At 49.5% G+C, this 57671-nt stretch carries 53 protein-coding genes and 1 riboswitch (2 of these 54 cut by a window edge); of the genes, 23 read left to right on the plus strand and 30 right to left on the minus strand.

The genetic code is table 11. The features are described 5' to 3' along the window. Nucleotides 1-1124 carry the 5' portion of a cobalt-precorrin-5B (C(1))-methyltransferase gene (locus LEUMU_RS0100850; protein WP_022950382.1) on the minus strand. It extends 151 nt beyond the left edge of the window, so the window shows 1124 of its 1275 coding nt (coding positions 1-1124); its start codon is at nt 1122-1124; its stop codon lies beyond the left edge, outside the window. A 308-nt stretch (nt 1125-1432) separates the two neighbouring features. Between LEUMU_RS0100850 and LEUMU_RS0100855 the strand changes: the two genes are divergently transcribed. Together LEUMU_RS0100855 and LEUMU_RS0100860 are read left to right on the plus strand one after the other, a co-directional pair. Further along, nucleotides 1433-1981 carry an isochorismatase family protein gene (locus LEUMU_RS0100855; protein ID WP_022950383.1) on the plus strand — a complete coding sequence of 183 codons (549 nt, stop codon included), beginning with the start codon at nt 1433-1435 and terminating at the stop codon, nt 1979-1981. Next, nucleotides 1965-2933, plus strand: coding sequence for a GlxA family transcriptional regulator (locus LEUMU_RS0100860; protein WP_022950384.1), 969 nt, complete (start codon nt 1965-1967; stop codon nt 2931-2933). The genes LEUMU_RS0100855 and LEUMU_RS0100860 overlap by 17 nt, the downstream gene beginning before the upstream one ends. A gap of 2 nt (nt 2934-2935) precedes the next feature. Here the strand turns inward: LEUMU_RS0100860 and LEUMU_RS0100865 are convergent, their stop codons facing one another. Further along, nucleotides 2936-3898 carry a hypothetical protein gene (locus LEUMU_RS0100865; protein WP_022950385.1) on the minus strand — a complete coding sequence of 321 codons (963 nt, stop codon included), beginning with the start codon at nt 3896-3898 and terminating at the stop codon, nt 2936-2938. 225 nt (nt 3899-4123) lie between these two features. Between LEUMU_RS0100865 and LEUMU_RS0100870 the strand changes: the two genes are divergently transcribed. Next, entirely contained in the window at nt 4124-5293 is a 1170-nt protein-coding gene (locus LEUMU_RS0100870; RefSeq protein WP_022950386.1) for a Na/Pi symporter, read from the plus strand. A 21-nt stretch (nt 5294-5314) separates the two neighbouring features. After that, nucleotides 5315-5557: a hypothetical protein gene (locus tag LEUMU_RS0100875; protein ID WP_022950387.1), complete on the plus strand. Its 243-nt coding sequence runs from the start codon at nt 5315-5317 to the stop codon at nt 5555-5557. Between the two features lie 177 nt (nt 5558-5734). On the opposite strand, the gene LEUMU_RS0100880 is transcribed toward LEUMU_RS0100875, so the two are convergent. The 5 genes from LEUMU_RS0100880 to LEUMU_RS0100905 all read right to left on the minus strand — a co-directional run bounded on the left by LEUMU_RS0100880 (nt 5735) and on the right by LEUMU_RS0100905 (nt 11247). Continuing rightward, the gene (locus LEUMU_RS0100880; RefSeq protein WP_022950388.1) at nt 5735-6514 is read right to left on the minus strand and encodes a hypothetical protein; all 780 of its coding nucleotides are present in this window, start codon (nt 6512-6514) and stop codon (nt 5735-5737) included. A gap of 695 nt (nt 6515-7209) precedes the next feature. Continuing rightward, nucleotides 7210-8502: a cobyrinic acid a,c-diamide synthase CobB gene (locus tag LEUMU_RS0100890; RefSeq protein WP_022950390.1), complete on the minus strand. Its 1293-nt coding sequence runs from the start codon at nt 8500-8502 to the stop codon at nt 7210-7212. A 78-nt stretch (nt 8503-8580) separates the two neighbouring features. Then, nucleotides 8581-9186 (minus strand): cob(I)yrinic acid a,c-diamide adenosyltransferase, encoded by a 606-nt coding sequence (cobO, locus tag LEUMU_RS0100895; RefSeq protein ID WP_022950391.1) that lies wholly within the window; start codon nt 9184-9186, stop codon nt 8581-8583. Nucleotides 9187-9241: 55 nt separating this feature from the next. Further along, nucleotides 9242-9406, minus strand: a complete 165-nt coding sequence (locus LEUMU_RS28710) for a hypothetical protein (protein WP_022950392.1) — start codon at nt 9404-9406, stop codon at nt 9242-9244. Next, nucleotides 9406-11247 carry an ATP-binding protein gene (locus LEUMU_RS0100905; RefSeq protein ID WP_040504034.1) on the minus strand — a complete coding sequence of 614 codons (1842 nt, stop codon included), beginning with the start codon at nt 11245-11247 and terminating at the stop codon, nt 9406-9408. Before LEUMU_RS0100905 ends, LEUMU_RS28710 begins: the two co-directional genes overlap by 1 nt. Before the next feature lie 115 nt (nt 11248-11362). Then, nucleotides 11363-11514, plus strand: a riboswitch (cobalamin riboswitch). Between the two features lie 135 nt (nt 11515-11649). On the opposite strand from LEUMU_RS0100905, the gene LEUMU_RS0100910 reads away from it, so the two are divergent. From LEUMU_RS0100910 to LEUMU_RS0100945, 8 genes are all read left to right on the plus strand, one after another. Further along, on the plus strand, nt 11650-12465 hold the full coding sequence (locus LEUMU_RS0100910; protein WP_022950394.1) for a DUF4198 domain-containing protein: 816 nt from the start codon (nt 11650-11652) through the stop codon (nt 12463-12465). Between the two features lie 3 nt (nt 12466-12468). Continuing rightward, nucleotides 12469-13077 carry a cobalt transporter CbiM gene (gene cbiM / locus LEUMU_RS0100915; protein ID WP_022950395.1) on the plus strand — a complete coding sequence of 203 codons (609 nt, stop codon included), beginning with the start codon at nt 12469-12471 and terminating at the stop codon, nt 13075-13077. 6 nt (nt 13078-13083) lie between these two features. After that, entirely contained in the window at nt 13084-13806 is a 723-nt protein-coding gene (locus tag LEUMU_RS27625; RefSeq protein ID WP_022950396.1) for a hypothetical protein, read from the plus strand. Then, nucleotides 13806-14594: a cobalt ECF transporter T component CbiQ gene (cbiQ, locus tag LEUMU_RS0100925; protein WP_022950397.1), complete on the plus strand. Its 789-nt coding sequence runs from the start codon at nt 13806-13808 to the stop codon at nt 14592-14594. Before LEUMU_RS27625 ends, cbiQ begins: the two co-directional genes overlap by 1 nt. Next, nucleotides 14591-15244, plus strand: coding sequence for an energy-coupling factor ABC transporter ATP-binding protein (locus LEUMU_RS0100930; protein ID WP_022950398.1), 654 nt, complete (start codon nt 14591-14593; stop codon nt 15242-15244). The genes cbiQ and LEUMU_RS0100930 overlap by 4 nt, the downstream gene beginning before the upstream one ends. A 185-nt stretch (nt 15245-15429) precedes the next feature. After that, complete coding sequence (locus LEUMU_RS0100935; RefSeq protein WP_022950399.1) at nt 15430-16824, plus strand: MFS transporter; 1395 nt, start codon at nt 15430-15432, stop codon at nt 16822-16824. 224 nt (nt 16825-17048) lie between these two features. After that, entirely contained in the window at nt 17049-19418 is a 2370-nt protein-coding gene (locus tag LEUMU_RS0100940; protein ID WP_022950400.1) for a hypothetical protein, read from the plus strand. An 87-nt stretch (nt 19419-19505) separates the two neighbouring features. Further along, nucleotides 19506-20063: a DUF2058 domain-containing protein gene (locus LEUMU_RS0100945; RefSeq protein WP_022950401.1), complete on the plus strand. Its 558-nt coding sequence runs from the start codon at nt 19506-19508 to the stop codon at nt 20061-20063. 1 nt (nt 20064) lies between these two features. Here the strand turns inward: LEUMU_RS0100945 and LEUMU_RS24040 are convergent, their stop codons facing one another. Beyond that, on the minus strand, nt 20065-20649 hold the full coding sequence (locus tag LEUMU_RS24040) for a YehS family protein (protein WP_022950402.1): 585 nt from the start codon (nt 20647-20649) through the stop codon (nt 20065-20067). A gap of 158 nt (nt 20650-20807) precedes the next feature. Between LEUMU_RS24040 and LEUMU_RS24045 the strand changes: the two genes are divergently transcribed. Then, nucleotides 20808-22856, plus strand: a complete 2049-nt coding sequence (locus LEUMU_RS24045) for a reprolysin-like metallopeptidase (RefSeq protein ID WP_084707995.1) — start codon at nt 20808-20810, stop codon at nt 22854-22856. Between the two features lie 315 nt (nt 22857-23171). Here the strand turns inward: LEUMU_RS24045 and soxB are convergent, their stop codons facing one another. Both soxB and betC read right to left on the minus strand, forming a co-directional pair. Then, nucleotides 23172-24902, minus strand: coding sequence for a thiosulfohydrolase SoxB (soxB, locus tag LEUMU_RS0100960; protein WP_022950404.1), 1731 nt, complete (start codon nt 24900-24902; stop codon nt 23172-23174). Between the two features lie 96 nt (nt 24903-24998). Then, a complete protein-coding gene (gene betC / locus LEUMU_RS0100965; RefSeq protein ID WP_022950405.1) occupies nt 24999-26519 on the minus strand; it encodes a choline-sulfatase in 1521 nt (506 codons plus the stop codon). A gap of 125 nt (nt 26520-26644) precedes the next feature. On the opposite strand from betC, the gene betA reads away from it, so the two are divergent. Continuing rightward, nucleotides 26645-28258, plus strand: a complete 1614-nt coding sequence (betA, locus tag LEUMU_RS24050) for a choline dehydrogenase (RefSeq protein WP_022950406.1) — start codon at nt 26645-26647, stop codon at nt 28256-28258. A 167-nt stretch (nt 28259-28425) separates the two neighbouring features. Here the strand turns inward: betA and bmt are convergent, their stop codons facing one another. Then, nucleotides 28426-29484, minus strand: a complete 1059-nt coding sequence (gene bmt / locus LEUMU_RS0100975) for a betaine--homocysteine S-methyltransferase (protein WP_022950407.1) — start codon at nt 29482-29484, stop codon at nt 28426-28428. Between the two features lie 160 nt (nt 29485-29644). Here bmt and LEUMU_RS0100980 point away from each other — a divergent pair, with 160 nt between their 5' ends. Next, nucleotides 29645-30379: an AzlC family ABC transporter permease gene (locus LEUMU_RS0100980; RefSeq protein WP_022950408.1), complete on the plus strand. Its 735-nt coding sequence runs from the start codon at nt 29645-29647 to the stop codon at nt 30377-30379. Next, the gene (locus LEUMU_RS0100985) at nt 30372-30689 is read left to right on the plus strand and encodes an AzlD domain-containing protein (protein ID WP_022950409.1); all 318 of its coding nucleotides are present in this window, start codon (nt 30372-30374) and stop codon (nt 30687-30689) included. The genes LEUMU_RS0100980 and LEUMU_RS0100985 overlap by 8 nt, the downstream gene beginning before the upstream one ends. Here the strand turns inward: LEUMU_RS0100985 and LEUMU_RS0100990 are convergent. The 16 genes from LEUMU_RS0100990 to LEUMU_RS0101065 all read right to left on the minus strand — a co-directional run bounded on the left by LEUMU_RS0100990 (nt 30684) and on the right by LEUMU_RS0101065 (nt 49301). Beyond that, nucleotides 30684-31070, minus strand: a complete 387-nt coding sequence (locus LEUMU_RS0100990; RefSeq protein WP_022950410.1) for a DUF3461 family protein — start codon at nt 31068-31070, stop codon at nt 30684-30686. The genes LEUMU_RS0100985 and LEUMU_RS0100990 overlap by 6 nt on opposite strands. Nucleotides 31071-31172: 102 nt before the next feature. Next, on the minus strand, nt 31173-33170 hold the full coding sequence (locus tag LEUMU_RS0100995; protein ID WP_022950411.1) for a hydantoinase/oxoprolinase N-terminal domain-containing protein: 1998 nt from the start codon (nt 33168-33170) through the stop codon (nt 31173-31175). Nucleotides 33171-33178: 8 nt separating this feature from the next. Next, nucleotides 33179-35212, minus strand: coding sequence for an ASKHA domain-containing protein (locus tag LEUMU_RS0101000; RefSeq protein WP_022950412.1), 2034 nt, complete (start codon nt 35210-35212; stop codon nt 33179-33181). Nucleotides 35213-35238: 26 nt separating this feature from the next. Beyond that, nucleotides 35239-36138, minus strand: a complete 900-nt coding sequence (locus LEUMU_RS0101005; protein WP_022950413.1) for a methyltetrahydrofolate--corrinoid methyltransferase — start codon at nt 36136-36138, stop codon at nt 35239-35241. A 49-nt stretch (nt 36139-36187) separates the two neighbouring features. Then, complete coding sequence (locus tag LEUMU_RS0101010; RefSeq protein ID WP_022950414.1) at nt 36188-37195, minus strand: methylenetetrahydrofolate reductase; 1008 nt, start codon at nt 37193-37195, stop codon at nt 36188-36190. A 19-nt stretch (nt 37196-37214) separates the two neighbouring features. Further along, nucleotides 37215-37682, minus strand: coding sequence for a methylenetetrahydrofolate reductase C-terminal domain-containing protein (locus tag LEUMU_RS0101015; RefSeq protein ID WP_022950415.1), 468 nt, complete (start codon nt 37680-37682; stop codon nt 37215-37217). Beyond that, complete coding sequence (locus LEUMU_RS0101020) at nt 37682-37993, minus strand: virulence factor (RefSeq protein WP_022950416.1); 312 nt, start codon at nt 37991-37993, stop codon at nt 37682-37684. Before LEUMU_RS0101020 ends, LEUMU_RS0101015 begins: the two co-directional genes overlap by 1 nt. A gap of 7 nt (nt 37994-38000) precedes the next feature. After that, complete coding sequence (locus LEUMU_RS0101025; protein ID WP_245570676.1) at nt 38001-38732, minus strand: DUF1638 domain-containing protein; 732 nt, start codon at nt 38730-38732, stop codon at nt 38001-38003. Beyond that, the gene (locus LEUMU_RS0101030) at nt 38629-39327 is read right to left on the minus strand and encodes a corrinoid protein (RefSeq protein WP_022950418.1); all 699 of its coding nucleotides are present in this window, start codon (nt 39325-39327) and stop codon (nt 38629-38631) included. The genes LEUMU_RS0101025 and LEUMU_RS0101030 overlap by 104 nt, the downstream gene beginning before the upstream one ends. Nucleotides 39328-39400: 73 nt before the next feature. Continuing rightward, nucleotides 39401-40942 (minus strand): trimethylamine methyltransferase family protein, encoded by a 1542-nt coding sequence (locus LEUMU_RS0101035; protein WP_022950419.1) that lies wholly within the window; start codon nt 40940-40942, stop codon nt 39401-39403. A 246-nt stretch (nt 40943-41188) separates the two neighbouring features. Next, nucleotides 41189-43756 (minus strand): FAD-dependent oxidoreductase, encoded by a 2568-nt coding sequence (locus LEUMU_RS0101040; protein WP_022950420.1) that lies wholly within the window; start codon nt 43754-43756, stop codon nt 41189-41191. 169 nt (nt 43757-43925) lie between these two features. Further along, nucleotides 43926-45011 (minus strand): alanine racemase, encoded by a 1086-nt coding sequence (gene alr, locus LEUMU_RS0101045; RefSeq protein WP_022950421.1) that lies wholly within the window; start codon nt 45009-45011, stop codon nt 43926-43928. A 19-nt stretch (nt 45012-45030) separates the two neighbouring features. Then, nucleotides 45031-45414, minus strand: a complete 384-nt coding sequence (locus LEUMU_RS0101050; protein ID WP_022950422.1) for a RidA family protein — start codon at nt 45412-45414, stop codon at nt 45031-45033. 89 nt (nt 45415-45503) lie between these two features. Further along, on the minus strand, nt 45504-46820 hold the full coding sequence (locus LEUMU_RS0101055; protein ID WP_022950423.1) for an MFS transporter: 1317 nt from the start codon (nt 46818-46820) through the stop codon (nt 45504-45506). 25 nt (nt 46821-46845) lie between these two features. Then, nucleotides 46846-47943: a phosphatidate phosphatase App1 family protein gene (locus LEUMU_RS27630; protein ID WP_022950424.1), complete on the minus strand. Its 1098-nt coding sequence runs from the start codon at nt 47941-47943 to the stop codon at nt 46846-46848. A gap of 107 nt (nt 47944-48050) precedes the next feature. Then, nucleotides 48051-49301, minus strand: a complete 1251-nt coding sequence (locus LEUMU_RS0101065; protein ID WP_022950425.1) for a valine--pyruvate transaminase — start codon at nt 49299-49301, stop codon at nt 48051-48053. Between the two features lie 141 nt (nt 49302-49442). Between LEUMU_RS0101065 and LEUMU_RS0101070 the strand changes: the two genes are divergently transcribed. The 4 genes from LEUMU_RS0101070 (at nt 49443) to LEUMU_RS0101085 (ending at nt 53056) form a co-directional block, all read left to right on the plus strand. Continuing rightward, nucleotides 49443-49976, plus strand: a complete 534-nt coding sequence (locus LEUMU_RS0101070; protein WP_022950426.1) for an NUDIX hydrolase — start codon at nt 49443-49445, stop codon at nt 49974-49976. Nucleotides 49977-49982: 6 nt separating this feature from the next. Continuing rightward, complete coding sequence (locus LEUMU_RS0101075; RefSeq protein ID WP_022950427.1) at nt 49983-50540, plus strand: hypothetical protein; 558 nt, start codon at nt 49983-49985, stop codon at nt 50538-50540. Between the two features lie 12 nt (nt 50541-50552). Next, on the plus strand, nt 50553-51548 hold the full coding sequence (locus LEUMU_RS0101080) for an SRPBCC family protein (protein ID WP_022950428.1): 996 nt from the start codon (nt 50553-50555) through the stop codon (nt 51546-51548). Nucleotides 51549-51673: 125 nt separating this feature from the next. After that, nucleotides 51674-53056 (plus strand): phosphohexomutase domain-containing protein, encoded by a 1383-nt coding sequence (locus LEUMU_RS0101085; RefSeq protein WP_022950429.1) that lies wholly within the window; start codon nt 51674-51676, stop codon nt 53054-53056. Between the two features lie 89 nt (nt 53057-53145). On the opposite strand, the gene LEUMU_RS0101090 is transcribed toward LEUMU_RS0101085, so the two are convergent. Next, complete coding sequence (locus tag LEUMU_RS0101090; RefSeq protein WP_022950430.1) at nt 53146-54150, minus strand: zinc-binding alcohol dehydrogenase family protein; 1005 nt, start codon at nt 54148-54150, stop codon at nt 53146-53148. A 185-nt stretch (nt 54151-54335) separates the two neighbouring features. On the opposite strand from LEUMU_RS0101090, the gene LEUMU_RS0101095 reads away from it, so the two are divergent. From LEUMU_RS0101095 to LEUMU_RS0101105, 3 genes are all read left to right on the plus strand, one after another. Beyond that, nucleotides 54336-54629 carry a hypothetical protein gene (locus LEUMU_RS0101095; RefSeq protein WP_022950431.1) on the plus strand — a complete coding sequence of 98 codons (294 nt, stop codon included), beginning with the start codon at nt 54336-54338 and terminating at the stop codon, nt 54627-54629. Beyond that, nucleotides 54629-54931, plus strand: a complete 303-nt coding sequence (locus LEUMU_RS0101100; protein WP_022950432.1) for a type II toxin-antitoxin system RelE/ParE family toxin — start codon at nt 54629-54631, stop codon at nt 54929-54931. Before LEUMU_RS0101095 ends, LEUMU_RS0101100 begins: the two co-directional genes overlap by 1 nt. A gap of 87 nt (nt 54932-55018) precedes the next feature. Further along, complete coding sequence (locus LEUMU_RS0101105; protein WP_026744380.1) at nt 55019-55237, plus strand: type II toxin-antitoxin system Phd/YefM family antitoxin; 219 nt, start codon at nt 55019-55021, stop codon at nt 55235-55237. An 88-nt stretch (nt 55238-55325) separates the two neighbouring features. Here LEUMU_RS0101105 and LEUMU_RS0101110 read toward each other — a convergent pair whose 3' ends face one another. Continuing rightward, nucleotides 55326-56861 carry an HNH endonuclease family protein gene (locus tag LEUMU_RS0101110; protein WP_022950433.1) on the minus strand — a complete coding sequence of 512 codons (1536 nt, stop codon included), beginning with the start codon at nt 56859-56861 and terminating at the stop codon, nt 55326-55328. 92 nt (nt 56862-56953) lie between these two features. Continuing rightward, on the minus strand, nt 56954-57671 hold the end of the coding sequence (polA, locus tag LEUMU_RS0101115; protein ID WP_022950434.1) for a DNA polymerase I. 2045 nt of this gene lie beyond the right edge of the window; only the last 718 of its 2763 coding nucleotides appear in the window; its start codon lies beyond the right edge, outside the window; it ends in the stop codon at nt 56954-56956.

Genomic DNA, 57671 nt, shown 5'->3' on the forward strand with positions numbered 1-57671 from the left:
TGACATAAGTTCAGCGCTTCGATGCTGGTATTCGCTCCTTTAATTTGCTGCTGTAAAGCCTCATCGGCACCACAGGCTTTGGCACTCTCCGCCAGAAAATCAAAGTCGATTTCAGAAACACGACTATGTAAATCCAGATGTCCCATCGCTAATTTACTGAGCTTGCCAAAGCCGCCGCAAATACTGAGCTTGCCGACCGGATTATGGCGAATATATTTCAAGACTGCGCCTGCGAAATCCCCCATTTCTATCAAGGCCATTTCGGGTAGTTGGTATTGGCCTGCAATAAACGTTTCACTGCTGTTGCCGGTGCAAGCTGCGAGGTGTTCAGCAGCATTGGCGCGACACACATCGATGCCTTGGTGGATGGAGGCGATATACGCCGCACAAGAAAATGGCCGCACAATGCCGGTCGTACCTAGAATGGAAATGCCACCAACGATACCGAGGCGTCCGTTCATGGTTTTCAGAGCGATTTTCTCGCCATCTTCCACGCCGACGGTGACTTCAAAGCCGCCGTTGTAATGGTAGAGTGCAGCCAGCTCCTGTAAGTGCTCGCGAATCATTTTACGTGGAACGGGGTTGATTGCTGGCTGGCCGACGGGAATGACTATGCCGGTGCGAGTGGCTGTGCCAACGCCTTCGCCCGCTTTAAACACCACGGGGCAGGGGGCGATATCATGAGTTGCAGTTGCAGTTGCAGTTGCAGTTGCAGTTGCAGTTGCAGTTGCAGTGTTTGTGTTGGCTTGGGATAGTGGTCTTGCCGATGCTGGCCCGACATGTCTGCTGGCGACATTGCCGGTTAACAAATCCGCTTGCGCCAAGTGTGTTGCTGTCTCCAAATCCAGTAAGCGCAATTGCACATAAACCCTCGCACCATGTGTCGCATCGGGGTCATCGCCGCCATCTTTAATGGTAGATGCGGTGGCGCTGTCAGCATCGCGCTCCAACCGAGTGATCGGCATGGAAACCAGTTTGCCCTTGGGGAGGGTAATATCAACCGACTCTAGCTGCTCGTTAGCAAACAGATAGCGCGCCGCAGCTACCGTACAGGCAGTCGCGCAGCTGCCGGTGGTTAAGCCGGTGCGAAGTGGTCGAGCGTGTTCGTCGGTTTCGGGTTTCATGGGTCTATGATAAGCAATTGCAGAAAGATTGCTACAAATCCTGAATGCTGCTGCTCACTATTTTCTATTAACCCAAGCGTTAAGTAACAATCGATGAGTAATGTGGGGATAATCACGTTGCAGGTAAGTCGAGCGCTTCCAAAAGCAAAAATACCAATGAAACGCTAGAGCCTGTAATAAAGCCTGTAGAAGCTTCATTATTAACCTCATACGATGACCGAATCAGTCCCAATCTCGTCCCCTCGTGTCATGTCAGTTACACTCAGTAGTGGTTATAGTGATTACACATTCACTGAGGAACTACCGACATGAGCAAAACAGCCTTACTAGTCATCGACGTTCAGGACTCTTTCCTACAAAGAGATTACTGGACAGATACCGAATTCAAACCCTACGCGGAAAAGCAAACCCGCCTAATCAACCATGCCAGAGCGAATGATTGGCAAGTCGTTTATGTCCTACATAACGAATCAGCAGGTGTGTTTTCTCCTGAGTCCGGTTTTGTCCGTTTGATGAGTTTTCTGGAGCCTAAGGCCAATGAGCCAATCTTCAATAAACATGTTCACAATGCCTTATTGGAAAGCGGCTTGCACGAATGGCTACAAGCGCAGGGTATCAATAAATTAGTCATCAGCGGCATTCGCACCGAGCAATGCTGCGAAACAACGACCCGAGTTGGCAGCGATATGGGTTATGAGGTGGATTACGTATTAGACACCACGCTGACTTTCCCAATGAAGCACCCATTAACCGGCGAAATGGTGAGCGCAGAGGCGATTAAATCACACACGGCCTTAGTCTTGAGCGGACGCTTTGCCACCATTCGCATGGTCGATGACTATGATCAAGCCGCGTAATATTTACCTGCTGGTACTACCTCGGGTGCATCTGCTGGACTTGGCTGCACCCGCGCAGATTTTTGCGCATGAAGCATTTGCCGGTGAGGTGGCGATACATTACATCGCGCCTGAGCCGGAAGTGAATTCCCATCAAGGCTTGCACCTCAGCCAGCTCTCGCCACTGCCAGAATATATTGATGCGAATGATTGGGTGCTGATTATCGGCAGCGGATTTTTGTATAAGTATTTGGATGAGCCAGCTTCTCAAGCGGCCACGCATTGGCTAAAACAGGTGGTTACACAATGCGGCCTGATGGCAGGTATTTGTTCCGGTACTTTACTCGCGGCACAGGCTGGTTTATTGAATGGAAAACGCTGCACCACGCATCACGATTTAATTCCTCATCTCAAAACCATCGCGCCAAAAGCCAGAGTGCAGGAGGACTGTATTTTTGTTTCCGATGGCGATATCTGGACCAGTGCCGGCATTACCACGGGGATGGACTTGTGTTTGCACTTGGTCTCTGAGTGCTGGGGCCAAGAACTTGCGACCTCGATTGCTCGAGATTTGGTGTTGTATCAGCGTCGTTCCGGCCATGAAGTGCAGCTGAGCTTTTGGTTGCAGCATCGCAATCACATGCAGTCGCGGGTGCATTGTTTACAGGATTTGGTAATGGCGTCGCCAGGGCATCCGTGGACGGTGACTGAGCTTGCTGAGAGAGTGCATTTAAGCGAGCGCCAGTTGCGCCGAGTATTTCAAAGCGCAACCGGCCATAGCTTGCAGGATTACTTGCAGCTGGCGAAATTAGAACTCGCACAGCGCTTATTGGAGCAAACGAGCTTGTCGCTGGATGACATTGCCGAGCGTTGTGGCTTTAGTGCCGAAAGAAGCTTGCGACGCACTTGGGGGCGTTGGCGTCCGCAAACACCGAGTGAATACCGACACCAAAACCACCAACGACTCGCTTAAATTTATTCGATCACAGTCCGCAGCAATACCAAGTTATCCAACACCAAATTTGAAGACCAAATAAACTCGGCATCGGCGTCTTTCGCATCAAATAATTCAACAAAGTTGGTATATGACTTTTTATTATCCACGCCCACGGTGTTGTTGGTATATGTCACGGCAGCAGGCCAGCTACTGTCATCAAAGCTTGGTTGCATCCAATCTTCAGGCAGGGCCCAATGCGCGGCTGAAGTGCTGGCGGCATCTTTGATGGTTTGCTTATCGCAGGCCGAACTATCACGCACTGCGCCATCAATCACTAAGCAGCTGCGATCCACAATCGGTGCGGTATAAAAGGTTTGCGCTTTCCAGTTGGCATCGGTGATCGCAATGGTTTTGCCACTGGCATCCTGAAACTGTGCCACAAGGCCACCATCACCCGCGTGAAGCTTGGTGCCTCGATTGTTCTCCATACCCAATCCCAAGGTTTCTTCCCAGTCGATCATTTTGACTGCAATCGACAACGGGCGCTCGGCTTTAAAGCGCACTACATTTGAGTTAAATGGCGTAAACGGAACCGGATCAACTGCGATCAATTTGCCATTCACATACAGCTCAAAATAGTTATCGGCAAATAGGTAAGCCGTAAAGACTTCCTCGCCGCCCGCATCCGCGACGGGTACATCCTGTAGCTTCAAATCGGCAACGGAATCCAGTTCTTGCCCACCACATTCATTGAACAGATCGGTGGCTTTGGGTGCGGTTTGAAAGTTGTTTGCAGCCGGTACGGTCCAGACTTTGCCATCTTCTGAGGTGATTTCACCCATGGCGCTGATTCGTGAGCGAGCACCACAATCCAGTAGTCCCGCATTGGTGACTTTGGTGGCTGCACCTTTTGTAAAACTAGTCTCGTCGGCAAGGGCCGTGGCGCTTAACAATAATGTGCCGAAAATGAGTGAACATCCTTTTAACGCGTGCTGGTTCATGAGTATTGCTCCTACTGTGGGTGCCTATGATTTGACTCAGTTTATCGAATCAATATGGGGGAATTATGTAGCCTTTGTAAAGAGTCGGCATTGTTTGCCTTACGTGCCACCCAATTTCGCGAAATTAGCCTAGTTAAAGAGGCTTAGCCAAAGTAGGCCGGTGGCTGAAATAAAACTGTCATTTTAGCCCGTTACACTCCAGCCACTTATTTTTTGGAATTCATTATGACAAACGTATCGCAAACTATGGATGGCGCGGATCAGCAGCAGAGCGCTCACTGGCTAAAGTGGGTGATGGTGGCCGGGCTGGTTTATCTTTTGTTAGTGGCCGTCTCCATGATCGGCTCGGGTTTTAAAGCGGCAGCGGGCGATCAGGCAAAAACGCTCTTCGACTTTGCCTCCAACCCATTCGCTGGCTTAGTGATTGGTACGGTGGCAACCGCATTAATTCAATCCTCCAGTACCGTAACCTCGATTATCGTGGGTTTAGTGGCAGGTGGTTTGCCGGTTGCAGTCGCCGTGCCAATGATTATGGGGGCAAATATCGGCACCAGTATTACCAACACGCTGGTGAGCTTGGGCCATGTGCGCAGCAAAAAAGAATTCCGTCAGGCATTCGCTGCAGCCACGGTGCATGACTTTTTCAATTTGCTGAGTGTGGTCATCTTCCTACCTTTGGAAATTGCCTTTGGCTTGTTGGAAAAAGCCGGCGATGTGATGGCGCATTTGTTTGTCAGCGATGCCTCGGTCAGTATGAGTGGGCTGAACTTTATCAAGCCGCTCACTGCGCCAGTTGTAAATCTATCTAAAGATGTCGCTTACGGCGTACAAGCCACTTTAGGCTTGCCGGAATGGACCTCTGGTGTGCTGGTTATCTTGGGCGGTATTGCGCTGATTTTCATCTCGATTACCTACATCGGTAAGTTGATGAAACTGCTGATGGTTGGCCGCGCTAAACAAATTCTGCATAACGCAATTGGTCGCGGTCCTGTCAGTGGTATTGCTTCTGGCACCGTGGTGACAGTGCTGGTTCAATCGTCATCAACCACCACGAGTTTGATGGTGCCATTGGTGGGCTCTGGCGTATTTACCGTGCGGGATATTTATCCGTTTACCTTGGGCGCGAATATCGGAACCTGCATAACTGCGCTACTGGCTGCAACAGCGGTGAGTGGCGATAACAGTGTGTTTGCGCTGCAAATTGCCTTTGTGCATTTGGTTTACAACGTGCTGGGCGTGCTGGTGATTTACGGCTTGCCATTCCTGCGAGGGATACCGCCTTATCTTGCTGAAAAGCTGGCCGAGGTCGCGGCGGAGCGCAAGAGTATTGCTTTAGGCTATATACTCGGCGTGTTTTTCTTGGCACCGGGTATGCTGATTTTTGCAACGAATTGATAAGAATTAAGGGGTGGCAGCATGATGATTACTCAGGATAAATTGGCACAATTAGAAGCCAAGATAGTCGAAACTCGCGGGGTGTTGGATGAGTTGGAGTCAGCGGCGCGGGCTGTGCGGGAAAAGCGCCAGCACGAGATGGTTGAGCATTTGGATGAGTTGTTTCCGGAGGCGGAGCTAACGCCGGGAAAGCTGGGGCCATTTAAAGAAGAAGTCATGGCTGAATGGCGCGAGTTTATTGTTCGTTTGAAGCAGTATGTTTAGCGTGATTTAGCGAGGTAGAGAACATGGCAATGCACTCCGATGGGGTGCATTGTTATATGTAACGTTAAGATGAAATACCTGTTTCGTGTGTTTCGGGTTTCACACAAATACAGGTAAGCAATTGAGAAAATATTGTGATCGGTTGTAGTTGTTATGTTATGAGGGTTGATGCGTAAGCTATCTAAGGCTAATGTCACTAGATTTAGGGGAGGCGTAGAAAGTAAAAACAAACTCTGTTTCAACAGAACCAGCCTTTTTAAATGAAAATACGTTGGGCAAGCTTTGACCAACCGAGAGCAATAGCTCACTTTCAAACTCAAACAAGCTTTCGTCACTAGCTAGGGTGGCTGTCACTGTAATTTGACAGAGAGTTGACCGACATTGAGTGTCAATGGAGCCTACCTCTGTGTTTGGGAGTATCATATCGAATGAGTCTTTAATTTTACTCTCAGTTGACATTGCCCAATCTGTGTCAATGGGCTCGTACAACATACGATTCACAAATAGTTGTTCCTTTCTTTCAGTATTTTCTTTATTCATCAGTTGTTGTTGTTCTCTGCTGATTTTATCAGCAGAAGAGGCTTCGTTTGTGGTGGCTGATTCTTTGTAGGTGGCGAGTTTTTGGTTTTCTTGTAGCGCGATAACCTGTGCTTGAATTTCGCTTAACAACACTTCAATGGCAGATATTTTACTATCGTACTCGGCGCTTGGTTGGTGGCGGCTCGCACTCTCGGTTCGAGCCGCCAAGATGTCAGAAGTAGCTGGTGCAAAGTCTGTCGATTGAACTATGCGGTTGCGGCTTTCAATATCATTGAGTTTTAGCAGTATTAACTGGCGATCCTTTTCCACAGCACGAATATGTGATTGCTGTTGCATCGCGAGCACAACTAAACCTAGCGATAGACATGCTGGGATGATCATTGCTTTTAAGCTGGTTGAGCATTGGATAACCGACATCAAGACACTTCCTGTCGGTCATTCATAAATGTCGAAACTATGAAGAGAAGTACCAGGTGGTAACTTGCAGCTCATGGTCCAATAGTTGTAGAGGCTGTCCGATAGCAAATCAGAGTCTATAGTAACGCCTGTATAATCAGATGTGTCTGGCCCGGGGTTAGATGCAGTAATTATTTGAGTATATTCAACAGTCCCAAACTCATTGATATCACGGAAGTAACAGGCTAACTCGGGAGTATCATAGTCAGTCCGGCTTGAATAACGGTAGTTGATGTAGAGACTGAGGCCGTCGCTTGGAGTAGCTGATGCATTTCTGTGGATAGGGCACACAACCCATAGGCTATCTTTTGGGTGACGATTTGAAAGTCGAATACTGTCCCATTTCAGGTTAAAGGCTTGCTCTAGAAAAACGGCCTCGCATCCTAAGACAGAGGTGTTACTCTTATCATCGTAAGCGTGAGCATTAAAGGACATGAGTAGGAGGAGACCTAGTATTAGCTTCGATATCAATCTGTTCATTTTAGATTCCTTGATGGTGGTTTATGGGGCTTTCAACTTAATATTAGCTTGTTTTGGCTTCTTTCACGTGTTATTTTTTTAATGAGAGTGCATAAATAAATTTAATTAAATTAGGGATATACAAAAAGTGAAAGATAAATGACCTCTTTCTGAAGTGAATACCTTCGCTTTAAGGACTAGGGCGCAAACACCCGAGCCACCACCTCAGCATTCGATGGAAAAAACAAATGCAAATACGTCGCCGTCAAACCCTGTTTCCGATAAATCGCCTCACCCGGTGCAGGGTGCCTTTGCCTGCGGCCATGCCCAACCGGCTCCGGTGTACCTTCACTGCGCGACCGATGATGCGCATGTGCCCGAACCTCTCCTTCTGGCAAAATAGCCGTCTGCATCCCCTGACAACCACTGCGTCCACGCATTGCGCCATGGCCTTCTAAAATGCCGAGCATGGGGTAAACCGTGCCACCTAAATCGGTGAGTGTTTCCATGGCGTACAAAAAGCCACCGCACTCCGCAAGGATTGGCTTATCCGCTTCAAAAAACTCTCGAATAGCCAAGGCCATCGAAGCATTTTCAGCAAGCTTAGCCGCGTGTAATTCGGGATAGCCACCGGGGAACCACAGCGCATCAACCTCGGGCAAACCAGTATCGTAAAGCGGCGAAAAGTAAAAACACTCCGCGCCCATATCTTCCAGCAATTTAACATTGGCGGCGTAGATAAAGGAGAAAGCCTCATCCTTGGCAATACCAATTCTACGACCTTGTAATAGCTTCTCTGGAATGGCTATTTCAGCTGACTCAAAAGCAATAGGCTCTGGCAATGTGGTTAAGCCAGCCTCTTCAATCCACTGCGCGGCTCGCTCAATGCACAGCTCTAATTCATCACGAATTTCAGCGGCTTGTACTAATCCTAAATGGCGCTCTGGCAGCGTGACTTCTGGATTACGAGGCAGTGCCGCAATCAGCGGTAGGCTCTCTGGCAGCGCATCACGAATGAGTTGTGAATGGCGCTCGGAGCCGCAGTTATTGGCGATCAATCCTGCAACCATGTAGTCATCCCTAAAATTAGCCAAGCCAGAGGCTAAAGCGGCCGCCGTTTGCGCCATGCCTTTTACATCCATCACAATCGCAATGGGAATACCAAAGGTGGCCGCTAAATCTGCGCTGGAAGGCTGGCCATCAAACATACCCATGGCCCCTTCGATTAAGATTAAATCCGCTACTTCAGCGGCTTGATACAGCTTGTGTTTGCAGTCTGCTTCGCCTGCCATCCATAAATCCAATGGCTCTACGGGCTGGCCGGAAGCTTGCTCTAAAATTTGCGGGTCGAGGTAGTCCGGGCCGGTTTTAAACACGCGCACCGTTTTGCCCTGATTGCGAAAATAGCGCGAGAGGCCAGCGGTAATCGTGGTTTTGCCTTGGCCGGAAGCCGGAGCAGTTAGAAATAGAGCAGGGCAATAAGCTGTCATTTTAGAATTTCCGTGGTGTTGCTGTATTTGATAGTTTGCTATTGAGCCTGACTGGGACGTCTGGGTCTTGAAGCAATCTCAGTATTCAATCCCTGCCTGTGCTTTTACGCCTAAACGAAAGGCGTGGCGCTCGTCTTTTACATCGCTAATGGTGTCGGCGATTTCAATGAGTTCATCCGGCATGGTGCGGCCGGTGATAATTACATTTTGCATTTCAGGGCGTGCCAGCAGCGCTTCAACCACAGGCTCGACCGCTAAGTTTTTATACTTTAAGGGATAGCTCATTTCATCAAAGACGATCAGGCCATATTCTGGATTATTGAGCATTTCCACGGCAATCGCCCAGGCTTTTTCAGCGGCTTGGGTGTCTTCATTGTGGTCTTGTGTTTCCCAAGTGAAACCATGCCCCATCACATGCCAGTCGATCATTGGGTGGTCTTTAAAAAACAGGTATTCGCCGGTCACATCGCGGCCTTTAATGAACTGAATCACGCCGCATTTTTTGCCATGCCCCACGCTGCGCGCCATGGTGCCAAGTGCTGAGCTGCTTTTGCCTTTGCCGTTGCCTTTTAGCAAAATCAACACGCCACGCTCTTCGGTGGCTTTGGCGATGCGCTCATCCACAATGGCTTTTTTGCGCTTCATGCGGGCTTGATAACGTTCGTTTTGTTCAGGGCTTAACATGCTGTATTCCTAAAGGTTCGGTAGTGGAGGCAGGCGTTTTAACCAAGCGTAAGGCTTAGGTCAGATCGCGAAAAATTGCCCATAAGCTGTAAATAATGCTCCACACAATCAGTAAGATAATCAATATTCCCACCAGATAAGCCACCTTCTGGATGATTTTAGCGAGCGGGGATTTTGCTTGTTCTGGCTGTTCAGTCTGTTTAGATTCTTCAGGTGCCATCAGGCGACTCCGGCGATATTTAAGGGTAGATAATCTGCGCCCAAGCTACGGGCCATTTCACGGCCACGGCCACGTTTTACGGCGGCTTGCTCGGTATCAATCAGCGTGCAATGTCCGGCCAAGTGAATCCCGTCAATGGATTGGGTGGTGCGGCCATCGGTGAGCAGATAGGTTTGTATATTCAAGTCTGGCGCTTGGCGCAATAAACCTTGCAGATAGTGCTGGGCATTGAGTAGCACTTCGCGAATTGGCGTACCACCACCGGCTGGGGTTTGATTAAGTAGCGGGCTTAATTGTTTGGGCGCACGTACCTGCGGCAATAAAAACTGCACTTGCTGATTTCCAAAGCCTAAAATCGCCAGCCGCTCACGCACTAAATAGGCTTGTTGAGCGATGTGTAATACCACCGATTTAGCTTTAGCAAAGGCTTGATTCGCCAGCGTTGAGCCGGAGGTATCCAGCAAAATAAAGTGTAATACGGCTTTACCGCCGCGTGCTTTTTGATAGCGCCACTGCCAATCAGAATGGTGGGCGCTGCTGGCGATGGAAGCAAACCAGTTGATGCGTTTCGAGGCCGCTTGAGTGTGATGTGAGCCACCGGTGGCTTGTCCGCGTTGCTTGCCAGCGGCGATATTGCCTCGCTTACTCGCTAAGGCTTGCAGTGCGGGTGGCAATTCAATGGCTAATGGCACGTTGGATTGCTGCTGTTGCGGTTCTAAACTGCCCCAGTCGCCCGCTTGTGGATTGTCCTGTGAGTCATCATTGGGGCTCGTTTCGCTGCCGTTATTATCCGGTGGGTTATCATCAGCGTTTCCTGAGTCGCCATTGTTTGAAGGCGCATCGGTATTGGATGGCGGCTGTTTAGAATCCGACTCAGGCGGCTTGGTGCTCGGTGGTGTTTCCGGCGGCTTACTTGGAGCGCTTGGCGATGGCTTACGCTCTGGTGGGCGCGAATAGGGTGGTGGTGTAGGCGGTGCAGGGGTGTTTGCTTCACGCCGGCGATGCTGTAATACTAATGGCTCCACCGCATCTAAATCGGCAACTGTAATCACATCCCGACCTTGCCAAGCCGCATGGGCCAATGCCGCGCGATACCACACAATATCCGCTCGCATCCCATCCACATTCGCCCGATGGCTACGCTCGGCAATTGCGTGGCGTATGGCGTCGGGGCAATCAATTTGTTTAAGGCGCTGGGTAGCATGCTTGATTTGATCAATCAGTTGCTGCTGAGCTTCGGCATACTGCGCACAAAATTCAGCAGGGTTCTGATCAAAGGCCTCACGCAGTTTTACAATTTCAATGCGCTCGTCAATGCGGTATTGATTGCTCAATTCAACTGATAAACCAAAGCGATCTTGTAGCTGCGGGCGCAATTCACCTTCATCAGGGTTCATGGTGCCGATCAGTAAAAAGTCAGCAGGGTGGCGGTGGCTAATGCCATCACGTTCGATAATATTCACTTTGCTGGCGGACACGTCGAGTAGCAAATCCACCAGCGCATCCGGCAGTAAATTCACCTCATCCACGTACAGCACGCCATGGTGTGCTTTGGCCAATAAGCCGGGGTTAAAGTTGACCTGCTTATCGCTGAGCGCTTGTTGCAAATTGAGTGTGCCGATCAGCATTTCTTCGCTGGCACCCAGTGGCAGGGTGGTGAAACTACCGGGTGTTGGCAGGAGGGCAGCCAAGCCGCGCGCCAAGGTCGTTTTTGCAGAACCACGCGGGCCACTAATCAATACGCCACCAATCGACGGATTAATGGCCGTGAGGGTGAGCGCAAGTTTGAGCAGTGCCTGACCGGTCACGGCGACAAAGGGAAAGGCAGGGGTATCCGACATCAGCAGGCTTCGCATGGTTAAAGCTGCATAATGTAGGCAATGTGCGGGGGAATTGCAAAACTATCTCTTTCGCATTTAACGATGATTCGATTGACACTCGGGAAGCCCGTCTACCATAATCGGGGCGATCTGATGGTGCTGACAGGCGCATTGCGTTGTGTCAGATAAATGGGAAGTTGGTGCGTTTTTAACAATGCCGACACTGCCCCCGCAACGGTAGACGAGCGTGCTCGTGAGTCCGGAACCAGCCTTAGATGACCGAACAGGTGTTGCGGAGGGCCACACCGTTGCGAGTTACCGCTTTTTTAGTACCCCGCAGTATTCCCCTCTTCACTCACCTTCTTGATGAATGTGTCCGGCGCCAACGTGTGCGCCTGAAGGACCTACAAGGAGATTATTAACGTGAACATTCGACCGCAGTTATTTGCCAGTTGCTTAGCCCTAAGTGTGTTAGCCAGCTCAAGTGCTTCAGCCCATTTCCAGTTATTGCAAATTGATGACTACATGCAAGAAAAGGGCGGGACTGTCACCGTGAATATGCCATTTACCCACCCCTCGCACGGTGGCCCCATGATGGATATGCAACCACCAGAGTCACTCACCGTGACGCATCGCGGCAGAACCACTGACCTCACTTCCTCACTGACTTCACTAAAATGGCATGGCCCCGAAAGCGATGCGATTGCTTATCAGGCACCAGCAAAGCTTAGAAGCATGGGCGATTACACGTTTAATTTCGTACCTGCGCCCTACCTGGAAACCAGTGAAGATTCCTATATTCAGCAGTTCACCAAAACGGTGGTGAATGTGGGCGGCTTGCCAACAGGCTGGAGTGATGTGAGTAATGCACCTGCTGAGATCATTCCCGATCAAACACCGTATGCCGTGTATGCCGGTGGTTTGTTCAGTGGTGTGGTGATGGCCAATGGCGAGCCACAAGCGGGAATTGATGTGGAAGTGGAACTAATCAATCACGAGGTGAATGCGGATAATACCGGCTTTGTTGACAAGCCTTTGGTGGAATACCCGCGCGAGAATTTGAATATCATCACGCTGCGTACTGATGATAATGGTCGCTTCTTCTTCGGTGTGCCGGTTGCTGGTTACTGGGGCTTTGCGGCGCTGGGTGTTGGTAAGCAAAAGACTTACAAGGGCAAAGCCTTGTCGCAGGATGCCGTGCTGTGGATTCAGGCGCACGAACTAAAGAAGGTTAAGTGATTTATGCATATTGTTGATGGCGCATTATCCGACTCGGTCGTCATTGGCGGGGCTGTATTGGCCGTTGCGGGCATTGCTTATGGCTTGCGGCGTATGGATTTGGACCGCATTCCGCAAACCGGTATTTTGAGTGCCACCTTTTTTATTGCCTCGCTAATTCATGTGCCGGTCGGGCCAAGCAGTCTGCATTTGATTTTAAATGGGCTAATTGGTTTGGCGCTCGGCTGGACGGCATTCCCCGCCTTGTTTATTGCCTTGCTATTGCAGGCGATTTTCTTTGGTTATGGCGGCCTGATTGTATTAGGTGTGAATACCCTGAATATCGCTTTGCCTGCAGTCATGGTGTGGCTGCTATTTCGGCATAAGCTCCAGACTTGCCCGCCTAAGCAAGCGGCGATCTGGGGTGGTGCAGCGGGTGCTACCGCCATTGCCCTAACCGCGGTGATGGTGGCGATCTCGCTGGCCTTAAGTGGTGATGCCTTTATGCCGGCGGCGAAATTGGTGTTCTTTAGTCACATTCCGGTATTGGTGGTTGAGGCGTTGATCACTGCGGCAACCGTGTTGTTGTTAAAGCGGGTGAAGCCTGACTTTTTTGATCAGGCGCAGGGGTAGTTAACTATGTTGAGATTAGTATTACTTGGGGCTTTGTTTAGCTTTAGCGCTGTCGCAGCGGCGCACAATGTGGTGTCGGGTGTGTATGCCGATGGTATGAATATCGAGGGCGAAATCGGCTTTTCGAGTGGATTGATGGCAGAGTCTGGTGTGGTGGTTGAGGTGTTTAATGAGGCCGGCGAGAAGCTGGGCGAAACGCAACTTGATGACAATGGTTTCTTTACATATACCGCTAAAACCGTGGCGAAACACATCTTTAAAGCAGATTTAAGCTCTGGGCATATTGCTGAAATGACACTGGAAGCTGATGAGTTATCGGATGCTGGGCTTAAGTTAGCTGCGAAAGGTGCAGCAACGAATATTGCAACTGAGATTGTGTCAGCTAATGTAATGGCGGGCTCGAATGGCGTGAGTCAGGCAGCAAATGCTAGTGCTGGTGGATTTGCCAAGCAGTCTGCTGGAGCTGATACTCAGGCTGTCGCTGATAATGGGGTTGAGGCTGCTGCTGGCATTGTAGTCACTAATGCGGGCACGGCTATTTCAGCTGCTGAACTGCAAAGTCTGATCCGCAGTGCGGTGGCGCAACAAGTTCGACCCTTACAGAAAGAGCTTAGCGCGTATAAAGAGAAAGTGATGTTGCGGGATATTGCCGGTGGTTTGGGCTTTATCTTTGGTTTATTCGGGGTTGCAGCTTGGGCCTCGTCGCGACGTAAAACAGGGGCACAGTAATGCCGCAGTTTTTAGAGCACAGCATGACCTCCTGGAAAGGGCAGGAGGTCGAACATGCGCCGGGGCTAGTCGATCAGTTAGACCCGCGCGCACGAATACTGGCGGCATTGATCTTTGCACTGGCAGTGGTATTTAGTAAGAACTTATTGCTGCCATTCTTGGGCCTGCTACTGGCTTTCGGCTTTGCGCTAATGGCTTCGCTCAACCTGCGCCGTACTCTGCGTCGGGTCATTGCGATGGATATGTTTGTCTTGGTGATGGTGATTATGTTGCCATTCACCATGGCAGGCACGCCGCTGTTTTATGTGTTTGGCTTTGCAGCCAGCGAAGAAGGTTTTATCCATGCCATTGGAATTGCGCTAAAAGCCAATGCGGTGGTACTGGCGTTGTTGGCTTTGGTGGGTACACTGGAAGCCAGTAAGCTCGGCCATGCGTTAGGGCGCTTGCGGGTGCCGGAAAAACTGGTGCATCTGTTGCTATTTACTGTGCGTTATTTAGATGTGATCAGCCGTGAGTACAAACGCATGCGCAAAGCGATGAAAGCCCGTGCTTTTATGCCGCGCAATAGCTGGCACACTTGGCGTTCGTTTGGTTATCTGGTTGGCATGTTATTAGTGCGCAGTCTGGAGCGTTCGGAGCGTATTTATGCGGCCATGAAATGCCGTGGCTATTGTGGCAAACTTTACTTGTTCGATACCATGCAATGGCAAAAGCGCGATACCCAGCTGATGCTGTTTATGGCATTGTTTGCCAGCCTCGCACTCTTTATAGGATTGACGCTTAGATGACCGCACTGATTCGCGCAGAAGGAATTTCATACAGCTATCCGGTTCGCGGAATGGTGTTAGATCAGGCTGATTTGAGTTTGTTTGCCGGAGAGCGCATGTCGCTAGAGGGCGGCAATGGCGCGGGGAAAACCACTTTATTAAATCTACTGGTGGGTTTGAATAAGCCCAAAGCCGGTCAGATTTTCGCATTTGGACGCGAGCGCAAAGTCGAAGCGGATTTCATCGAAGTGCGCAGTAAAGCAGGATTTTTATTTCAAGACCCGGATGATCAGTTGTTTTGCCCCACCGTATTGGAAGACGTGGCATTTGGTCCGTTAAACCAAGGTAAGACACCCGCCGAAGCGCAGCGCCTTTCTTTGGAAGTGCTAGACTGTTTAGGGATGGCAGGCTTTGAGGATCGGGTCACGCATCAGTTATCGGGTGGGGAAAAACGCTTAATAACATTGGCTTCGGTACTGGCCATGCAGCCGGAAGTTTTATTGCTGGATGAGCCATCGAATGCGCTGGATTCACGTGCCCGTAGTCGCTTAATTGAAGTGCTGCAGTCGCTGCCGCAGGCAATGATTATTATCTCGCATGAGCCAAGCTTTTTGGATGCGCTGGTTACTCGGCGTACTCGGCTGGAAGCGGGTAAGGTCATTCCAGCCTGATTGCCAGTTTGAATGGATATCCTTTATTGGGCTTCTGAGGTTAGTAGGGAATAGCGTAAGTACAACCACCTTTCAGCGTGTCTGGTCAATGACCTGCACTTAAGAACAATTACCGTTTCAGAGGGCTTAGAGAATGTCCGATACTGAAGTGCAGTCATCGTTTTCATTTTCAGGGGGCTTAGTCAATGGTCAACACTGAAATACAATCACCGTTTCAGAATGCTAGCTTTCGGCGCTTATTTGCTGCGCAAATCACCTCGTTAGTTGGGAGTGGCTTTACGCAAGTGGCATTGGCTTTGCTGGCATTTGACTTGATGGGCGTGGAGGCTGCTGCGGTGCTTGGCATTGTGTGGTCATCGCGGGTGTTGGCTTCAGTCATTTTTGCGCCGATTTTTGGTGGGCTGGTGCACTTGCTGCCGCGTAAAACATGGTTGATTGGTCTTGATCTTGGGCGTGCTTTATTGGTCTGCGGGTTGTTTTGGGTAGATCAGCCGCTCATTTTATACCTGCTTATTTTTCTGATTAATGTGCTCTCGGCAGGCTTTACGCCCGTATTTCAAGCGGTGCTGCCAGATGTATTTCCCGATGAATCCACTTATACCCGTGCGCTTGCCTATTCCCGTTTAGCCTATGAAATGGAGCGTGTGCTAAGCCCTGCATTGGCGGGAGTGGCGCTGCTGCTAGTGACTTATCATTCTCTGTTTTTATTGAATGCGCTGAGCTTTGTGGCCTCAGCATTACTGCTGTTATTAACGGCGTTTCCAAAAGCCGTGCAGGGCGAGCGGGCTGGCGGCATTCTGCATAATATTACCTATGGCATTAATGGCTATCTACGCACGCCACGTTTGCAAGGGTTGTTGGCATTGCAGTTGGTCGTCGCTGCGACGGGTGCAGTGGTGATTGTAGATACCGTTGCCTATGTACAGGGTGATTTGGGTTTAAGCGAGCAAGCGACGGTTTGGGTCATGGTTGCTTCTGGCGCTGGTGCAATGTTGGCTGCACGACTGACGCCCTGGTTGCTGGAAAATCATTTTAGCGACCGTAAACTGATGTTGCTTGCCGGTGGCATGATGCTCCTAGCTTTAGCACCAATCACTATTTGGGCGTTAAATGTAATTGCGCTAGCAGTTTTCTGGGCGTGCATTGGCTTTGCTTCAGCGATTGTTTTAACCATATCCGGGCGTTTAATTACACGCTCTTGTCACGAAGGCGATCGCAGCGCCTTTTTCTCAGCGAATTTTGCCTTGTCGCATTTGATGTGGCTGTTGTGTTATCCGCTGGCTGGTTGGTGGGGCTCAGAAAGTATTGCGCAAGCGGCATTGGGCTTAGGTATTTTGGGACTGCTTGGATTGCTGGCTGCCGTCCGTTTATGGCCAGCGGATGATGCGATTACGCTAAAACACTATCACCCTGAAATGGATCACCTGCACCCGCATTATCACGATGCGCATCATCAGCATACGCACGACTATGAGTGGGATGGCGTAGAGCCACATGTACACCCGCATCATCACCATGCCATTCAGCATACGCATCGCTTTGTGATTGATGAGCATCATGGGCATTGGCCTAAGCATTAAATTAGCGGGTTGAGTGTTGTTGAATAAGTGTTTGTTTATTATGCTTAAAATTCGAAGTGTATTGGCATTAAGCAATTATCACGTTAGTAAACTGAGAATTATTTACCGTTGGTCTTTTTTCTCTTCACAGTGTTTTATTAATAAACACGTCGAGTACTCATTAGGCAGATAACAGGCTAGTATAGTGATTGGCTATACCCCTAAATCAACAAAAATAATTGCCAATGTGTCTAAAAACAAAGAATGCTTCCATCGCGGGAAGACCAAATCGTGCGCTGTTGTGCGCCAATTTTTTGGTGTTAAGTTTTACCGTAACGGCTTGTGGCTCGGGCTCTAGCTCGGGTGGCTCAGATGTGGGCGCGACTGCGGCCCACAATGAGAGTGGTGTTGCGGCGAGTCCTGAGGTGTCTAGTGTTCCTGCGGTGCCGGTTGTGGTGGTTGGTGGTTCCGCGGGTGGTTCAGTAACTGTTGATAGTACGCTTGCTAGTGGGAATGTTGCGGAAACTGAAACCGAGGTAGCAGAGAGCAGTGACTCAAGCGGTAGCTCTGAATCTGCTGAAGTAGCGGATGATAACTCATCTACTAATGGCTCCGACCAGACTAATGTGCCACGAGATGCATCTACTGATGAAAGTGAGAGCTCTGAGTCTGCAGTGGTATCGGACGACACTACTACCACCGAGAATTCTGACCCAACTGAAGCAGTGGATAATAGCGCCTCAACTGACGAACCTGATTTAACAGAGTCACCCACAGATAACACTCCGGCTGAAGAGCCTGAATTAGCCGCATCCCCAGATGACTCTTCAACAACTATCCAAGTCACCACCGGCAGCCTAACCCCAGGTTATGACTGGCGCTTACCTGCATCGGCAAACTTATCAACTGAAGGCGGCTTAGTTCGTGATACTTGGGCCGAAGATAAGCCTTACACCCAAAGCGTCTTTTACTCCATTCGCTGGGATGCGGTGTATCAAGCCGATGGCAGTTATGACTTCAGCGAGTTTGAAAACTGGATTCGAGACTACTCGCATGGCGACAGCATTTTGGTACGTCTTGAGGTTAATTCCCGCTGCGATACCCCCGTCAGTTTGCGTGAGATCTTCGAGTTTTATGCCGGTGGTTCCACGGTATTCTGGCAGTCCCGCTACCTAAGCGAACACCAACAATTCGTTGCAGAATTCGCCCAGCGCTTTGCCAATGATCCACAAATTATTGGTGTACACCTTGGTATTGGCGATGGAAATTACTCAGGTATCAAGCCAGATGAATACACCAGCACCACGATCACCAATGGTGTCAGCGTGACTCAAGATCGCTGCGATGAGGTGGATTATTTCCATGCCGACAGTGGCTGGGGCGAGTTTTGGATGACCGAAGCCGATTTAGAGCATGCCATGAGCAAAGGCTTTAGCAGCACGCAATTTGTAAATTCGGTACGCCATATCATCGACTCCAACCTAAGCGCTTTTGCAGGCAATGAGCACAAGTTAGCGTTTACCAATTTCGGTGACTTTGCTTATGATGAATACGGCCTGGAGGCTGTGGCCAGTACTGAAATTGATGCTATTAACGAGGGTCAGGATCAGCAAATCGTGCCTTATGTCATGGCCAGCGGTATCGGAAATCGTGACGGCTTGATTGAAGATTGGTTAAGTTATAACGATACGGTGTACGGCATGCAGTTTGAACCGGGCCCAAACAGCAGCTGTTATTTGCGCATGGATGAGGACTTTGCCGACAGTATTCAAGGGCGCTATTGGGGAACCGAAAATGAGGAATATGGCACCGAGGATTATCAAATTCTTCGCCATGGTCCGTTGGAAACTCATAACTACCGCTTTTTGATGTCATCGCTGCGTGCGTTACAGATGCGTCGCAATTATATTCAGATACACACGCCGGGTATGGATAGCCTGCCCATCAGTGAACATAACACCCCTGACTTACTTAACTATCTATCTAAAACAGTGGGCCGCACACGAGCCGATACACCGGATGCCTTTGTCGTCATGGGTGAGCGTTATATCCGCGAATACTATCTCAAAGGATTTCAGGAGACGGATTTTGGAAATGCATCTTTAGCCAGCTGCCAAATTGATACCGGTGGTGAGCGTTATGTTCAGGTGCGCGAGTTTGGTCGTTGGTTGACCGAAGTTGGTGGGCAGGGCGATAAGGCTGAGTTGGTCGATTTAAGTGAATTTCCCTCGATGTGGAGCGTACCGAACTATTTGGAGACACAAATTGCGGGTGATCATGACACTAAAAAGTATGAATACGCCGCACGTCGCAGTCATGAGTTTGTCTTTGATATTAATGATGAGGTGGTCGCTGAGCGTTGTGATAGTCCTTGTGAGTTAGAGGTCAAATTAGTGTTTCGTGACGATGTATCGACCACGTTGCAAGTAATGAACCAGGAGGGTGTGTTAAGCACGTTACAAACACTGGGTGATGGCGCGTTGAAAACTGCTAGTTTCCCAGTCAGTGCTGAGTTTGCTAACCAGTTTAGTGGTGGCGATTTTGGTGTAACGACTGCCGCAGTGGGCCAGCCATTTCCTGTTTTAATGACACGAGTGAATTTCCTGAAACAATAAGCGATTGGATTAGTATGGATTGCTTAAGGATCTGCTAAAATATTGCAAAATTAGCAAATTGGTTTGAAAGAATCAGGAGATAGCATCATGGCAGGATCATTACAGGATCAGCTCCTCGGAGCCGGTTTAGTGCATACGCAAAATGCAAAGAAGATCAAAACGGACAAGCATAAAGCCCAAGCAAAAAACCGTAAAAATAAGGTGGAGCTGGAAAATGAAGCGGCTGCACTAGCCGACAAAGTTCGCGAAGAGCAGCGTCTGAAAAGTCAGGCGCTAAATGAGCAGCGTAAGCAGGAAACTGAGAAAAAGGCAGTTGCTGCGCAAATTCGTCAAATCATTGAAATGAACAGTATTTTCAAAGGTAAGGGCGATAATTTAGTGGCGTACAATTTCACTGATTTTAATAAAGTGAAAACCCAATATATGACGGCTGCTAACATGGATTTGGTCGTGCGTGGACGGGTAGCAATTGCTCGCTTAAAAGACGTTTATCACCTGATTCCGGCAGAAGCGGCCAATAAGATTATCGAGCGTGATGAGAGTTTTATTGTGGTGCTGAATGATCCTAAAGCTCAGGAAAGCGGCGCGCCGGAAGAAGATGATCCGTACGCAGCTTTCCAAATTCCAGATGATTTGATGTGGTAAATCAGTCCTGAGTCGGGGTCGTTTTACCCCATTTAAACGTTGAGGGCTTCTTAGCGGGAGCCTTCTTCGGTTCAGCTTTAGCAGCAGACTTTGGTGCAGGGCGCTCAATCGGCTCTTTCGGTTCAATCTTATCCACGATGCGCATCTGCATACCACGCAGCAAATTCCGTAAAATCTGATCTTTACACGTGCGGTAGTGTTTGTGCGCAGGTTTGCGGAAAAATGCGCTTAGTTCGTGTGGGCTGATCTTCATTTCCGTCATTGCTAGCATTTCCAGCATATCTTCCGCTTGCAAATTCAGCGCAATTTTCAGCTTAGTCAGAATGATGTTATTCGTGAGCCGCTTCTCAGGCTCTGGCATCGGGCCATCTTTTTTGCCGCGTTTTTCAACAATAAACCCATTTAAAAAAGTTGCTAATTGCTGGTCGGTGCAGGCTTGAAAGGCTTCGTCATCATCCTTCTTTAGCCAGTCGCTGATCTCAGCGCGGGTGACAGTGAGGTTAGCTTTTCCGAAAGTAGCGATCATTTTAGAATCATCTAAGTCGAAAATGTAACGGATACGGCGTAATACGTCATTGTTGTTCATGTTTCATCCTGATGAGGTGGCGGCTTGAGAGCTCTGAATCGGCATAGCGTGACATACGTTCGGACAGTATTCAATCAAAACGGATTTGGCATAAGCTTTTGATTGAATTGCAGTATACGATATGATGGCTGTATTGGGCTGATAATTGGTGGGATTTAATGAGACGTAATTGCGCGTTGCTGGTACTGAGTTTAATGGGAACGCTAGGGCTTCCTTCAATCGTGACGGCAGCGGCCAGCTCTGCGACCGATTTATGGCAGGATATTGGTAGTACTGATGCGACTCAAGCGCGCTCAGTGGTATCGACTTCAAAAGTGTCTACTGCTGACGGACGCCGTTTAGCAGCGGATGCTTATGCATTGCTAGAGGCTTTGCAGGTTGGCTCCTCAATGCAGCTCCCCTTGCCACTTCCAAACGGCGAAATGGTGACTTACCAATTCAAACGCTCTTCCATTATGGCCGATGCTTTGGCCGCAAAATTTCCATCCATTCAAACCTTTTCGGCCTATCAAATCGATAATCCCGCTAACCGTGGCCGTTTTGATATTACGCCACAGGGTTTTCATGGCATGTTTAAGCATGACGGCGAATGGGTGTTTATTGACCCGGAAGCGCAAACGGACACCGGACAATACGTCAGTTATCTCGGTAAAAATGCCAAAGCTACCAGCCTGCGCAAGTTAGATACCGTGATACAAGGCAATAGCGACATGAGCTTTCAGCGCCGGCCGGATATTGCCATTCGCGCGATTTTAGGTGAAACGCTTCGAACCTATCGCTTGGCAGTCAGCGCTGCAGGGGAGTACACCCAATATAATGGCGGCACGAAAGCGCTGGGCATGGCAGCCATTACCACTGCAATTAATCGAGTAAATGAAGTTTTCCAGCGCGACCTATCCGTGCGCTTGGAGCTGATTGCTGATAATGACAAGCTGGTCTTCACCAATAGCGCGACCGACCCATTCGATAATTCTAATGATGATATTGAAGCCAATGTTGTTCTGCTGACAGATGAAATCGGTGCTGACAACTATGATATTGGCCATGTCGTTAATACCACCGATGGCGGAATTGCGGCGCTTGGGTTGTGTGACGACGCGCTTAAAGGCTATGGATTAACCGGCACTCCAGCACCGACCGGTGATGCCTTTTATATTGATTTTCTGGCACATGAGTTAGGTCACCAACTGGGTGCCAATCATACCTTTAACGGTACTACCTTAAATTGTGGTGGCAACAATCGTAACCCGACTACCGCTTGGGAGCCAGGCAGTGGCTCGACGATTATGGGTTATGCCGGAATCTGTGGCTCACAGGACCTACAAGACCACAGCGACGCCTTTTTCCATGTGGGTTCCATCGAAGAAATTGCTACAGCCATGGCCAGCACTAGCTGTGGAGTGGATACCGCCACGGAAAATAATATTCCAATCGTCGATGCTGGCGAGGACTACACCATTCCTGCCTCAACGCCATTTAAGCTAAGTGGCAGCGGCAGTGATGAAGACAACGATCCACTGACTTTCATCTGGGAAGAATTGGATTTAGGCACACGATCAAGCGGCGTCGCTTCCATGGTGGATAATGGCACGCGGCCATTGTTCCGCTCGCAGCAATTATCCGATGAGCCAGTGCGTTATTTACCGAACCTCTCCGATATTGTCGCAGGCACTCAAAGCCTCGGTGAAACCTATGCAACCACCGACCGCACGTTAAACTTCCGCCTAACCGCGCGAGATGGCAAAGGTGGAGTCTCAACCGATGCCATAGAGATCATCGTCGCCACCAACGATCAGCAATTTAAAGTAACCGAACCTGCAACCGGTGACAGCTGGCTAACCGGCGAAGTGCAAACCATCCGCTGGGATGTCGCAGGTACCAATGCCGCCCCCTACAACTGCAGTGCTGTCGATATCACTCTCTCCAAAGATAATGGCGCAACATTTGGCACATCACTCGGCGAAGCCATCCCCAACAATGGTGAATACAAACTCACCGTTGGCAACTATATCGCCGAAAACTCCAGAATTATGGTTGCTTGTTCCGACAATATCTTCTTCGCCGTCAATGAAGGAAGATTCCGAGTCTCTAAAGATGGCGAGCCAATCGAAAGCGCCGACAGTGGTGGAGGAGGCGGTAGCTTGCCATTGTGGTTCGTATTACTGCTAACGCCGTTCACTCTGCTTCGCAAAAACAGAACTCAATAGCTCTAAGCTAGATTATTAGATCAATCACTAGAACTTACAAAGCTAGCCTGACTCGTCTTGTATCGTCCTATCAATAGCGAGGTTGAATCACCAACCTCGCTAGCAAAAACAGCAACTATCACCAAGCAAAGTCTGCTACCAGCTCAAGCCTCTATAACAAAAAACTAGGTTAATTATCCAATCAACCGGCTCGGCAAAAAACCAGCCCCGCGCTTCGGAATTAAATAAGGGCATGTCCCCAGCAACGCTGGGTGTGCCCCGTTTTAATTGCGAAGTGCGGAGCGAATTCAGAGCACCAAAGCACAGAGCCTAACCCTATCCCTCAATACCAGGATTCCCCGTCACCCCCTTAAGCCGAGGCACATTCAACTCCACCGCCCCAATCGTTTTCTTATCCTTTAAATACCCCGCCACCACATCCCAGATAGGCTTATTCTCCGGCACATTCTCCTGCACACTTGCCCAGCCCGCCACCGGATATTCCTTCTTAGCATCCAGTGCCTTGCCATCTAATTCCATATCAGACACCCGACTGCCCATTTTAGCCGTCGGATCAAAGCTAAACTGCAAACCACCCACCCGCACCATATCCCCACCTTGCTGATAATAAGGGTCTGGGTTGAACAAGTTGTCAGCCACATCTTCCAGCACTTCTTTAATCAGCTCACCACTCATTAAATTGCGCGTTACTGTGCCGTAGGTGAGGGCGGTCTGATCGGCAACATGCTCAAAGGTAATCGGCTGACCGGGCAACACACTAGTACCCCAGCGAAACCCCGGAGAGAAAGCAATCGGCGCATCCAGCCCTTCCATTAGCGCATTACAAATCAGCTGGTCAAAAGTGCCATTGAAGTTACCGCGTCGGTACAGCACGTCATCGCAAACCGCTAACTCCTCAGCGAGTTCTTTCTGATACGGCGCGCGGATTTTCTCAATCAGATCACTCATGCCTTTGTCAGCTTTGATCAGATTCGAAAATACCGGCAGCAGTTTGTAGCGATAATCCGTGACCTTGCCGCCTTTAACTTCCAGATCCAGTACCCCTAAAAATTTACCATTAGAACCCGCATTGGTGACTAAGGTTTTGCCGCCAGAGTTCTCAACGATCACGGGTTGATACACGCCATCGTGAGTATGGCCGCCCATAATCGCATCAATACCGGTTACGCGGGTGGCCAGTTTCAAATCCACATCCATACCATTATGCGACAGCAAAATGACAGCCTGCGCACCTTTGCCACGTGCTTCATCCACCATTTCCTGCATACGATCATCACGAATTCCAAAGCTCCAATCCGGTACAAAGTGGCGCGGGTTGGCAATTGGGGTGTAAGGGAAAGCCTGTCCGATAATGGCCACGGGCACGCCATTGATTTCCTTAATCACATAAGGCTCAAATACCGGTTCTTCAAAATCATTGGTGATAATGTTCTGCGCGACAAAATCAATTTTACCGGCAAAGTCATTTTCGATAATCTCAACCACGCGGTCAGCGCCGAAGGTCATTTCCCAATGCGCGGTCATTACATCCACACCCAATGCTAATTGGGCATCGACCATATCTTGCGCATTGGTTTTAAGAGCGGTCCAGGAGCCTTGCCAAGTATCGCCACCATCTAATAACAAAGCGTCAGGGCGATTAGCGCGCAGTTGATCAACCAAGGTTTTTAAGTGGGCAAAGCCACCGACTTTGCCATATTTTTGCGCGGCTTCTGCAAAGTTGAGATTGGTAAAGGCGTGCGCTTCCATCGAGTTTGGCGCGATGCCAAAATGATCCAAGTAGTGTTTACCCACCAAATGCGGCACGCGGCCTTTCATATCGCCAACGCCAATATTGATGCCGGGTTCACGAAAATAGATAGGATTTAACTGCGCATGGCAGTCGGTGTAATGCAGCACGGACACATTGCCAAACTTGGGGAGGTCATACGGGTTAGCCGCCTTACTGCTGAGTATTGCCTCACCGGCATAAGCATTATTCAGCTGGAAACCTGCGGCACTAGCGGCGGCAAGCATTTGTAGAAACTCTCGGCGGTTCAGGCTCACGGTATCCTCCTCAAATGAGATATTGCGCCCATTTTAAAGCGAAAACGTGGGAATGTCCCTTTGCACATGAGAGATAGTGCAAAGGGACGTGCTGATTTACTTCGGTTTAGGGTAGCGGTTATTGGCTTCCAGCACATTCAAATCCATATGATTGCGCATAAAGCGTTCTTTAGAATCTTGCTGTGGTTGGAAGTCCCACGCTGTGAAATGGCCTTTGCGATTGGCAGAATCAACCAGCTTTCGACAGGCCTGACTAAGCTTTACTTCGCGGGTGAATTGTTCAAAGTCCCAACGTTGATTCATTTCCTCGGTGAATGCTTCTATGAGGTCGGTGTAGTCCGGATCATCCGCTAAGTTATTCAACTCTTGCGGATCAGTCTCAAGATTGAACAATTGCGTTGGATCATTCGGGCAATAGTTAAACTTATACGCCCCGCGACGAATCATAATCATTGGAGCGACTGAGCCTTCAGCGCAATATTCCGAGTAGGCAGCGCGTTCAGGATCTTCCTGTCCGGAGGCCAAACCAACTACACTGCGCCCATCAATTTCACAGACGAGTTTGGTGGGGTCACCACCCGCCAGCTCAATCAAGGTTGGCAGAATATCGTGATTGGCTACTGGTGTTTTAACGCAGCCTGGCTTAAATCGGTCTGGCGCAGTAATCACGAAGGGCACGCGACTAGAGCCTTCAAAGAAACTCATTTTGTACCATAAGCCACGTTCACCCAGCATATCGCCGTGATCAGCACACAGAATAATTTGGGTGCTATCGCTGAAATCACACTGATCCAATACCGCTAAAATCTCACCGATTTTATCGTCCAGATAGCTGATATTTGCAAAGTAGCCATGGCGCGCATTGCGAATATCGGCATCGGTCACCTCAAAATTAGTGTAATCCACTGCATCATACAGGCGCTGTGAGTGCGCATCTTGCTCAGCATAAGGGATGGTGGGAGTGACCGGCATTGGAATAGCATCGTGATCATACAAATCCCAGAACTCGCGGCGCGAGACATAAGGGTCATGCGGATGCGTGAAGCTGACAGTTAAGGCAAAAGGGCGTGGATCAAGGCGGCGCGCATATTGGTAGAGTTTTAGCTTAGCGTGATACGCCACATCATCATCAAATTCCAACTGATTGCTGATCTCCGCGACACCGGCTTCAGTGACTGAGCTTAGGTTGTGATACCACCAGTCGATACGCTCCAGAGGGTTCTCCCAATCCGGCGTCCAGCCAAAGTCAGCGGGGTAAATATCGGTGGTCAAGCGCTCTTCAAAGCCGTGTAACTGATCAGGGCCAACAAAGTGCATTTTGCCACTGAGGGCGGTTTGGTAACCCATGTCGCGCAGGTAGTGCGCAAAGCTTGGGGTTGTGGCTTTAAACTCGGCGGCATTGTCATACACGCCGTTACGCGATGGCAACATGCCAGTCATAAAGCTGCCACGAGAAGGGGTGCACAAAGGGCTGGAGGTGTAGGCGTTATCAAATTTCACGCCACGGTCGATCAGTTTACGCAGGTTGGGAATGTGCAGGTGATTGATCATGGCATCGTCTAGCAGGGTGCCGGTCATTTGATCGACCATGAGAATCAGGATATTCGGTTGTGGCATGACTTTCTCCAAGGGTGATAGCAGTGACTGCTTGGGCTAGAATAGTTTTTTTTAATTAACTGTTCAATATAAAATGAGGTACAATTTCGACAATTAAAAAGCCAGCCAGTGGAGGCGTGTGTTAGATGCAAACTAAAGAATATGATTACGTGATTGTGGGTGCTGGTTCGGCAGGTTGTGTCTTGGCCAATCGCCTGACGGAAGATGCGAATGTGTCTGTGCTGTTATTGGAGTACGGTGGCAGCGACCGCAGTATTTTCATCCAGATGCCGACCGCCTTATCCATCCCGATGAATACCAAAAAATACAACTGGCAGTACGAGTCACAGCCTGAGCCTAATTTGGATAATCGCTTAATGCATTGTCCGCGCGGTAAAGTGCTGGGTGGTTCTTCCTCCATTAATGGCATGGTGTTTGTGCGCGGAAATGCAGGCGACTTTGATGAGTGGGAAGCGCACGGAGCCACTAACTGGGGCTATAAAGATTGCCTGCCGTATTTTAAAAAGATGGAAGATTGGGCCTTTGGTGCCGATGATTTTCGTGGAACTGGCGGCCCGCTAGCGGTCAATAACGGTAATAATCGCCAAAACCCGCTATACGATACCTTTGTGAAAGCTGGCCAGCAGGCGGGCTACATGAAAGCCGAAGACTACAACGGTGAAAGTCAGGAAGGCTTTGGCCCGATGCACATGACGGTGAAAAACGGCGTTCGTTGGTCAACGGCAAATGCTTATTTGAAGCCTGCCATGAGCCGCCCGAATTTGACGGTAGAAACCCATGCGCTGAGCCGCCGTATTTTGCTGGAAGGCAAAAAAGCCGTTGGTATTGAATATGAGCAGGGCGGCACGATTAAGCAGGTTAAAGCCAAGCGTGACGTGATTGTAAGTGCAGGGCCGATTGGTTCGCCACAGTTACTACAAGTCTCTGGCATTGGGCCAGCAGATGTTCTGAAAAAAGCAGGCATTGAAGTAAAACATGATCTGCCTGGTGTGGGTGAAAACCTGCAAGATCATTTGGAGTTCTATTTCCAGTACAAATGTAAGCAAGCAATTACACTAAATGGCAAGTTGAATCTATTTAGCAAAGCGCTGATTGGTATGCGTTGGATTCTGTTTAAAACAGGGCTGGGCGCGACCAATCACTTTGAGTCTTGCGCGTTTATTCGCTCAAATGACAAAGTAGCTTTCCCTGATCTGCAGTACCATTTCCTGCCAGCGGCCATGCGTTATGATGGTAATGCGGCATTTGATGGTCATGGCTTTCAGGTGCATGTTGGTCATAACAAGCCTTTTAGTAGGGGCTCTGTTCGGGTTAAGTCTGCTGACTTTAGCGAGAAGCCGGAGATTCAGTTTAACTACCTGCAAACGCCGGAAGATATTGAAGCCTTCCGCCAGTGTGTGCGATTGACTCGTGAAATTATTGAGCAACCAGCCTTTGATGAATACCGCGATGGCGAGATTCAGCCGGGTGAAGCGGTGCAGACTGATGAGGAGATTGATGCCTTTGTACGTCAGGCGGTGGAGAGTGCTTATCATCCATCGTGCAGCTGTAAGATGGGTACAGATGATATGGCTGTGGTTGATCCTGAAACCCGGGTGCGTGGGATTGAAGGGTTACGGGTTGTGGACTCTTCGATTTTCCCGACGATTCCAAATGGGAATTTGAATGGGCCTACGATTATGTTGGCTGAAAGAGCGGCGGATTTGATTAAGGGTAAGGGGATGTTGGAAGCGCTATAAGCTCCAAAGTGCATAGCGACTACTCAAGCTCGGTACGCTGTATTGGGCGGTCGCTTTTAGAATTGAGTCGCTTATCTGGCCTTAAATAAAGCAGCACACAAAATAAAGGCGCGGCAGTCATTAAACTGCCGCGCCTGATTAGCCATTTAATAGCTGAATGCTAAAGATCAATCACGTTTACGACGACGCGACTCACGTGGCGCACCATCACCACCCGAAATCGCGCCCTCCATCACACTCATCTCACCTCGATTCTGCGCTTTAGCGCCAACTGAAACCTCACCCAGCCGCGCTTCAACTTCAGCCACTGTCGGCTTTTCACCCTTAATGTGCTCATCCAGTGCTTCACGCATCGCACGAATATGCTCTGGTGTCGTACCACAGCAGCCGCCAATAATCCGAGCACCCGCATCAATTGCCATACGCACATAATCGGCCATGATTTCAGGCGTGCCGTTGTAATGAATCTTACCTTCGACATACTCCGGAATACCGCAGTTGGCCTTAGCCACATAGATATTCTCTTCATTGTCCGAAGCGTTGCCCATATTCAAAATAGCAACGACCAGCTCAGAAGCACCGACACCGCAGTTAGAGCCACACGCCGTTGGCGGGTGCTCGGAGTGCTCATACAGGTTCACCAAATCAGCCGGTGTAACACCCATCATCGAGCGGCCGTTAATATCAAAGCTCACGGTGCACACTGTCGGCAGGTCAGTCGTTGCAGCGCCAGCTAAGGCTGCTTGCACTTCTTCCAGTGACGACATGGTTTCAATCCACAAAATATCTGCACCACCGGCTGCCAGTGCCTGAGCTTGTTCAGCAAAAGCGGCGGTCGCAGATTCCATGGTCAGTGCGCCCATTGGCTCCATTAGCTCGCCAGTCGGCCCCATTGAGCCGGCCACTAAAATCTTGCGTTCAGTGGTGGCATCAGCACATTCACGGGCAATGCGTGCGCCTGCTTCATTCAGCTCGGTTACGCGGTCTTGCGCATCGTGCAGCTTTAAGCGAAAGGTGGTGCCACCAAAGGTATTGGTTAGCACAATATCAGAGCCTGCTTCGATAAAGCTCACATAATTGGCCGCAATGCGATCCGGATGATCAACGTTCCACAACTCCGGTGAGTCACCGGTTTGCAGGCCCATCGCGAACAGATTGGTGCCAGTTGCACCATCGGCCAATAAATAAGGACGCATTTTTAATAAGTCACGAAGGCAGTTAGTCATATTCAGATCCTGAAAAATAGTATTTTGCAGCACTTTAGCGGGTTGTCAGCGTGCTAACAAGGCGCAATTTTTAGAGGTCAGACTGCGTTTTATTTATCACGTGACCCATCATCGCGTTCGGGATACTCTAGGCCGTCGTAAAATTAACCGGGGAAATAACATGGCAACACAACGCGTAGACTGGGGCTTATTTCTACAAGGCGCTAGGGATACGTTGCCACTGATTGTCGCGGCGATTCCGTTTGGAATTGTGTATGGCGCAATGGCACAGGCGGCGGGCTTAACGCAATGGGAAGCGCTGGGCATGTCCTTATTTGTGTTTGCGGGCTCTTCGCAATTTATTGCCGTCACTTTGCTGGCCAGTGCAGCCGCCTTTCCAGTGATTGCGATGACGGTGTTTATCGTCAATCTGCGCCACATGTTGTATTCCGCCAGTTTAATGCAAGCGGCCAAGCAGGTTCCTGCCTTGCTGCGAGTGCCGATGGCCTTTTGGCTGACCGATGAAACCTACGCAGTAGTGGCCAATCGCCTGCGGGCCAAGCAAGACTCCGGCACCGGCTTTTACACCTACTACATTGGCTCTGCACTGACGATGTATCTCAACTGGCAGCTGTGTACCTGGATAGGTGTAATGGTTGGCGAGAGCGTGCCAGATATGACGCAATGGGGATTGGATATTGCGATGGTGGTTGCCTTTATCGGGATTGTGGTTCCTGCACTGCAACACTTGGCGCATTGGGCTTGTGCAGCAACCGCTGCCGTGAGTATCTTGCTGACTTATGATTGGCCGCATCAAAGTGGCTTGCTGTTTTCCTCATTGCTGGCCATTGCGGTGGGCATTCTAGTATTAAAACGACAACAGGCATGTGAACAGGCGAGGGCAAGTCATGAGTGATTATTGGTGGTTAATTGTTGGGATGACGGCGCTGACATTCTTGCCGCGTTATTTGCCATTGGCATTAGCGGGTAAGGTGCATATTCCGCCATTATTGGCGCAGGCGCTGGAATTTGTACCGATTGCCGTATTGACGGCGATTATTGTGCAGGTGAGTTTGGTGCGGGATGGGAGTGTAATGATCAGCACGGAGAATCCTTATCTGATTGCGTCCGTGCTGGCCTTTTTAACGGCACTGAAAACCCGTCACCTTATGCTGACGATTGTCGTCGGACTGGTTACGTTTTCTCTGTGTCGTTTTATCTTATAGCTTGTGTAGCAGGCTACGAATTTCTTCGTGTGCAGATTTAATTTCCTGCTCGATCTGAGACATGCGCTCAAGGATGTGCTGCTTCTGGTCAACGATAGATCCACGCTTAGCAATTAACTCATCCAGCTCAGAAACTGCTCGGCTCAGAAACGGTGAAATCTCATGGATTTCGCGCGTTGGCTGATGGATGTCGCCCGTAGAAACCATCTTAGCAGAACGGCCAAAACGGAATGTTTTGCGGTCCGGCAAGAAAGAGCCTTTTTGGCGCTCATAAAAAATCTTTAGTACATCGCCATCATTGCCTTCCTGATGTAGCGTGTAGTGTTTAATTTGGTCTGTACGTTTGACGTCCATTTCCGCCAACGTTGGGTAATCACTCATGTTTTAGTCCTGATTTGTTTTAGTTAAGTAACAATCTATACCATATTGTAGGTCAAATTTAGAGGCAATGTTAGTACTCTACTGCACAAGCGCATACCAAAACTATAGCGGCGCCGCTAAACATTCTGCGGTGATTGTCGCTGAAATCAAGCCCGTATCGCCCTGCATATTTGGAATATCCAAACGCTCAACGTGTATCTCGACTTTCGGGTGTTTAGTTTGCATCGCGGCGGCTTTTTTCAGCGCACTTTGAGTAGCCAGTTCCCGAGCCTGAGTAATGGCTTCAGCGGGATTAATCACATGAATGGGCTCGCCATCCTGATGTAAATGGTAGCCACCTTGTACCGCTGAACTGATCTCAATAACGGTGTGTACTTTCACCACCCCAATCGCCGCACCAATGGCATTAGCCACCTCGCTTCCGGTCGGAATAATGGGAGTAATTCCCAATCGCTCTCCAACCGTGCCGTAAAAAACCTGCGCTGGCCCACCCACGGCCACTAATGGAATAGAAGGTGTCAGCGATAAATTCAGATCACCTAATTGCAAACTACCCTGACAAATACTGCTAATGATCGGGTCAGTTGGCGCGAAGCTGTGACCGGCTAATCGCTCTAGTAATAAATGGGTACTTTTAGCGACCATGGCATCATAAATTTCCTGCGCAAAGGCGCGGCATTCCTGATCCATATTGGCATCGTTATAGGTTATTTTTCCGTGGGAACGGCCAACCATCAGGCAGACTAATTCAGCAGCTTCGCGCGACCATTGGGACTGCCGGTCGAGCACATGCGCTGCATCGCTGGGGGTAAAGCCACCGACTTGCAGCAGGCCACGGTCCACCAAACGCGTCACCCGATTGCGGTCAGACACCCGATTCACCAATTTTGACCAGCGCACGGGCTGATCCATAATGAGTGATAAGAACTCGCAGTCCGCTTCGCTAAGATCTTCCGGTAGCGGGTGGCGGTCATAGCCATCGGGGCGCACTAAAAACATCGTTGCCATGCCAAGGCCCATGCCTTGGCTGAGGCTTTGTTTCATGTCTTTGATCACGGATGGCCAGCGCGAACCTAGCAGCGCTAATGGCACCACGCGATTAGCCTGCAAGGTAATACGACCACGGTGATCAATTTCAATCGCGCTATCGCCACCTAAGCCAATGGTTTGCATATCAATGGCTTTTACCATGGTGCGAAAGCCACCAATCATAGAGCCGGCTTCATTGAGGTCTGGCCAGCCGTTTTTAACAATCGCTACATCGGTAGTGGTGCCGCCAATATCTGAGATAATAAAGTCGCTTTCACCCGATAAGAAATTAGCGCCAATCACGCTGGCGGCCGGGCCGGAGAGAATGGTTTCAATTGGGCGCTCAATCACTGTTTCAGCGCTGGCAATCGAGCCATCACCTTTTACAATCATTAGTGGGGCGGTAATCGCGTGATTCGCCAAAGCATCACGAACCGCATCAACCAGCGCCACAATCAAAGCAATAATACGAGCATTAAAGGCAGCGGTGAGTGCGCGGCGCGGGCCATTTAGCGCTTCGGATAAATCACAAGAAGCCGTCACCGGACAGCCTGAAATCTCATGGATTAAGGCCTGCGCCCGTCGCTCATGTTCAGGGTTGCGCACAGAATAATGCGAAGCCACGGCATAAGCACCGACCTTGCCAGCATTCTCCCCCAGCATGTTACGAATCGCTGCTTCATCCAACATCGTTGCTTCGCTACCATCATAACTATGGCCACCAGCCACCCGAGTGACCAACGCAGAGGGAATCGCCGACTCCAGATTACTGCGCTCTAACATCACATCATCAAAGCCAATCAGCAATACACCAATGCGCGAGCCTTGGCCTTCCACCAATGCATTGGTCGCCAGTGTGGTTGAGAGTGAGACTAGAGAAATAGAGTCTGCTGAGACCTCGTCACTGGCTTGCTGCATTACCTTATCCAGCGCTTCAATTACGCCAATGGATAAGTCGCCACGGGTGGTTAGCGCTTTGGCAGAGGCCACCAGTTTACGGCTTTGATTGTCGATAATCACCGCGTCGGTATAAGTGCCGCCAGTGTCGATTCCGATATTGTAGCTATTCATGCTGCGACTTAACCTCTGCGACGACGGCGTCGGCGGCCATCACCATCTTCATTGCGATTGCCCCCGGCTTTTTCGGGCGGCTTAGCGACCACGGAAAACAAATTCGGGAAAGGGTCAGTGTCATGCGGGAATGCCATCGCACCCACAAAATACTCCTGAAACTTAGTTTCTACGGCGGTTTCAATTTTCTCAATACTGCGAACCACGCGCTCAATAATATAGCGGGATTCTTTATTCAACAGGGCAATGCGCGCACCAGTTCCGGCAGCATTTCCCGCCGACGCCACTTGCTCCAATGGGCAGTCTGGAATCAGTCCCAATACCATCGCATGTTTTACATCAATATGACTTCCGAAGGCTCCGGCTAATCGAATGCGCTCGATTTGGGTGACGCCTAATTTATCCATTAATAAGCGCACACCAGCATACAGCGCGGCTTTACCCAACTGAATCTGGCGTACATCATTTTGCGAAACTGAAATCACCCGATCAGGGCGGCCCGAACCATCGTCATAAAGCACATAAGACCAAGTGCGCTCATTAGGAATAATCCGTGAACTGACTGCCGCTAAATCGCCATCCACCACGCCATCTTTGCTGATAATGCCCGCCAGATACATTTCGGCGATGACTTCAATAATGCCGGAGCCACAAATGCCATTCACGCCAATCTTCTTAATTTCGTCCTGAAAGCCATCTTCATTTGACCAAAGTTCGGAGCCAATCACGCGAAAGCGGGGCTCTTTGGTAATAGGGTCAATACGAACTCGCTCAATCGCGCCGGGTGCCGCACGTTGGCCGCAGCTGATTTGTGCGCCTTCAAAGGCAGGGCCGGTGGGGCTTGAGCAGGCCATTAGGCGATCTTTATTACCGAGAACGATTTCTGCATTGGTGCCCACATCCACCAGCAAGGTAATTTCATCTTGTAGCTGTGGCTCTTCAGAAAGCACCATACCCGCCGCATCGGCACCCACATGCCCGGCGATGCAGGGCAGAATATAGATCATGCCACCGGCATTAATTTTGATATCCATGTCTTTGGCGCGGGTGCGAATGGCTTCATCGGTCGCCAGTGCAAAGGGCGCGCCACCGAGTTCTACCGGATCAATTCCCAGCAGAATGTGATGCATAATGGGATTGGCCACCATCACCAACTCCATGACTTCATCCAGCGCAATATCCGCGTTTTCAACAATCTCAGCAATCAGCTTATTTAAACCGTCGCGAATGGCGTGGGTCATTTCACCCGCACCTTCAGGATGCATCATCACATAGGAGACGCGGCTCATGAGGTCTTCACCAAAGCGAATTTGGGGATTCATCAAACTACCGGACTGTATAACCTCGCCACTGTGCAAATCACACAAATGTGCTGCTACGGTGGTAGAGCCCACATCAATGGCGAGACCATAGGCTTTCTCTTTAAAGCCCGGCCACAGTGAGACAATTCGGCGACCGTCATATACCGCGGCGGTGACTTTCCATTCGCCAGAGCGCAGTACCGGTTGCAGGGTTTGCAGCAGGCTTAAGTCATATTCCAGATCGACCAAACCCCATTCGCGTTCCAGCGCATCGCAAACCCGTTGCATATCACCGCTTGGCTTATGCATGTCGGCTTCTTCTACGTCGATGTAATGAAGTTGAATGGTGCTGTCGAGGGTGATATCGCGCAGGTCCGCATCTTTGCGTACGACCTGTTTGTGTACCTGACTTTCCGGCGGCACATCAATGATGACATCGCCTTCCAGCAAGGTGTGGCAACTTAAGCGGCGGTTTTCTGCCAGCACTTTGCGCTTAGCCGAGTACTTTTTCTCAGCTTCAGACAAAGGGTTCAGATGTGAAATGCTGGAGACGATTTGGTGCTTCTGAAAGTTGCCTTCCATGCACTCGACCTGACAGCGGCCGCAAATCCCACGACCACCACAGACAGAATCAATATCAACGCCCAAGCTCTGAGCGATTTGTAATAACGGTGTGCCTAAGGGGAATTTCCCACGACGCCCAGAGGGCATAAACACAACTTTGGCGGTTTTGTTAGTCAATGGGATAGCTCCTCAAAAAATTATTGTTATGAACGGCGACGACGGTTGCCAGAGGTACGAGTACCGCGCGCGCCTTCTGCTGGTGCCTGACGGTATTTGCGAATCCAGTTGGCACAATCCGGATCATTACCCATCATCACATCGCCACCGAGTACTGCCTGAATGACTTCAGGATGCAGCGGGCTGGTAATCGCGGAGGTCATGCCCGCACCCATTGCCATGCTCAAAAAGGCACTGTTAACGCCGTTGCGATTTGGGAGGCCGAAGCTTACATTAGAAGCCCCGCAAGTGGTATTCACTTTTAGCTCATTACGTAGGCGTGAAACCAGCGCCATGACTTGCTTTCCGGCGGTATTGATCGCACCAATTGGCATCACTAAGGGGTCAACCACAACACGGTCGTGGGAGATGCCATAATCCGCTGCACGCTCAACGATTTTCTTCGCCACTTCAAATCGCACATTCGGATCTTCGCTTATGCCGGTCTCATCGTTTGAGATGGCCACTACCGAGGCATTGTATTTTGCGACCAGAGGCAATACGCGATCTAGTGACTCATCTTCACCGGTTACCGAGTTCACCAGCGCACGGCCTTGATACACCGCCAAACCCGCCTCCAGCGCATCAATAATCGAAGAGTCAATACACAGAGGTGTGTCAGTCAGCGACTGCACTAATTGAATCACTTCTGCGAGAATGCGTGGTTCATCCGCCAGTGGAATCCCCGCATTAATATCCAACATGTGCGCACCGGCGGCAATTTGTGCCAAGGCATCTGCTTCCACACGGCTGTAATCCCCGACTTTCATTTCTTCCGCGAGGATTTTACGACCGGTCGGATTAATGCGCTCACCAATGATCACAAAGGGATGATCGAAACCGATTTTTACTTCTTTAGTTGGCGATGTGATGATGGTGGTTGTCATGATGATGTCTCTCCAAGGGGCCGTCTATTGCGGCTAAATAAATGAGGGTTTATGCCTGAGTAATTGCCGCTTCGCGTCCGGGGAACCAAGGGATGCGATCACCGAGTACACCCGAGTTCTGCACGATTTCAGCCACGGCATATTCCATGCGATAGGCCATAATGTGTACGCCATGTACGCCGGGCATTTCTTTAATGGCATTGACCATGTCGGTACAAATATTGATGCCTTCCTGTTTTTGGTTTTCAGCACCAGCCAGTCGTTTGATAATGGCATCCGGAATATGCACGCCGGCAACATTGCTACGAATCCACTCCGCCGCGCGAGCAGAAGCTAGCGGGCCGACACCGGGTAAAATAAAGACTTTTTCGTGCAGTCCCATATCCACTACCTGATCCATATAATTGCGCATCATTTCAATATCAAAGCAGTATTGGGTTTGCACAAACTGAGCGCCGGCCGCTACTTTTTTAGCAAGGCGGTGAGGGCGGTAGTCAAAGGGTGGTGCGAAAGGATTAGCCGCTGCACCCAGAAAGACTTCCGGCGCTTTGCTGAGCTTGCGGCCACTTAAAAAGCGACCCTCATCACGCATGCCGCGCACCATGGATAAGGCTGACATGCAGTCCAAATCAAATACGGGTTTTGCTTCAGGGTGATCGCCAGATTGCACGCCATCGCCACTCAAACACATGATGTTCGCCACGCCCATCGCCGAAGCGCCAAGTACATCACCCTGAATCGCAATGCGGTTACGATCGCGGCAAGAGACTTGCATCACCATTGAGTAACCGTTGTGAGCGAGTAGGGCACACATGGCCACGCTAGACATATGGCAGTTAGCGCCTGAGCCGTCGGTGGCATTGATTGCATCGACATAGCCATCAAATACTTCGGCGCGCTCATACACTTCATTGGGGTCGGCAGAGTCCGGTGGGGCTATTTCTGCGGTGACGGCAAAGTGTCCCGCGCGCAATACCCGCTCAAAGCGGCCGGGTGAGGTGTGTCCGGGTAGTACCTTAAGGTTTTCACCGGGATTGGTTTCGTCATCAAAAAACATGGCGTCGTCTCGTTAGGACTCAGGAATTAGAGCGGGCTTGCTGACGTTTCTGGCGTACTTCACGTAGCCAGGCAGAGGTGCCTTTTTTGCGGGCATCCAGTGCAGGCTGAATAATCTGAATCGCCTGCTCCGTTTGCTTCATATTTTTGGTGCCTTCCCAAGCCACCACCCACACGCAATCCATATCGGGTTTGACTTCACATTTGCCATTAGGGCGCACGCCGCCACAAGGTCCATTGCGAATGGTTTTCGGGCAATTCATGGGGCAGGACATACCCGTGGAACCCAGTGTGCACTGGCCGCAGGATTGTGAATCAAACAGCAAACCTTTGGTGGCTTTTTCAACCGCCATAAACGGTTTTTCCAGTCGCTCATAGCCAATTTTTTCCAGCAAGGGAGCGGCTTTTAACAGACTGTTTTCAACACCACTGTAAATATGATGCAGGGTGTTTGAGTGCTTGGCAGACCAGCGGCGAAGTCGGTACATCAGGCGCTCTCCTCGTCTAGCCCGCCAGCGGCGACCAGACTTTTTAAGCGCTCATCGGGGTAGGCCGTCTCCAGTAACTCTGCTTCGCTAGCGGCTTGTGCCTGAATGTCATCCGCATTATCGCAAGGCTCGCTGACGCGTCTCCACTCCTCAACATAGTCATCCGTTCCGGCTTTTCCAGAGCGCATGGCGGCATCATCAATGGCGACTTGGAAGCGTTGGCTTAGCACCATCTTTCCCTTATTGCGGCCACGTTTGATAATTACCTGCGAGGGGATATCCCTCCAGTAAACGATAATTTTATCAGGCATGTTGCTGCTACCCTCTGGATTGGAAGTTGATAACTTGGGTCTGAAGCCCGCTTTCCAGCAAACCATAGCCGGTATGTTGGTGTTCAAAATCGAGGCCGAGATATTCGGCGGCTTGCTGCGCTGCTAGCAGCAATGTTGGATTGTGCGTTTGTGAGAGGTAAACCACTCGGGTGTAATGACCAAACATCATCGGCAGCAGCTCCGGATGCTGGTCTAATTTCAGGCCTTTCACGATCAGGCGCTGAAAGTGCTGGGCCAAAAAATCAGTTAAATAAAACGAGCCGATCGCCTGCTCGGCTAACTCATCAAACTGTTCAAGTCCGGCAAAAAAGGCATAGCAATGAGCGCCGGGCAGTCGTTCAATCGGATGGGCTTCGCTGGAGAACTCGGCAATCACCTTATCAATATCACCACCACTGCCACAGTCGGCATAGGCGATAAAAATATTCTGGTATTGCGCATGAAGCTCCTCAAGCTTTTCCCGCAACTTTCCGGCAATGCGCTCCGGTCGGTTGTGTAACTCCGCATCCAAACATTGAATGCGGAGGTGTTGCCAGTCATTCAGCACTTTAAGCTGTTGAATTTCTCTGGCCAGTGCGCCGCACGCGATAACAAGTGACGGCGCAGTCATGGCGTCAGGCTGCGTATTTTTCCGCGACCAGCTCAACGGCCATACTGGCGGCAGTGGCTGCATCACGGCAATAAGCGGTTGCGCCAACGGCCAAACCGAACTCTTCATTCAGTGGCGCGCCACCCACTAAGATGATGTAGTCATCACGAATACCGCGCTCGACCATCGCATCCACAACCACTTTCATATAAGGCATGGTAGTCGTCAGCAGGGCAGACATGCCCAGTACATCCGGCTTGTGCTCTTCTAGTGCTGCAAAGTACTCATCAACCGAGTTATTAATGCCGATATCGATGACTTCAAAGCCAGCGCCTTCCAGCATCATTCCGACCAGGTTTTTACCGATGTCATGAATGTCGCCTTTCACGGTGCCAATCACCATTTTACCAATTGGCTTCGCGCCGGTTTCAGCCAGTAGCGGGCGCAGAATGGACATGCCACCTTTCATTGCATTAGCCGCTAGTAGTACTTCCGGTACAAACAAAATACCATCGCGGAAGTCGATACCGACAATCGTCATGCCGCCAACCAGTGCTTCGGCCAGTACTTTCTCAGGAGACCAACCACGTTCCAGCAGGATGTTAGTGCCTTCAATAATTTCTTCTTTCATACCGTCGTACAAATCGTCGTGCATTTGCTCAACTAACTCGTCATCGGCAAGCTCGGATAAGATGATCTCGTCATCATCGTATTCATCAGTCATCAAAAGTACCTCTTAAAACAGTGTTATTGTTGTGAAGCGGTTGGCTCAGGGCCAAACCGGCAGCATCCTGCGGTTAATACTCTTTATCCGGGAAAGCGTTTTTACGGCGAGCGATAAAGTCCAGTAGGGCTTCGTCAATCGCTGGGTCCATGGCCGGTGGCTCGTACTCCGCCAGCATGGTTTTGAATATTTTATTGGCGCGTTGAGCGGCATCTAACTCGCCATCTTCCGACCACTGCTCGAAACTGTTGTTATCAGCAATATTGGAGCGGTAAAACGCGGTTTCGAAATTGGCTTGAGTGTGCGCTGCGCCAAGGAAATGATTGCCGGGGCCGACTTCGCGCAAAGCATCCATCGCCTGACCATTTTCACTCATATCGACGCCTTTAAGTAGCACCGACATCATATTGGCCTGATCAACATCCATAATGAATTTTTCATAGCTCATCACCAAGCCGCCTTCCAGCCAGCCTGCGGTATGCAGCATGAAGTTCACGCCTGCCAGTGCCGCTGTTTGCAGGGTATTCGCCGCTTCATAAGCTGCTTGCGCATCAGGTACTTTAGAGGCACATAAGCCACCACCACTGCGGAACGGGACGCCTAAACGACGCGCCAGTGCAGCGGCAACATACAGAATTAAACTTGGCTCTGGCGTACCAAAGGTTGGCGCACCGGATTGCATAGAAACGGCTGCAGCAAAGGTACCAAATACCACTGGCGCACCCGGATTAACCAGCTGCACAAAGGCCATACCCGCTAAGGCTTCTGCCAGAATCTGCGTGGCAGTACCGGCTACTGTGACGGGTGACATAGCACCGGCCAGAATAAAGGGCGAAATGACCGTTGCTTGATTATGACGCGCATATACCTTGGCAGCACCGAGCATGGTGTCATCAAAAGTCATTGGCGAGTTGGCATTAATCAGGCTGGCAGTGACAGCGTTGTTATCAACGAACTCATCACCAAACACGATTTTGCACATGTCGACCGTGTCTTGCGCGCGCTCTGGTGCAGTGACCGAGCCCATAAACGGCTTGTCGCTGTATTTGATATGACTGTAGATCATATCGAAGTGGCGCTTGTTAACCGGTAAATCAACCGGCTCACAGATGGTGCCGCCGGAGTGATGCATACCCGGTGACATGTAGGCCAGTTTTACAAAATTACGGAAGTCTTCGATGGTGGCATAACGACGACCTTTATCCAGGTCGCGAACAAATGGCGAGCCATAAGCTGGAACTAGTACGGTGCGTTTGCCGCCGATAATGGTGGTGTTTTCAGGGTTGCGGGCGTGTTGGGTAAATTCTTTTGGCGCGCTGGCCTGAATAATGGCGCGGCACATGCCACGAGGGAAGCGGACGAGTTCGCCCTTAACATCAGCACCGGCATCTTTAAGGATTTGCAGGGCTTCAGGATCATCGCGGAACTCAATACCGATTTCTTCCAGTACGGTATCCGCATTGTATTCTATCTGTGCGAGTCCAGACTCATCCAGCACTTCATAATAAGGAATGTTACGCTCGATGTAAGCTGACCGATGGGTCTGGGAAATCTTGCGCGCTGCGCGCTTTCCACTACGACCGCCACCGCCGCCTCTGGTTCGTCTTTCACTCATGCAGTTAGCTCCACAATCCATAAGGTTTTAAATTTCCACCAATTTGATTTTGCAGCGTTGTGCCAGATCTGAGCAAGCAAAAAAAACAATATCTGAGTATAAATTTTGGCGTGTGCTGAGCAGACAAGCGAGGAGTTGTGCGGGGCGAGTGGTTGGAGCTGTTATTTTTGATGTATCTGGCACCAAAGGAGGGTGTTGGTTGGACCCAACACCCTCCTGTTAAACGTCGATTAATCGATGATTAGATTAAGAACGTGGTTTGATGTTTTCAGGGTCGTACAGCGGGCCGTAACCAACTGCATCTAACGTGACTTTATAGATCTCACCCTGATATTCCATATCCAATACGCGACCAACCTGGCAATATTCATAAGGCAGGAATGCCAGTGCAATATTTTTTCCAATGCTTGGGCCAAAGGCGATACTGGTGGTGTATGAGCGACGACCTTTAGCGTCGATCAGTGTTTCGCCCGTTTCAGGGTCCAAAATCGGGCAAGCGCCAAATGGGAAGCGTGCAACGCCATGCGAGTCGACATTATCATTCACGGTCAGCGTACAGAGGTAGGCAGGCTGGTGCTCACGCTCACGAATCTTCAGGTAGGCTTCTTTACCAATAAAGTCAGCGGCTTTAACCACTTTACGTGCTAAGTCGACTTCTAACAGGTTGTACTCAGTCAGTAAGTCAGCGTTTTGTAGGCGTAAGCTCTTTTCCAAACGACGACTGTTGGCGTAAGTTTCAACACCCACTGGCAACACGCCTTCTGCAAACAAAGCATCCCAAACGGCTAAGCCATCTTCCAGTTTGAAGTGCAGCTCCCAGCCTTGCTCACCGACATACGAGATGCGGAAAGCGGTGACTTTTTTGCCTGCGATTTCCAGCGTACGAAGCCCCGCAAATGGGAAGTTCTCATTGCTGATATCGTCTGGGTTGGCGATCAATTTAGACAGGGTGGTGCGCGCATTCGGTCCCCAAAGGCCTAAGCAACCAAACTCGGTTGATAAATCCTCGACCAGTACTTGATCATAGCCGTAGTCTTCGGCATTGCGCTTCATCCAAACGAAGTCACGGTTACCCGCATCACCACCATCAATCACGCGGAAGTGGTTTTCACCTAAACGCAGTACGGTTAAATCGGCACGGACACCGGCGACTTTATCTAGGAAGTGCGTGTAAACCCCTTTGCCAATCGGCGTATCGCCAGCCACTTTGGCTACGCAAAGGAATTCCATTAGATCAGCTGCTCCTTCGCCGCTCACGTCATAGATCGCAAAGTGGCTGAGGTTGACCATGCCCACATTCTCAGACATTTCCAAATGCTCAGCATTGGAGACGCGCCAGAAGTGACGGTTTTCCCATTCGTTTTCACGAACCGGGACTTTATCACCCCATTTTTCTAAGAGGTGCTCATTGGCGGCATAGCCGTGTGCACGCTCCCAACCAGCAGCTTCCATAAAGTAACCGCCCAGCTCTTTTTCACGCTCCCAGAATGGGCTCTTGTAGTGATCACGCGCCGCGGTGTATGGCTCGCGGTTATGCACTGGCGGGTTGTAGATTTTGAAAGCCGATTCATAGCAACGGTCGGCGATGTATTGCTCTTCACATTGGAATGGGTAATAGCGTGCCACGTCGATACGCGCGTGGTCGATATGGGTGTAACCGTCAGTCATCCAGTCAGCCAGAATTTTACCGGTACCTGGTCCATCTTTGACCCAAACGGATTCGGCATACCACAGGCCACGCACATTGGCAGACTCACCAATGGATGGGCCACCATCGGCAGTCACTTGTAATAGGCCGTTGAATGAGTATTTCTCATCGTAGCCCAGCTCGCCCAAAATCGGCGTCAGCTCAATGGCTCGCTCTAATGGCTCCATCACTTCTTCGATATCTAAATCGCGCTGTGAAGGAGACAGGCGGGCTTCCTGCTTTTCTAAAATGTCGCGAGGGTGGCACATACGAGGCGCTTTTTCTTCGTAGTAGCCCCACTCAATCTGGCCACCTTCAGCGGTTTTTGGGTCTCCGGTATCACGCAAGTAAGCGGAGTTACCTTGGTCGCGTAGCAGTGGATAACCGATGTCTTTGCCCGTGCCTGCAAACTCTTCAAAAGGCTTGAAGAAGGTTAGTGGGTGATCAACCGGCATGATGGGTAAATCTTCACCCGCCATTTCAGCGATCAAACGGCCCCAAAGGCCAGCACAGACAACCACGTAATCGGCTTCGATATAACCGCGTTCGGTTTCAACGCCTTTAATGCGACCGTCTTCGATTTTCAGGCCAGTACAGGAGGTGTTAGCAAAGGCTTGTAGCTTGCCGGTTTCAACGCCCATTTCGACCAATTCGCCCGCAACGGTTTGAGAGCGAGGGACAACCAAACCTGCATCCGGGTCCCATAAGGCACCTTGAATCATATCTTCTTCAAGTAGTGGGAATTTTGCTTTGGCTTCGGCAGTTGAGATCATTTCAACGCGGTTGCCTAAGGCTTTACCAGACGTCACTCGGCGCTTGAGTTCAAGCATGCGCTCATCATCGCCAACACGAGCGACTTCAAGGCCTCCGACACGGGCATAGTGGCCCATCTTGTCAAAGAAGTCGATGCTGTATTGGGTGGTGAACATGGTCATTTGATCGTGCATCGTGTTGTAAACGAAATCAGATGCATGTGCGGTCGAACCGATATCAGTAGGGATCGCGGACTTATCAATGCCGACGATATCATCCCAGCCACGCTCGATAAGATGGTGTGCAACGGATGACCCGACAATACCACCCAAACCGATGATGACTACTTTTGCTTTAGCAGGGAACTTTGCCATTTTAAACTTAACTCCAGACCGAACATTTCAAGGGGAACATGCGAACCGAATTTATCGGCGAGGTGATTTTTGGTCAAACAAAAAAAACGTAGGCTGCAGCTAAGTTTTGCCACACCTGCCGATAACGTCCATTTTGGCGCATCGGCAGGGCCTATAAAGTGCAGCTAGATTATTGATTAATATAGCGTAAGGGCACACGGCGGGTAATGCTGGTGAACAGCGTGTAGGAAATGGTGCGGCTATGCGTTGCCACAAGATTGACATCCACTTCCTTACCCCATAATTCTACAGGGTCACCTTCTTTAGCATCCGGCAAATCAGTGAGGTCAACGGTGAGCATATCCATGGATACGCGCCCGATAATTCGGCTGGGTTTGCCGTTGACCGAGACTGGTGTGCCATCCTGAGCATGGCGTGAATAACCATCGGCATAACCGATTGCCACAACACCGACGCGGGTAGGGCGATCACAAATAAAGTTCTCGCCATAGCCAATGGGCTCGCCAGCAGCTAGCTCTCTTACCGAGAAAATCTCAGAGCGTAGCGACATGGCCGGTTTGAGTAAGGCATGGCTTGGATCATCCGGTGCCATCAGGGGCGATGCGCCATACAGCATAATACCGGGGCGCACATAAGCTTGATTGGCTGCAGCGGGCCAGGCCAGTGTGCCGGCTGAGTTAGCCAAGCTACAGTTTAAGCCTAAGCTGTTATTCACCTGACTGATGCGTTCTAACTGGCGTTCGGTGGTTGGCTGGTCGGGTTCATCGGCGCGCGAGAAGTGGCTCATTAGCGTGACTTGTCCGACATGCGGGCAAGCGGCTAAGCGGGCATACACCGCAGGATAGTCTGCCGGTGAAAAACCTAAGCGGTGCATGCCGCTATCCATTTTCAGGAAGATATGCACCTTTTTGCTGAGTTTAGCCTCCAGCAACCAGCCTAATTGACGCTCGGTTGCGACGGCCATGTAAAGGTCGTGTTGATCGACTTGTTGTAACTCATCCGGTTCAAAAATCCCTTCTAATAATAAGACGGGATTAGTGATTCCAGAGTCGCGTAACTCCATCGCTTCCTCAAGACAGGCGACACCATAAGCGTCGGCTTCCGGGCTGAGGGCTTTGGCAACGGCGACGGCACCGTGGCCGTAAGCATTGGCTTTGATAATGGCGATCGCTTTGGCAGACGGCGCCAATACTTTCGATTGGCGATAATTATGCCGAATGGCATCGAGGTCAATAATGGCGTGTGCTGGTCTCATAAGCTAAATAGGTTGCTAACTAGACAACCATCACTCCCTCAACCTCGACTTGTACGCCTAGTGGCAGTGCCGCAACGCCAATCGCTGCACGGGCCGGGAATGGGGCTTCAAAGTAACGCACCATCACTTCGTTAACCATCGCGAAGTTATTAAGGTCAGTCAGGTAAATATTCAGCTTTACGATGTCTTTTACTGAACCGCCAGCCGCTTCTGTAACGGCTTTAATATTGCGAAACACCTGATCGGCTTGCTCTGCAAAGTCGGTGGTTTCTACTTTCATCGTCTCAGGGTTTAACGGAATCTGGCCAGACAGGTAAGTGGTGTTACCGACCGTGACAGCTTGTGAGTAGGGGCCGATTGCTGATGGAGCGTTTTCCGTTGAAACAATGGTTCTTTCAGTCATGACAACTTCCTGCGTAAGGGTTAATGAATGCTTCGAGCATAATACAGGCGTTTCCGCAAAAGCAATGGGGTCACGCCTTGATTATGGGGTCAGTGTTTATCATCTGGTTGGGCCAGCTCAATGGCCAATTCTTCAAAGCTCGCCTGAATATCTTCGCGATCTTCTGAGGCAGCTTCTTCAATGACGTCCATTTCAATATCTGAATTTAGGGAGGCACTTAGCGGGGTAGAGGCCATGACTACGAAATCGCCACGTTCCTCTTCGGTGTGGTCTGCACGGCGAGTTGAGCGCCAGAGCGTAAAGGTCACCACCGTCCCCATCATTACCGCAATGGTACTGTAAAATGCGGAGGGTCCGAATATATCCATCGCAAAGGCCGCAATGGGTGAGCCCATGGTCGCACCAATTGCATTTACTAATACTAAGGTGCCACTGGCCGCGACCATTTGAATTGGCGATAGGTAGTCATTCACATGCGCGCCACACAAAGCATACAGGGGCATAATCATGCCGCCAATAAACAGTGCCATCACAAAGAACATCACACCTTGGTCTGGATTCGCGGCGGCATAAAGCGCTAACGCACCACCGATTGCGCAGGTGGTTAAAATAACGCTACGACGACCATAGCGGTCCGATAGCCAACCTAGTGGGTACTGACTTAAGAAGCCGCCGATAATTATCGAGCTCATAAATAGCGCGACATCTTTAACTGAGAAACCGAGGTTGGTGGTATACACCGCACCCATTCCAAAGAAGGCCCCCATGCACACACCGGAGGCAAACATTCCAAATACGCCAAGTGGTGAGATTTTATAGAGCTGAAAAATACTCACAGACTCAGCCGAGGTGAGCGTCGGGCCGCTATTGGCCGAAACCAGAATCGGCACTACCGCCAAGCTGATCATTAAAGATGACAGAATAAATAGCTCAATCTGCTCAGGTGAGGCTAGGTTTAGTAGGAACTGGCCGCCGGCCATGCCACCTAGCGAAATGATCATATAAATACTGAGCATTTGGCCGCGCGAATCGTTGTCGGCGGCATCGTTTAGCCAGCTTTCGGTCACGATGTATAAACCGGCGTAGGAAAATCCGGTGACTAAGCGCATTGCCCACCACAAAAACGGATCAACCCAGACGCCATGAATCAAAATAGAAGTGGACGCCAGTGAGGCCAGTGCGCCAAATACACGCACATGGCCGACTTTGGCAATTAGGCGAGGAACGGCATAACAACCCGCGATTAAACCGATGAAATAACCCGACATCACCAATCCAGTGATGCTGGTATCAAAGCCCTCGATGGTGGCGCGGATGCCGAGCAATGTGCCTTGAAGGCCATTGCCCAACATGATCAATCCCATGCCTAGAAACAGTGCCCAGGTATTTATTAGTGTTTTGCGCACGTGCTTCTCCTAGCGTTAGTGTCGCTCAGGATTCTAAAGCGGGCTCGGGTGATAAATCCACCAACGAATGTGATGGCTCAGAGAAAACTTTCCACTTATCCGCCGGCACTTCTTTGAACACTTCTGTAAAGCGCGAGTGATGCAAGTTCGAATCATCGACCGCCCGAATCAGGATCTGTTTGATATTGTGGGGGAATTCGCGATAAATGCGCGCATACACTTCAGGATCTTTTTCACTGCTGTCTCCAATCAAAATGAATTGATGCTCCGGATAACGATGGATAATATTCATCGCCTTGGTGGTTTTATACACCTCGGATGACAGGAAAAACTTGATAAAGCTGCGATCGGTCGGGTTGAAATTGCGCAGATGCATCGCGCCTTTCGGGTAATGCGTGTCGATAAATGGCTGTAGCAGCGGATACATTTGCCAAGGTGAAGAGGACAAATAATGGAAATACGCCCCTTCATTTTCTAGCCACTGATAAAACGCTGGCATGCCTTTGGTGGCGGTGTATTCGTGAAAGAATATATTCTGGACCAGTTTCTTTTTATCCGACACATTGCTGGTTTTGATGGTGTCATCAATGTCGGAAATTACCGATAAGCCTTTGCGTGGAATCATCTGTGCTTCGGCGCTGAATACGCGGTTATCGCCATCGGGGGCTTGTACTGGCAAGGTTAGCCATTCGCCCGCGGCGACTTCACCTTTGAACGGGACTTCATATTGAGTGTGGCCGTTTAGACCGGTGCGCGGTGAGGTCAATAGCTCATCGCCCAGTCGCAAATTAACGCGCTTGTTACTTTCATTATCCAGCAAAAACCATTTGATACGTTCCTGGAATATCGGCAGCTTGGCTTGCTGCTCGGTGACATCCATAAACTCCAGCAACTCAGATACGGCTTTGACATTCAGCAAACGAATCAGGCTATTGGTGTCCAGCTCAAAAAACCAAGCGTGTACCGGCACTTCCCAGCTGCCATCTTCGTTCTGCGTGGCGCTGGTGGGAAAGAAGATCAGCTCTTCATCCAATTTTAGCGGCGAGCCGTGGCTCAGCCAGAGTGGCGCAAGGAAGACCCAATATTTTAGGCGCGTTAATTTTTCCGTCAGGGTTGAGCTCATGTTCGTCTCTCACAAAAGGGTTAAGACTGCGTAGCCATTAAGAATGTATTAGCGCCTATCTTCGCACAGTGGCTGCGCCATCGAAAGCGCAGCCACTGGCGTAGGGTTTATTCCTCGTAAGCTTTGGCGACTTCTTCGGCGATGATGGCAATGCCGTCGCGCACCACAGACTCCGGTTGCGCATAGGAGACGCGGATACATTCCTGCGTATGTCGCCAGCCGGGCTCAATGCCGGGGAAGAAGTTGTGTCCGGGGATGACCAATACGCCACGCGCTTTTAAGCGTTGGTAAAGCTCTTGCGAGGTAATCGGCAAGCCTTCAAACCATAACCATAGGAAGATCGCGCCTTCTGGTTTATGGATGTAATAGGGCAGGTCGCCTAGCGAATTGCGGAAAGCATTCACCGCAAAGTCGGCACTCTCGCGATAATACGGCTCTACATATTGCTTGCTGAGAGTCAGAATTTCGCCAGTGCGGAACCATTCTTTGGAAAGGGATGGGCCTAAGTTGCAGCAAGCTAAGTTGGCGATGGTACTGGCATTGCTGTAGGCCTCGATCACTTCCTCATTCGCCACGATGATACCGGTACGTACACCCGGCAGGCCAAGTTTGGATAGGCTGAGCACTAAAATCGTGTTGTCATTCCAGTGAGGCTTGGCGTCATTAAAAATAATACCGGGGAACGGTAAGCCGTATGCGCCATCTAAAATAAAGGGAATACCTTCGGCTTTAGCGACCGCATCTAAATGCTTGATTTCGTTGTCGGTGAGCACATTGCCGGTTGGATTGGTTGGGCGCGACACGCACAGTGCACCAGCATGATTTAAATTGAGCTGCGAGAAATCCACGCGGTATTTGAACAGGTGATCATCCAAATGCTCGATCTCAGGGCGCGTGGCGCTGAACAAATTCTCATGAATCCCCACATCGCTGTAGCCAATATATTCTGGGGCCATTGGTAAGTGGATGGTGCGCTGTTCGCCATCTTTGCAAGGGCCGCCGAAGAGATTAAACAGAATGAAGAAGGCTGCCTGACTGCCGTTGGAAATCGCAATATTGCGCTCGCTGAGGTCCCAACCGAACTCTTTTCGCAGTAAACCTGCAACATTTTGACGGAACTCGGTCTCACCTTTGGTGGACTGATAAATACCCAGCATGCTGTGCAGCAGTTGCGGGTCGGCAGCGATATCGGCCATGCGCTGCTGGAAGACGGCTTCCATTTCCGGAATGCGTCCCGGGTTGCCACCACCTAAAAAGAGCATATCCGGATTATCGTTGAGCGCACTGCTCAAGTCGTCCATGAGGTCTACAATGCCTGACTCTGAGGCAAACTTGTCGCCGAAGGCTGATAATTTCATGAGGTCCTGCCGCTGTGTATTTTCAAGGTGCTATGGTCTCATATTGCGCTGCACCATGGGAAGAACCTATAAACGGGCATTGGCAGTGCTAAGGTTTAATCATTACAATGATCGAAAACTTCGATACTAAAAGGACCATCCATGAATTTTTGCAGCGAGTGCGGGCAGAAGGTAACTAAGCAAATCCCTGAAGGCGACAACCGGCTACGTGATGTTTGCGAGCACTGCGATACGATTCATTATGAAAACCCTAAGGTGGTGGCAGGCAGTCTACCGGTCAGTGGTGATCGGGTGTTGCTGTGCAAGCGTGCCATTGAGCCGCGCTATGGTTACTGGACCTTGCCAGCGGGCTTTATGGAAAACGACGAAACCCTGACTGAAGCCGCTGCCCGTGAAACGCAGGAAGAAGCATTGGCAGAGGTGACTGATCTTGAGCTGTACACCGTGATCAGCGTGCCAAGTGTCAATCAGGTTCATGTGTTAATGCGCGGTGAGTTGGTGGATGACAAGTTTGCGGCGGGTATTGAAAGCCTTGAAGTAAAGCTGTTTCGCGAAGATGAAATTCCTTGGGATGATATTGCCTTTCGCGCGGTGAGGATGACGCTGGAGCGTTATTTTGAAGATCGCAAAACTGGTAAATTCCCGGTCTATAATTTGGATATTGAACGCTGGTAATCGCTTATGTTACGCCTGACCTTGTTTTTGATGATTCTGGTGGCCCTGCTGATTTTAATTGGCGTGGTGTATATGGCTTATCGCAAAGTAAAGCGAGGCATTGGTGGCGCTTGGGATAAAGGGGTTGAAACCGTTTCTGAGCAACAACAACGCTGGAAGCGACGCGAGCAACTCAAGTCGCTTCCGGAGTTTATCCAACAAGCGCACCAGCAGTCGGAGACGATTGAGCAAGATACCGAGCTGCTGCCTGCTGAGTGGCAAGCGTCGCTACGCCCTTTAAATAGCGCGATGCAGGCTATTTTAAATATTAGCGTGAATGATCTGCCTAAAGCTGAAAAAATCCGCACGTTTTATAACACCAGCTTGCCGGCTTACGCTGGCTTTGTCGCGAAGCTACGAACCGATCATTTGCACCTTGATGCTGAGGAAAAGCAAAAAGCGGTCGATAATCTGGCGGTGTTTGAGGCGGACTTTGCACAATACGAACAGCGCATACAAGCAGCACGGCGTTTTGATTTTGATGTATTGATGGATGTGATAAAGGTTCGTTTAAAAAATCGCTAACGGAGAGATGTAATGGGTATTGTTTTGTGGGTGATTGTCGCCATTCTGGTCGCAATTGTTATCTGGTTGGCGATGCAGCCGGGTAATTTTGAAGTTGTTCGCCGCCGTGTGGTGCAGCTGAAACCTGAAGAAATTTACCCGATCGTTGCAGATCTCAAGCAGTGGAATGGCTGGAGCCCATGGCTAATGCATGAGCCGGATGCGACCCTGAAATACGGTGATATCACTGACAAATCGGGTGGTTGGTATTCCTGGGAAGGCAAGTATATCGGCGCGGGGAAAATGACGCATACCAGTCTGACTGTGAATGAAGCCATTGAGCAAGAGCTCCACTTCACCAAGCCCATGAAATCCCGCAACCATGTGTACTGGCGTTTTAATACCGTCGGTGATTCCACGGAAGTCACGTGGGGTATGCGTGGGAAAATGCCATTCTTTTTCCGCTGGATGAGTAACATGATGGACCAGTGGGTGGGTAAGGATTTTGAGATTGGTTTATCGCGCTTAGCAATGGTCGCGGGTGATATGTCGGACCCGATGAGTATTGAATTTACCGGACAGATCACCAGTGAGCCAGAGGATTATATTGCCAAGCACTTTGTGGGCAGTGTGAAAGACTTACCCGCTGCGATGCGTGAAGGCTTTCCTGAAGTTAAAGCGGTGATTGATGAGAACGGTATGCAAATTGCCGGTACGCCAATGGCGATTTATCACACCTTTGAAATGAAAACAGGCAAGGTGATTTGTGATATTGCCGTTCCTGTGGTGGAGGCGCAATCGGTTGATGGCTTTATTAGTGGCGCGCTGTTTGGGCAGAGTTATTTGCGCACAACAGCTAAGGGTGAGTATTCGAATTTGGAGAAGGCTTGGCACAGTGCGTTTGGCCATGCACGGATGTTTAAGCGCAAGATTGATATGACCAAGCCAATGGTGGAACGCTATGCGAGTGATCCCGAGACCAACAATGGCTTGGACGTGGTGACTTATATTGATTTGCCGTTGAAGTAGGTGTTTATTCACTCTGCAATTTAAGTGTGTATTTAGTGCATTTTAGGCTCACAAGGTAGCAATAAATCAGTCTCTAATGTTATTGTCCGAAGTATCAAATTTTAGCCCTCCAGAGAGAAGAGACTATGCAAAAACTGAGCTGCTTTAAAGCCTATGACATCCGCGGACAATTGGGTACAGAGTTGAATGACGATATTGCTTACCGTATTGGCCGTGCCTATGGTGAATGGTTGCCAGCAGGTAAAAAGCAAGTCGTGGTTGGCGGTGATATTCGATTGACGTCAGAAAGCCTCAAAGCAGCGCTAGCCAATGGTTTAATGGACTCTGGCATTGACGTTATTGACCTTGGCATGACCGGTACGGAAGAGATTTATTTTGCAACTTCGCACCTCAAGGTTGCGGGTGGCGTTGAAGTCACTGCCAGTCATAACCCAATGGATTACAACGGTATGAAATTGGTCTGTGAAGGCTCCCGACCAATCAGTGGTGATACCGGCCTAAGGGATATCCAGTTGATGGCAGAAGATGAAACATTGTCTGATAAGCCTCCTGTTGCTGAGCGTGGTACGTTGGTTAAGCAGTCTTGCGAAGCGGCCTACGTTGATCACTTGCTAAGCTATATTGACCCTAAAGCAATTAAGCCATTGAAGTTGGTGGTCAACTCAGGAAATGGTGCAGCGGGTCATGTCGTTGATGCTATTGAAAAGTCCTTTGCAAAATTAGGCGTTCCAGTCACTTTTATCAAGGTACACCACGAAGCAGATGGAAACTTCCCGAACGGTATTCCTAATCCTCTATTGCAGGAATGTCGTGAAGATACTCGCCAAGCCGTAATTGAGCATGGTGCGGATATGGGAATTGCCTGGGATGGTGATTTTGATCGCTGTTTCTTATTCGATGAAAAGGGTGAGTTCATCGAAGGCTACTATATTGTTGGTTTGCTGGCAGAGGCCTTTTTGCAGAAAAATCCTGGGGCGAAAATTATTCATGATCCACGTCTGACCTGGAATACGATTGAAGTTGTTGAGTCTAATGGTGGACAGCCTATTCTGTGCAAAACAGGCCATGCATTTATCAAAGAGCGGATGCGGTCAGAAGATGCGATTTATGGTGGCGAGATGAGTGCACACCATTACTTCCGTGACTTTGCCTATTGCGACAGCGGCATGATTCCTTGGCTGTTGGTTACTGAGTTACTCTCTGTCAAAGGTCAGCCACTCTCTGACATGGTGTCAGAGCGAATTGCGGCTTACCCTTCACCGGGTGAAATTAATTTCCGATTAACTGATCCGAAGACTGTCATTGCAGGTATTCGAGCGCATTATGAAAAAGATGCACTGGTTATTGATGAGACGGATGGGATTAGTCTGGAGTTTAGCGACTGGCGCTTTAATCTGCGATCGTCCAATACGGAGCCGGTTGTCCGCTTAAATCTGGAAACACGTGGTGATGAAGCCTTGATGCAGGCCAAGCTTGCAGAGCTGAGTGAGCGACTAAACGCGGGTTAAAGCTGTACGCCAAACTGCATTATATAACGCCACCTGATCTGCTTGTAACTGGTTTAAGAATCACAAGTAGACCAAGGTGGCGTTTTTAATTAAAATCCAGTCAGTACAATTTTACCTTTCGATTTGCCGGACTCCAGCAGGGCATGTGCCTTAATCAGGTTCTCGGTATTAATTGCGCCAAAGTCGCTCGCCAGAGTGGTTTTGATATCACCGGCGTCAACCATCTTGGCAACATTCGCCAGCAGCTTGTGCTGTTCAATCATGTCATCGGTTTGGAATAGGGAGCGGGTAAACATCAGTTCCCAGTTCACTGATACACTTTTGACTTTAAATGGCATGATGTTGAACTCGGTCGGATCATCGATCAGCGCCATTTTTCCTTGTGGCGCAATCGCTTCGATAATGGCCGCCATGTGATCATCAGTATTAGTCAGGCTGGCGATGTATTTTACCGTATCAAAGCCAATCGCTTTTAACTCAGAATCTAATGGCTTGCTGTGATCAATCACATGATCTGCGCCGATATTTTTAACCCATTCCTGAGTTTCAGGTCGGGACGCGGTGCCGATAATGGTTAGGTTGGTTAGCTTTTTAGCCAGCTGAACCATGATAGAACCCACGCCGCCAGATGCGCCAATCACTAATAGCTCGCCAGTGCTTTCTTCCGTCAGGCCGAGGCGATCGAATAACAATTCCCAAGCAGTAATTGAAGTCAAAGGAAGTGCTGCGGCCTCGGTAAAACTCAGTGACTCCGGCATTTTTGACACAATGCGCTCATCAACCAGATGGTATTCCGCATTTGAACCGGAGCGGTTAATCGCACCGGCATACCAAACTTTATCGCCTGCTTTGAATAAGGTGACGTCCTCGCCGACGGACTCCACTACGCCAGCTGCATCGTAGCCCAGCACTTTGTAATCATCGCCTTCAGGGGCGGCACGCATGCGGACTTTGGCATCTACCGGGTTTACTGAGACCGCTTCAACACGGACTAGGATATCTTTGCCGCTGGCGGCTGGCTTTGGTAGCTCGATATCCATTAGCGCGTTTGGTGCATCGATTGGTAGGGACTTTTGGTAACCAATTGCTTTCATGATTTTTTCCTCGGAGGTTTTAGCTTTGGTGGTTGATTATAGTGGGAGCTGTGTGGGTAGCAAGGATTCACTACGGCTGTGTCGGATATACGGGGTTCTGGGTACTCAATACGGAACACTATTTTCTTGACAGGTGAATACAGGTGAATACACTGTATTCAAGTACCTAAATGATGGAAGTAATCATGGCCTCAACAATTCCCCCAATGACAGTTCGCTTTAGTGAAGAGACCCGCAACAGTTTGAATGAGTTTGCTAAGCTTACAAACCGCTCTCGGTCTTATGTTATTAATCAGGCAGTTGAAGCGTTTCTGGCGACACGCATGGATTATCTAAAAGAGTTGGATAACGCAGTTGAGTCTATCGAAAAAGAGCCAACTTATGCCGCAAGTGAAATTTTTGAATGGATGCACACTTGGGGTGAAGAAAACGAACAACCGTTTGAAACCAAGAAACCAGCTCCTAAAAAGGCCGGCTAATGGAAATTCGTTTTACTGCGCCTGCACAGCAAGACTTGAAAGAGTTGCGAGACTACCTTGAACCACTGTCTCCGAGTGGCTTTAAAAATGTAGTTTCTGATATTGAAAAAACGGTAAAAGAGATACCGGGTAGTATTTCGAGAGGGTTTAGAACGCCTCGCGATGATGTTTGGGAAAAGATAACCCCAGCATATAAATACCGAATTCCTTACCATATTAAGGATAACGTGCTTTACGTGCTTCGGGTTTACCATCCGAGTCGCAAGCCCTTGGACTACGGAAGTGACCCCTCGTTGGTATAAAGGGTGTAGTTGCACTGTAGCCCTATTGAGCTGAGATTAACTGATATTATCAAAGTACATAAAAGTGTATATGTACAGGATTTGATTATGAAAAGTTTAAGTTATACCGCAGTGCGCAACAATCTCGCAAAAACAATGGCGCAAGTTTGCAAAGATCATTCACCCGTTCTCATCACACGAAAAGGGGAGAGTACTGTGGTCATGATTTCTCTGGAGGACTACCACAACCTTGAAGAAACGGCTTATCTCTTGAGAAGCCCGAAGAATACACGGCGCTTGATGACGTCTATTGCAAGTCTTGAGTAAGGAAATTGGTAAGCCAGAGCTATTAGGAGGGAGTAACCTCTCCCTCGGTCGCTCCTATGAACACCCAATAGGTGGCCAACTAGTCCCTTTAGTTCTTATACGTTGAATTACAATACGGATGACTTAATTGGCCATTGCTTGGAGTTCCTAGGCCACCGTCTTCTTTTCTTTGAATATGGTCAATTGTAATTGATTTTAGATGAACAAGCCCTTGGCAAATTTTACACCTCGGAGCACTTTGAACTGCATCCCTCAGGAACACTTCAGATTTAGAATTTGATGAAAATGTGCTCGTACCCGGAAGTTCCCCATTATCATTGATCTTGAGATATGTGTAGCTATCAGATATTGCACTATCAATGTCCTCCATCGCAGTTTTGTTGTCCAATATTAGGTCAAGAATATCTGTGTAGAGAGACTTTAGATGAAGGTATCCCTTTAGAGCACTTCCGTATTTGGTCGTGATTTGATTGGTGAGGTTCTTTCTATTGATGATATATGTTTCAAAAGTAGCTCTTGCTCTTATAAAGTCATCAAAACTATTCTTGTTTTCAAAATCCTTGATTATCTCAATCCATGCAAGGAAAGCTGTAGGTTGATATCTCCCTTTTTCGCTGTAGAAATAAACCGCAGGATGAAGACCTAAGGACGATGGGTGTGTCGTAGTGAAACGCCTGATAATTCGGTTAGTATTTTTTAAGAATTTTATAGTAGCTTTACCATCAGGATCATCTCCGACCTCTTTTTTTAAAGCATTGTTTGATAGCTTCACTAGATCAAAAATTAAAGGAAGTGTTCTTGGTGAGTAGTTTTTGCCTGCTAGTGGCAAATCCAAAGTTTTAACAGGGCCGTTGGTTTCTGGTGTGAAGAGAGATTCGTTGATTTCTTTAGCAATCTTTATTATCTCATCACCTATTTCATCTTGATACTTTGACCAATATTGATGTCCAGTCCCTGAACGCATGATGGCTCTTGATGCTATTGCGTAGGGTGTTTTACGTGCCTTGAGAAGAGCTTTTTCGGTCTCACTGATTGGGGTAGACTTTTCATTAATTTTAAAAAAAGACTTTTGAGCTTTATCAGAGTCGCCCTGAACCCACTGAATATTAACGGATAGAATCCCCAACTTGAGTGCTGTTTTGAGTTTCTCCGGAGCAGCTAATTCTTGGTTCGCTGCTGCGTCAAGGAAACTCTGGTATGAACCAATTTCACGCTCTATTAGTTTGCGGGTTTTAACGGCTATTGATAGTTGCTCTGAATCTATGTCATGGTTAAAAAATGATTGTGAAATTAGCCCGTCGCCATAGTCATTATTAACCCATGCTATGAGAGCGCTTAGCCTATGTGCTCCATCTATAACAAAGGTGTACTGTCCTGCGCTCCAGAGAATGATTGATGGAATCAAATCTCCATTAAGAAAACTATGTATAAAGTCCTTTATTTTTTCTTCGTCCCAGTCCGCAGTTTCTCTCTGGAAGTCCGGTTTTCTAAGAGATGAATAGAGAAACTGCCCTTTGGCAAGCGCACCCGCACTAAGGGTGTTAACAAGCTGTTGGTTTGTATTGTTGTTAAGTACCTCAAAGTCTTCCCTGGGAATTAGGGCGTCTAAGTTAACTCTTGGCATGTCTGGTTATTTCCGAAGATTAAAATAATGAGTGAAAATAGCACATATTGACTGCGTGTTCATCGATAGTGTCTATCTTGGTTGAAGCTGCATCAATGCGCCTCATCCCAATTAACCCCAACCCCAGTATCCACCACCAGCGGCACTGCCAACTCCGCCGCCTTAGTCATCCGCTCAACCACAATCCCTCTAACCAACTCCAGCTCTTCATCCGCTACTTCAAACACCAATTCATCATGCACCTGCATAATCATTTTGGTGCTTGTAGTGCCTTCGCGCAGCCAGTCATGTACTGAGATCATCGCTAGTTTAATAATATCCGCCGCAGTTCCCTGCATCGGTGCATTGATCGCGGTACGCTCGGCATAATTGCGGCGCATGGCATTCTTAGAATTAATCTCTGGCAGGTACAAACGACGGCCAAATAAGGTCTCAACATAACCTTGCTCTTTCGCCTTCTCGCGGGTGTCTTCCATATACGCTTTCACGCCGGGGTAGCGGGCAAAATACAGATTCACATATTCCTGCGCTTCACCGCGCGACACGCTCAGCTGTTTGGCCAAGCCAAAGGCCGACATGCCATAAATCAAACCAAAGTTAACCGCTTTCGCTGCACGACGTTGATCAACAACAACTTCTTCCAGAGGCACGCCAAAAATTTCTGCAGCGGTCGCTTTATGAATATCTTTACCCGCTGAGAACGCGCTGAGTAAGCCTTCGTCACCAGACAGGTGCGCCATAATCCGCAGTTCGATTTGCGAGTAATCGGCCGCGAGAATGCTACGGCCCTTTGGTGCCACAAATGCCTGA

Source organism: Leucothrix mucor DSM 2157 (genome assembly GCF_000419525.1).
GTDB lineage: Bacteria > Pseudomonadota > Gammaproteobacteria > Thiotrichales > Thiotrichaceae > Leucothrix > Leucothrix mucor.

What these genes read in the sequence shown, in the direction of transcription:
- LEUMU_RS0100855 (WP_022950383.1), top strand. Translation starts at nt 1,433, where the DNA reads ATGAGCAAAACAGCCTTACTAGTCATCGACGTTCAGGACTCTTTCCTA.
- LEUMU_RS0100860 (WP_022950384.1), top strand. Translation starts at nt 1,965, where the DNA reads ATGATCAAGCCGCGTAATATTTACCTGCTGGTACTACCTCGGGTGCAT.
- LEUMU_RS0100865 (WP_022950385.1), bottom strand. Translation starts at nt 3,898, where the DNA reads ATGAACCAGCACGCGTTAAAAGGATGTTCACTCATTTTCGGCACATTA.
- LEUMU_RS0100870 (WP_022950386.1), top strand. Translation starts at nt 4,124, where the DNA reads ATGACAAACGTATCGCAAACTATGGATGGCGCGGATCAGCAGCAGAGC.
- LEUMU_RS0100875 (WP_022950387.1), top strand. Translation starts at nt 5,315, where the DNA reads ATGATGATTACTCAGGATAAATTGGCACAATTAGAAGCCAAGATAGTC.
- LEUMU_RS0100880 (WP_022950388.1), bottom strand. Translation starts at nt 6,514, where the DNA reads ATGTCGGTTATCCAATGCTCAACCAGCTTAAAAGCAATGATCATCCCA.
- LEUMU_RS0100890 (WP_022950390.1), bottom strand. Translation starts at nt 8,502, where the DNA reads ATGACAGCTTATTGCCCTGCTCTATTTCTAACTGCTCCGGCTTCCGGC.
- cobO (WP_022950391.1), bottom strand. Translation starts at nt 9,186, where the DNA reads ATGTTAAGCCCTGAACAAAACGAACGTTATCAAGCCCGCATGAAGCGC.
- LEUMU_RS28710 (WP_022950392.1), bottom strand. Translation starts at nt 9,406, where the DNA reads ATGGCACCTGAAGAATCTAAACAGACTGAACAGCCAGAACAAGCAAAA.
- LEUMU_RS0100905 (WP_040504034.1), bottom strand. Translation starts at nt 11,247, where the DNA reads ATGTCGGATACCCCTGCCTTTCCCTTTGTCGCCGTGACCGGTCAGGCA.
- cbiM (WP_022950395.1), top strand. Translation starts at nt 12,469, where the DNA reads ATGCATATTGTTGATGGCGCATTATCCGACTCGGTCGTCATTGGCGGG.
- LEUMU_RS27625 (WP_022950396.1), top strand. Translation starts at nt 13,084, where the DNA reads ATGTTGAGATTAGTATTACTTGGGGCTTTGTTTAGCTTTAGCGCTGTC.
- cbiQ (WP_022950397.1), top strand. Translation starts at nt 13,806, where the DNA reads ATGCCGCAGTTTTTAGAGCACAGCATGACCTCCTGGAAAGGGCAGGAG.
- LEUMU_RS0100930 (WP_022950398.1), top strand. Translation starts at nt 14,591, where the DNA reads ATGACCGCACTGATTCGCGCAGAAGGAATTTCATACAGCTATCCGGTT.
- LEUMU_RS0100935 (WP_022950399.1), top strand. Translation starts at nt 15,430, where the DNA reads ATGGTCAACACTGAAATACAATCACCGTTTCAGAATGCTAGCTTTCGG.
- LEUMU_RS0100940 (WP_022950400.1), top strand. Translation starts at nt 17,049, where the DNA reads ATGTGTCTAAAAACAAAGAATGCTTCCATCGCGGGAAGACCAAATCGT.
- LEUMU_RS0100945 (WP_022950401.1), top strand. Translation starts at nt 19,506, where the DNA reads ATGGCAGGATCATTACAGGATCAGCTCCTCGGAGCCGGTTTAGTGCAT.
- LEUMU_RS24040 (WP_022950402.1), bottom strand. Translation starts at nt 20,649, where the DNA reads ATGAACAACAATGACGTATTACGCCGTATCCGTTACATTTTCGACTTA.
- LEUMU_RS24045 (WP_084707995.1), top strand. Translation starts at nt 20,808, where the DNA reads ATGAGACGTAATTGCGCGTTGCTGGTACTGAGTTTAATGGGAACGCTA.
- betC (WP_022950405.1), bottom strand. Translation starts at nt 26,519, where the DNA reads ATGCCACAACCGAATATCCTGATTCTCATGGTCGATCAAATGACCGGC.
- betA (WP_022950406.1), top strand. Translation starts at nt 26,645, where the DNA reads ATGCAAACTAAAGAATATGATTACGTGATTGTGGGTGCTGGTTCGGCA.
- bmt (WP_022950407.1), bottom strand. Translation starts at nt 29,484, where the DNA reads ATGACTAACTGCCTTCGTGACTTATTAAAAATGCGTCCTTATTTATTG.
- LEUMU_RS0100980 (WP_022950408.1), top strand. Translation starts at nt 29,645, where the DNA reads ATGGCAACACAACGCGTAGACTGGGGCTTATTTCTACAAGGCGCTAGG.
- LEUMU_RS0100985 (WP_022950409.1), top strand. Translation starts at nt 30,372, where the DNA reads ATGAGTGATTATTGGTGGTTAATTGTTGGGATGACGGCGCTGACATTC.
- LEUMU_RS0100990 (WP_022950410.1), bottom strand. Translation starts at nt 31,070, where the DNA reads ATGAGTGATTACCCAACGTTGGCGGAAATGGACGTCAAACGTACAGAC.
- LEUMU_RS0100995 (WP_022950411.1), bottom strand. Translation starts at nt 33,170, where the DNA reads ATGAATAGCTACAATATCGGAATCGACACTGGCGGCACTTATACCGAC.
- LEUMU_RS0101005 (WP_022950413.1), bottom strand. Translation starts at nt 36,138, where the DNA reads ATGACAACCACCATCATCACATCGCCAACTAAAGAAGTAAAAATCGGT.
- LEUMU_RS0101010 (WP_022950414.1), bottom strand. Translation starts at nt 37,195, where the DNA reads ATGTTTTTTGATGACGAAACCAATCCCGGTGAAAACCTTAAGGTACTA.
- LEUMU_RS0101015 (WP_022950415.1), bottom strand. Translation starts at nt 37,682, where the DNA reads ATGTACCGACTTCGCCGCTGGTCTGCCAAGCACTCAAACACCCTGCAT.
- LEUMU_RS0101020 (WP_022950416.1), bottom strand. Translation starts at nt 37,993, where the DNA reads ATGCCTGATAAAATTATCGTTTACTGGAGGGATATCCCCTCGCAGGTA.
- LEUMU_RS0101025 (WP_245570676.1), bottom strand. Translation starts at nt 38,732, where the DNA reads ATGAAGAGTTCGGTTTGGCCGTTGGCGCAACCGCTTATTGCCGTGATG.
- LEUMU_RS0101030 (WP_022950418.1), bottom strand. Translation starts at nt 39,327, where the DNA reads ATGACTGATGAATACGATGATGACGAGATCATCTTATCCGAGCTTGCC.
- LEUMU_RS0101035 (WP_022950419.1), bottom strand. Translation starts at nt 40,942, where the DNA reads ATGAGTGAAAGACGAACCAGAGGCGGCGGTGGCGGTCGTAGTGGAAAG.
- LEUMU_RS0101040 (WP_022950420.1), bottom strand. Translation starts at nt 43,756, where the DNA reads ATGGCAAAGTTCCCTGCTAAAGCAAAAGTAGTCATCATCGGTTTGGGT.
- alr (WP_022950421.1), bottom strand. Translation starts at nt 45,011, where the DNA reads ATGAGACCAGCACACGCCATTATTGACCTCGATGCCATTCGGCATAAT.
- LEUMU_RS0101050 (WP_022950422.1), bottom strand. Translation starts at nt 45,414, where the DNA reads ATGACTGAAAGAACCATTGTTTCAACGGAAAACGCTCCATCAGCAATC.
- LEUMU_RS27630 (WP_022950424.1), bottom strand. Translation starts at nt 47,943, where the DNA reads ATGAGCTCAACCCTGACGGAAAAATTAACGCGCCTAAAATATTGGGTC.
- LEUMU_RS0101065 (WP_022950425.1), bottom strand. Translation starts at nt 49,301, where the DNA reads ATGAAATTATCAGCCTTCGGCGACAAGTTTGCCTCAGAGTCAGGCATT.
- LEUMU_RS0101070 (WP_022950426.1), top strand. Translation starts at nt 49,443, where the DNA reads ATGAATTTTTGCAGCGAGTGCGGGCAGAAGGTAACTAAGCAAATCCCT.
- LEUMU_RS0101075 (WP_022950427.1), top strand. Translation starts at nt 49,983, where the DNA reads ATGTTACGCCTGACCTTGTTTTTGATGATTCTGGTGGCCCTGCTGATT.
- LEUMU_RS0101080 (WP_022950428.1), top strand. Translation starts at nt 50,553, where the DNA reads ATGGGTATTGTTTTGTGGGTGATTGTCGCCATTCTGGTCGCAATTGTT.
- LEUMU_RS0101085 (WP_022950429.1), top strand. Translation starts at nt 51,674, where the DNA reads ATGCAAAAACTGAGCTGCTTTAAAGCCTATGACATCCGCGGACAATTG.
- LEUMU_RS0101090 (WP_022950430.1), bottom strand. Translation starts at nt 54,150, where the DNA reads ATGAAAGCAATTGGTTACCAAAAGTCCCTACCAATCGATGCACCAAAC.
- LEUMU_RS0101095 (WP_022950431.1), top strand. Translation starts at nt 54,336, where the DNA reads ATGGCCTCAACAATTCCCCCAATGACAGTTCGCTTTAGTGAAGAGACC.
- LEUMU_RS0101100 (WP_022950432.1), top strand. Translation starts at nt 54,629, where the DNA reads ATGGAAATTCGTTTTACTGCGCCTGCACAGCAAGACTTGAAAGAGTTG.
- LEUMU_RS0101105 (WP_026744380.1), top strand. Translation starts at nt 55,019, where the DNA reads ATGAAAAGTTTAAGTTATACCGCAGTGCGCAACAATCTCGCAAAAACA.
- LEUMU_RS0101110 (WP_022950433.1), bottom strand. Translation starts at nt 56,861, where the DNA reads ATGCCAAGAGTTAACTTAGACGCCCTAATTCCCAGGGAAGACTTTGAG.